The organism is Jannaschia formosa (genome assembly GCF_003340555.1).
Classification (GTDB): domain Bacteria; phylum Pseudomonadota; class Alphaproteobacteria; order Rhodobacterales; family Rhodobacteraceae; genus Jannaschia; species Jannaschia formosa.
On sequence record NZ_QPLJ01000024.1, the window covers coordinates 1 to 55,782 of the forward strand.

The 55,782-nt window shown below is 67.9% G+C and carries 54 protein-coding genes, 1 tRNA gene and 2 pseudogenes; 15 read left to right on the forward strand and 42 right to left on the reverse strand.

The window, feature by feature from the left end; translation table 11 throughout:
* Positions 1-279 precede the first annotated feature (279 nt).
* From DR046_RS18255 to DR046_RS18300, 10 genes are all read right to left on the reverse strand, one after another.
* A complete protein-coding gene (locus tag DR046_RS18255; protein ID WP_115383817.1) occupies positions 280-657 on the reverse strand; it encodes a DUF8776 family protein in 378 nt (125 codons plus the stop codon).
* Positions 654-1,040, reverse strand: coding sequence for a response regulator (locus DR046_RS18260; protein WP_115383818.1), 387 nt, complete (start codon positions 1,038-1,040; stop codon positions 654-656). Before DR046_RS18260 ends, DR046_RS18255 begins: the two co-directional genes overlap by 4 nt.
* Complete coding sequence (locus tag DR046_RS18265; protein ID WP_115383819.1) at positions 1,031-1,870, reverse strand: CheR family methyltransferase; 840 nt, start codon at positions 1,868-1,870, stop codon at positions 1,031-1,033. The genes DR046_RS18260 and DR046_RS18265 overlap by 10 nt, the downstream gene beginning before the upstream one ends.
* Positions 1,867-2,370: a chemotaxis protein CheW gene (locus DR046_RS18270; RefSeq protein WP_115383820.1), complete on the reverse strand. Its 504-nt coding sequence runs from the start codon at positions 2,368-2,370 to the stop codon at positions 1,867-1,869. Before DR046_RS18270 ends, DR046_RS18265 begins: the two co-directional genes overlap by 4 nt.
* A complete protein-coding gene (locus DR046_RS18275) occupies positions 2,370-4,601 on the reverse strand; it encodes a chemotaxis protein CheA (RefSeq protein ID WP_209313615.1) in 2,232 nt (743 codons plus the stop codon). The genes DR046_RS18270 and DR046_RS18275 overlap by 1 nt, the downstream gene beginning before the upstream one ends.
* Positions 4,602-4,609: 8 nt before the next feature.
* A complete protein-coding gene (locus DR046_RS18280; RefSeq protein WP_115383822.1) occupies positions 4,610-4,981 on the reverse strand; it encodes a response regulator in 372 nt (123 codons plus the stop codon).
* The gene (locus DR046_RS18285; RefSeq protein WP_115383823.1) at positions 4,981-5,268 is read right to left on the reverse strand and encodes an STAS domain-containing protein; all 288 of its coding nucleotides are present in this window, start codon (positions 5,266-5,268) and stop codon (positions 4,981-4,983) included. Before DR046_RS18285 ends, DR046_RS18280 begins: the two co-directional genes overlap by 1 nt.
* A 95-nt stretch (positions 5,269-5,363) precedes the next feature.
* The gene (locus DR046_RS18290) at positions 5,364-6,320 is read right to left on the reverse strand and encodes a glucokinase (protein WP_167767174.1); all 957 of its coding nucleotides are present in this window, start codon (positions 6,318-6,320) and stop codon (positions 5,364-5,366) included.
* Positions 6,321-6,355: 35 nt separating this feature from the next.
* Positions 6,356-7,693 carry a GH1 family beta-glucosidase gene (locus tag DR046_RS18295; protein WP_115383825.1) on the reverse strand — a complete coding sequence of 446 codons (1,338 nt, stop codon included), beginning with the start codon at positions 7,691-7,693 and terminating at the stop codon, positions 6,356-6,358.
* A complete protein-coding gene (locus DR046_RS18300) occupies positions 7,690-8,733 on the reverse strand; it encodes a LacI family DNA-binding transcriptional regulator (protein ID WP_115383826.1) in 1,044 nt (347 codons plus the stop codon). The genes DR046_RS18295 and DR046_RS18300 overlap by 4 nt, the downstream gene beginning before the upstream one ends.
* Before the next feature lie 217 nt (positions 8,734-8,950).
* Between DR046_RS18300 and DR046_RS18305 the strand changes: the two genes are divergently transcribed.
* The 6 genes from DR046_RS18305 to DR046_RS18330 all read left to right on the forward strand — a co-directional run bounded on the left by DR046_RS18305 (position 8,951) and on the right by DR046_RS18330 (position 17,060).
* Positions 8,951-10,306: an ABC transporter substrate-binding protein gene (locus DR046_RS18305; RefSeq protein ID WP_115383827.1), complete on the forward strand. Its 1,356-nt coding sequence runs from the start codon at positions 8,951-8,953 to the stop codon at positions 10,304-10,306.
* A gap of 109 nt (positions 10,307-10,415) precedes the next feature.
* Positions 10,416-11,393: a carbohydrate ABC transporter permease gene (locus tag DR046_RS18310; RefSeq protein WP_115383828.1), complete on the forward strand. Its 978-nt coding sequence runs from the start codon at positions 10,416-10,418 to the stop codon at positions 11,391-11,393.
* Between the two features lies 1 nt (position 11,394).
* Complete coding sequence (locus DR046_RS18315; protein ID WP_115383829.1) at positions 11,395-12,540, forward strand: carbohydrate ABC transporter permease; 1,146 nt, start codon at positions 11,395-11,397, stop codon at positions 12,538-12,540.
* 8 nt (positions 12,541-12,548) lie between these two features.
* Positions 12,549-14,201, forward strand: coding sequence for an alpha-glucosidase (locus DR046_RS18320; protein ID WP_115383830.1), 1,653 nt, complete (start codon positions 12,549-12,551; stop codon positions 14,199-14,201).
* A gap of 66 nt (positions 14,202-14,267) precedes the next feature.
* Entirely contained in the window at positions 14,268-15,386 is a 1,119-nt protein-coding gene (locus tag DR046_RS18325) for an ABC transporter ATP-binding protein (protein ID WP_115383831.1), read from the forward strand.
* 63 nt (positions 15,387-15,449) lie between these two features.
* Complete coding sequence (locus tag DR046_RS18330; RefSeq protein WP_115383832.1) at positions 15,450-17,060, forward strand: hypothetical protein; 1,611 nt, start codon at positions 15,450-15,452, stop codon at positions 17,058-17,060.
* Positions 17,061-17,062: 2 nt separating this feature from the next.
* Here the strand turns inward: DR046_RS18330 and hpt are convergent, their stop codons facing one another.
* Entirely contained in the window at positions 17,063-17,596 is a 534-nt protein-coding gene (gene hpt, locus DR046_RS18335) for a hypoxanthine phosphoribosyltransferase (RefSeq protein WP_115383833.1), read from the reverse strand.
* Positions 17,597-17,666: 70 nt separating this feature from the next.
* Between hpt and DR046_RS18340 the strand changes: the two genes are divergently transcribed.
* A complete protein-coding gene (locus tag DR046_RS18340) occupies positions 17,667-18,110 on the forward strand; it encodes a type II toxin-antitoxin system RatA family toxin (protein WP_115383834.1) in 444 nt (147 codons plus the stop codon).
* Here DR046_RS18340 and DR046_RS18345 read toward each other — a convergent pair.
* From DR046_RS18345 to DR046_RS18355, 3 genes are read right to left on the reverse strand one after another with little or no spacing between them, the layout of a single operon-like run.
* Entirely contained in the window at positions 18,101-18,562 is a 462-nt protein-coding gene (locus DR046_RS18345; RefSeq protein ID WP_115383835.1) for a CinA family protein, read from the reverse strand. The genes DR046_RS18340 and DR046_RS18345 overlap by 10 nt on opposite strands.
* Complete coding sequence (locus DR046_RS18350) at positions 18,559-19,038, reverse strand: phosphatidylglycerophosphatase A family protein (protein WP_115383836.1); 480 nt, start codon at positions 19,036-19,038, stop codon at positions 18,559-18,561. The genes DR046_RS18345 and DR046_RS18350 overlap by 4 nt, the downstream gene beginning before the upstream one ends.
* A complete protein-coding gene (locus DR046_RS18355) occupies positions 19,035-20,162 on the reverse strand; it encodes a bifunctional 2-C-methyl-D-erythritol 4-phosphate cytidylyltransferase/2-C-methyl-D-erythritol 2,4-cyclodiphosphate synthase (RefSeq protein WP_115383837.1) in 1,128 nt (375 codons plus the stop codon). The genes DR046_RS18350 and DR046_RS18355 overlap by 4 nt, the downstream gene beginning before the upstream one ends.
* Before the next feature lie 197 nt (positions 20,163-20,359).
* On the opposite strand from DR046_RS18355, the gene dusB reads away from it, so the two are divergent.
* The 5 genes from dusB (at position 20,360) to ntrX (ending at position 27,518) form a co-directional block, all read left to right on the forward strand.
* Positions 20,360-21,361 carry a tRNA dihydrouridine synthase DusB gene (gene dusB / locus DR046_RS18360; protein ID WP_280652855.1) on the forward strand — a complete coding sequence of 334 codons (1,002 nt, stop codon included), beginning with the start codon at positions 20,360-20,362 and terminating at the stop codon, positions 21,359-21,361.
* Positions 21,358-22,434 carry a two-component system sensor histidine kinase NtrB gene (locus DR046_RS18365; RefSeq protein ID WP_115383838.1) on the forward strand — a complete coding sequence of 359 codons (1,077 nt, stop codon included), beginning with the start codon at positions 21,358-21,360 and terminating at the stop codon, positions 22,432-22,434. The genes dusB and DR046_RS18365 overlap by 4 nt, the downstream gene beginning before the upstream one ends.
* A gap of 15 nt (positions 22,435-22,449) precedes the next feature.
* The gene (locus DR046_RS18370; RefSeq protein WP_115383839.1) at positions 22,450-23,817 is read left to right on the forward strand and encodes a response regulator; all 1,368 of its coding nucleotides are present in this window, start codon (positions 22,450-22,452) and stop codon (positions 23,815-23,817) included.
* A gap of 75 nt (positions 23,818-23,892) precedes the next feature.
* Complete coding sequence (locus DR046_RS18375; protein WP_115383840.1) at positions 23,893-26,118, forward strand: sensor histidine kinase NtrY-like; 2,226 nt, start codon at positions 23,893-23,895, stop codon at positions 26,116-26,118.
* Entirely contained in the window at positions 26,115-27,518 is a 1,404-nt protein-coding gene (gene ntrX, locus DR046_RS18380) for a nitrogen assimilation response regulator NtrX (RefSeq protein ID WP_115383841.1), read from the forward strand. Before DR046_RS18375 ends, ntrX begins: the two co-directional genes overlap by 4 nt.
* On the opposite strand, the gene choV is transcribed toward ntrX, so the two are convergent.
* The 3 genes from choV to DR046_RS18395 are packed head-to-tail and all read right to left on the reverse strand — an operon-like array spanning position 27,515 to position 30,330.
* Positions 27,515-28,540, reverse strand: coding sequence for a choline ABC transporter ATP-binding protein (gene choV / locus DR046_RS18385; protein WP_115383842.1), 1,026 nt, complete (start codon positions 28,538-28,540; stop codon positions 27,515-27,517). The two genes, ntrX and choV, sit on opposite strands and share 4 nt — an antisense overlap.
* The gene (gene choW / locus DR046_RS18390; protein ID WP_115383843.1) at positions 28,537-29,376 is read right to left on the reverse strand and encodes a choline ABC transporter permease subunit; all 840 of its coding nucleotides are present in this window, start codon (positions 29,374-29,376) and stop codon (positions 28,537-28,539) included. The genes choV and choW overlap by 4 nt, the downstream gene beginning before the upstream one ends.
* Before the next feature lie 33 nt (positions 29,377-29,409).
* Positions 29,410-30,330, reverse strand: coding sequence for a choline ABC transporter substrate-binding protein (locus DR046_RS18395; protein ID WP_115383844.1), 921 nt, complete (start codon positions 30,328-30,330; stop codon positions 29,410-29,412).
* 225 nt (positions 30,331-30,555) lie between these two features.
* Between DR046_RS18395 and DR046_RS18400 the strand changes: the two genes are divergently transcribed.
* Entirely contained in the window at positions 30,556-31,341 is a 786-nt protein-coding gene (locus DR046_RS18400) for a LuxR family transcriptional regulator (RefSeq protein ID WP_115383845.1), read from the forward strand.
* A gap of 323 nt (positions 31,342-31,664) precedes the next feature.
* On the opposite strand, the gene tsf is transcribed toward DR046_RS18400, so the two are convergent.
* The 23 genes from tsf to DR046_RS18515 form a co-directional block, all read right to left on the reverse strand.
* Complete coding sequence (tsf, locus tag DR046_RS18405; RefSeq protein ID WP_115383846.1) at positions 31,665-32,540, reverse strand: translation elongation factor Ts; 876 nt, start codon at positions 32,538-32,540, stop codon at positions 31,665-31,667.
* A 72-nt stretch (positions 32,541-32,612) separates the two neighbouring features.
* Positions 32,613-33,416: a 30S ribosomal protein S2 gene (rpsB, locus tag DR046_RS18410; RefSeq protein ID WP_115383847.1), complete on the reverse strand. Its 804-nt coding sequence runs from the start codon at positions 33,414-33,416 to the stop codon at positions 32,613-32,615.
* A gap of 242 nt (positions 33,417-33,658) precedes the next feature.
* Positions 33,659-34,216 carry a lipid-binding SYLF domain-containing protein gene (locus DR046_RS18415; RefSeq protein ID WP_115383848.1) on the reverse strand — a complete coding sequence of 186 codons (558 nt, stop codon included), beginning with the start codon at positions 34,214-34,216 and terminating at the stop codon, positions 33,659-33,661.
* Between the two features lie 136 nt (positions 34,217-34,352).
* On the reverse strand, positions 34,353-35,654 hold the full coding sequence (hflX, locus tag DR046_RS18420; RefSeq protein WP_115383849.1) for a GTPase HflX: 1,302 nt from the start codon (positions 35,652-35,654) through the stop codon (positions 34,353-34,355).
* Between the two features lie 55 nt (positions 35,655-35,709).
* Positions 35,710-35,958, reverse strand: a complete 249-nt coding sequence (hfq, locus tag DR046_RS18425) for an RNA chaperone Hfq (RefSeq protein WP_115383850.1) — start codon at positions 35,956-35,958, stop codon at positions 35,710-35,712.
* 140 nt (positions 35,959-36,098) lie between these two features.
* Positions 36,099-37,637 (reverse strand): potassium transporter TrkG, encoded by a 1,539-nt coding sequence (locus DR046_RS18430; protein WP_115383851.1) that lies wholly within the window; start codon positions 37,635-37,637, stop codon positions 36,099-36,101.
* Positions 37,637-39,019: a Trk system potassium transporter TrkA gene (trkA, locus tag DR046_RS18435; RefSeq protein ID WP_115383852.1), complete on the reverse strand. Its 1,383-nt coding sequence runs from the start codon at positions 39,017-39,019 to the stop codon at positions 37,637-37,639. The genes DR046_RS18430 and trkA overlap by 1 nt, the downstream gene beginning before the upstream one ends.
* Before the next feature lie 158 nt (positions 39,020-39,177).
* On the reverse strand, positions 39,178-39,867 hold the full coding sequence (gene phoB, locus DR046_RS18440) for a phosphate regulon transcriptional regulator PhoB (protein ID WP_115383853.1): 690 nt from the start codon (positions 39,865-39,867) through the stop codon (positions 39,178-39,180).
* A complete protein-coding gene (phoU, locus tag DR046_RS18445) occupies positions 39,864-40,586 on the reverse strand; it encodes a phosphate signaling complex protein PhoU (RefSeq protein ID WP_115383854.1) in 723 nt (240 codons plus the stop codon). Before phoU ends, phoB begins: the two co-directional genes overlap by 4 nt.
* A gap of 3 nt (positions 40,587-40,589) precedes the next feature.
* Positions 40,590-41,387: a phosphate ABC transporter ATP-binding protein PstB gene (pstB, locus tag DR046_RS18450; protein WP_115383855.1), complete on the reverse strand. Its 798-nt coding sequence runs from the start codon at positions 41,385-41,387 to the stop codon at positions 40,590-40,592.
* A 13-nt stretch (positions 41,388-41,400) separates the two neighbouring features.
* Positions 41,401-42,753, reverse strand: coding sequence for a phosphate ABC transporter permease PstA (pstA, locus tag DR046_RS18455; RefSeq protein WP_115383856.1), 1,353 nt, complete (start codon positions 42,751-42,753; stop codon positions 41,401-41,403).
* Complete coding sequence (gene pstC / locus DR046_RS18460) at positions 42,750-44,213, reverse strand: phosphate ABC transporter permease subunit PstC (RefSeq protein ID WP_115383857.1); 1,464 nt, start codon at positions 44,211-44,213, stop codon at positions 42,750-42,752. The genes pstA and pstC overlap by 4 nt, the downstream gene beginning before the upstream one ends.
* Positions 44,214-44,307: 94 nt before the next feature.
* Positions 44,308-45,348 (reverse strand): PstS family phosphate ABC transporter substrate-binding protein, encoded by a 1,041-nt coding sequence (locus tag DR046_RS18465; RefSeq protein ID WP_115383858.1) that lies wholly within the window; start codon positions 45,346-45,348, stop codon positions 44,308-44,310.
* A gap of 227 nt (positions 45,349-45,575) precedes the next feature.
* Positions 45,576-46,628: an ATP-binding protein gene (locus DR046_RS18470; RefSeq protein ID WP_115383859.1), complete on the reverse strand. Its 1,053-nt coding sequence runs from the start codon at positions 46,626-46,628 to the stop codon at positions 45,576-45,578.
* A 29-nt stretch (positions 46,629-46,657) separates the two neighbouring features.
* On the reverse strand, positions 46,658-47,842 hold the full coding sequence (locus tag DR046_RS18475; protein ID WP_115383860.1) for a trans-sulfuration enzyme family protein: 1,185 nt from the start codon (positions 47,840-47,842) through the stop codon (positions 46,658-46,660).
* Positions 47,843-47,866: 24 nt separating this feature from the next.
* The gene (locus tag DR046_RS18480) at positions 47,867-49,126 is read right to left on the reverse strand and encodes a glutamate-5-semialdehyde dehydrogenase (protein WP_115383861.1); all 1,260 of its coding nucleotides are present in this window, start codon (positions 49,124-49,126) and stop codon (positions 47,867-47,869) included.
* Positions 49,126-50,229 (reverse strand): glutamate 5-kinase, encoded by a 1,104-nt coding sequence (proB, locus tag DR046_RS18485; protein ID WP_115383862.1) that lies wholly within the window; start codon positions 50,227-50,229, stop codon positions 49,126-49,128. Before proB ends, DR046_RS18480 begins: the two co-directional genes overlap by 1 nt.
* The gene (obgE, locus tag DR046_RS18490) at positions 50,214-51,251 is read right to left on the reverse strand and encodes a GTPase ObgE (protein WP_115383863.1); all 1,038 of its coding nucleotides are present in this window, start codon (positions 51,249-51,251) and stop codon (positions 50,214-50,216) included. The genes proB and obgE overlap by 16 nt, the downstream gene beginning before the upstream one ends.
* Before the next feature lie 32 nt (positions 51,252-51,283).
* The gene (locus tag DR046_RS18495; protein ID WP_115383864.1) at positions 51,284-51,847 is read right to left on the reverse strand and encodes a GNAT family N-acetyltransferase; all 564 of its coding nucleotides are present in this window, start codon (positions 51,845-51,847) and stop codon (positions 51,284-51,286) included.
* Positions 51,844-52,446: a LysE family translocator gene (locus DR046_RS18500; RefSeq protein WP_115383865.1), complete on the reverse strand. Its 603-nt coding sequence runs from the start codon at positions 52,444-52,446 to the stop codon at positions 51,844-51,846. Before DR046_RS18500 ends, DR046_RS18495 begins: the two co-directional genes overlap by 4 nt.
* Before the next feature lie 102 nt (positions 52,447-52,548).
* Positions 52,549-52,818: a 50S ribosomal protein L27 gene (gene rpmA / locus DR046_RS18505; protein WP_115383866.1), complete on the reverse strand. Its 270-nt coding sequence runs from the start codon at positions 52,816-52,818 to the stop codon at positions 52,549-52,551.
* Between the two features lie 6 nt (positions 52,819-52,824).
* On the reverse strand, positions 52,825-53,514 hold the full coding sequence (locus tag DR046_RS18510) for a 50S ribosomal protein L21 (RefSeq protein ID WP_115383867.1): 690 nt from the start codon (positions 53,512-53,514) through the stop codon (positions 52,825-52,827).
* 192 nt (positions 53,515-53,706) lie between these two features.
* On the reverse strand, positions 53,707-54,570 hold the full coding sequence (locus tag DR046_RS18515) for a DUF2059 domain-containing protein (protein WP_115383868.1): 864 nt from the start codon (positions 54,568-54,570) through the stop codon (positions 53,707-53,709).
* 156 nt (positions 54,571-54,726) lie between these two features.
* On the opposite strand from DR046_RS18515, the gene DR046_RS18520 reads away from it, so the two are divergent.
* Positions 54,727-54,816, forward strand: a tRNA-Ser gene (locus tag DR046_RS18520).
* Between the two features lie 287 nt (positions 54,817-55,103).
* A pseudogene (locus DR046_RS18525) lies at positions 55,104-55,379 on the forward strand (transposase); the annotation flags it as partial.
* 63 nt (positions 55,380-55,442) lie between these two features.
* Here the strand turns inward: DR046_RS18525 and DR046_RS18530 are convergent.
* Both DR046_RS18530 and DR046_RS18535 read right to left on the reverse strand, forming a co-directional pair.
* Positions 55,443-55,565, reverse strand: a pseudogene (locus tag DR046_RS18530) (IS3 family transposase); the annotation flags it as partial.
* A gap of 14 nt (positions 55,566-55,579) precedes the next feature.
* On the reverse strand, positions 55,580-55,782 hold a 203-nt coding region (locus DR046_RS18535; RefSeq protein ID WP_209313616.1), incomplete at its 5' end, for a transposase.

Genomic DNA, 55,782 nt, shown 5'->3' on the forward strand with positions numbered 1-55,782 from the left:
TCTCGCGCACGAGGTCTCCGTCCGCCTGCGTCTCAACCAGCTCGATCAGCGCCAGTCTCTCTTCGGTCATCCTCATCTCCGTCTCAGCTTCCAGGTCTCGCAACCCGAACCTTCTCCGAAGCTCGGCGATGACCGCCAGCGTCACCCACGGCCGCGCGCCGCGCTACGCCGAAGGCTCCGCGCGCGGCCTCCTACACCACCACCCGGGACGCTGCCGCTGCAAGCCGAGACCTCGCGGAAACGGCCCGATCGCCCGTAGCGAGGCACGCTCTCGTACTGTCACCAGAGTTCGACATTCTCTTCTTGCGGCGTGGTCTTCCCCTCCTGGCCCATCGCATTTCGCTTCCCCCCCGTCCCGCCGACCATATCGGAAAGGCGCTCGCGAAGCGCCGACTGGCGGATTGCGGCAAGCGCGCAATCGGGCGGCCCGACCGCGCCCGTCGGCGTGGCCGCGAGCACGTCGAGCATCCGCGCCAGGTCCTCGAGCGTCTGTTGCGTTTGGTCGATCGCCTGCATCTCGGTGATCAGCCCATCCCGGGGCAGGTCGCCGCTGGCATAGGCGATCAGCCCGTCCTCGAGTTGCGCCATCGCGGCTGCGAGGCGACGGCATTCCGACCCGACGGCCCCCGCCATCTTCTGGAAGCCCGTCTCCGTCATAGCCGGCCGACCACCGCCTCGATCGTGGCCTTCATGTCGGCCACAGTGAAGGGTTTAGGCAGGAAATTGTTCATACCTAGTGACTTGCCCGTCCTGATGACCTTTTCGTCGCTCCGCCCCGTGATGAGGATGAAACCGATGCGCCTGGTCGTCGGGTCGTGGCGGAGATGCTGCAGCAGTTGGAGCCCGTTCATTTCGGGCATGTAGAGGTCCGACAGCACGAGGTGAGGCGGGTGGGTGCGCGCCTTCTGGATCGCGTCCTTGCCGTCCGTCGCGTAGCTGACGTTCCTGATGCCCAGACTGTCAAGCGCCTGCAGCAGCAGGCCGCGGCTCGTCGACATGTCGTCGACAACGAGTATCCGGAGGCTTTTCCTCACCGACATGGGTTCATCTCCGCAAAGGATGCCGTCTTCCCGGCATAGCTGGTCGGCGCGACGAGCCGCATCTGCGAGGCCTCGACATGCAGCCGTTCCGAATGGCCGAGGCAGAGCAGCCCGCTCGCCGCCAGGCGCTCGATGAGCCATGCCTGTACGGAGCGCTGGATCTCCGGCGTGAAGTAGATCGTCACGTTCCGGCAGAAGATGACGTCGAACGGCCGACTGACGGGCAAGGGCTCGGTCAGGCTGTGGCGCAGATACGTAATCCCCGCCTGCAGCTCGGCTATGGTGACGCGGGGAACCTCCAGCTGCGGACCGAGGGCCGCTTCGGCGCCGGCCTTGAGGGCCTTCGCGACATCCCGGTCCTCCGGCTGATGGGCCGCCAGGGACAGCATCGCATAGTCGATGTCGGTCGCGAGGATACGGACGTGCTCCGTCCACGCGGCGCCGAGAATCGTTCGGCAGATCATCGCCATCGACAATGTTTCCTCGCCGGAGGAACAGCCTGCAGACCAGATGCGGAGCGGATCGGACGGACCGCGGTCCAGTTCCGCGACCGCGCGGGCGAGAAGGGTGAAATGATGCCTCTCGCGGAAGATACTGGTGACGTTTGTCGTCAGAGCCGAGATCAGATGCTGGCGTTCCGCCTCGGCCGCGCGGTCCGTCCCCTCGACGAAGGCGGCATAGGCCTCGAAGCTGTCGGCCCCGATCGCGCGCAGCCGCTTCTGCAGGCGTGAGGCGACGAAGGGGCGCTTGCCCTCCTGCAGGTCGAGCCCCGCCTCGGAGAGCGCGAGCGAGCTCAGCCTCCGGAAGGCGCTGTCGGGAAGCGAGATCATTGCAGCGCGTCCTCCGCCAGGCCGGGCAGCGCCGGCAGCACCCGTTCCATCGACAGGATCTGCACCATCGCGTCCTCGACGACGAACAGCCGTTCGGCCATCGAAGTCTCCTCGTCGGACGTTACCTTGGGCACGTCCTGAAGCTGCTCGGGCACCGGGTGGACGATGTCTGACACCGCCTCGACGAGGAGGCCGTGAACCCGCATCCCCTGCTGGATCACGATGATCACGTTGCGGGGGCTGTCGGCCGTGGGGCGTTCGCCGAGGCGTGCGGCGAGATCCATCACCGGCAGGACCGAGCCGCGCAGGTTGACCATCCCCAGCATGAAGGGGGGGGCGTGGGGCAGGGGGGTCGGCGCGCTCCAGCTGCGGATCTCGCGGACGGCCATGATGTCGACCGCGAAGGCGCGGCCGCCGCATTGGAAGGTCAGCAGCTCCATTCCGTCGCCGCGGCGGGGCACCCCGGTGGGCGGCGGGGCTTCGAGGGTTTCCATGGTCATCAGGCCTGCACCTCTGCCGGGAGGGGAGAACGAATCGATTCTGCCGCGAGGGCGAGCCCGCCCGGATCGATGATGAGGGCGACCTGCCCGTCGCCGAGGATGGTGGCGGCGGACACGCAGGGCACGCGTCCGAAGCTCTCGCCGAGGCCCTTGATGACGACCTGCCGCTGGGCCTCGATCGCGTCGACGCGCAACGCATAGGCATCGAAATCGTCCGGCTGCACGAAGAGCAGGGCGCTGTCCTCGTCCGGGGGAGCGCCCTCGGCGCGAGCGGGCCGGGCGAATCCCATCCCTTCGGCGAGGTCGAGCAGCGGAACGAAGCGGTCCTGCAGCATCACGACGCTGCGCGTGGGCGAGATCGATTCGATCCGCGCCGAGTCGAGCGTCTGCGTCTCGATGATGGCGGCGAGCGGGATGACCATGCGCTGCTGCGCGGAACGGACGATCATGCCGTCGAGGATGGCGAGAGTCAGCGGCAGGCTGATGGAGAAGGTAGAGCCCTTCCCGGGTTCCGACTGCGTCGTGATGGTGCCGTTCAGGTCCCGGATCGCACGCTGCACCACATCCATGCCAACGCCGCGGCCGGAAAGGCTGGAGATGCCGTCGGCCGTCGAGAATCCGGGAAGGAACAGCAGGCGATCGATCTCGGCGGGGTCGAGCTGGCGGTCCGCGGGGACGAGGCCGCGCTCGATGGCACGGGCGAGGACGCGCTCGCGGTCGATGCCGCGGCCGTCATCGGTGATCTCGATCACGACGCGGTCGGATTGCTGGCGGGCGGACAGGCGGACTACGCCGACCCGATCCTTCCCCAGTTCGACACGCCTGTCCGGCGCCTCGATTCCGTGATCGATCGAGTTGCGGATCATGTGGGTCAGCGGGTCCGACAGCCGCTCGACCACGGTCTTGTCGATCTCGGTCGCCTCGCCTTCGGTTTCAAGCCTGATGTCCTTGCCGGTCATCTGCGCGGCCTCGCGCACGATCCGGGTCATGCGCTGGAACAGCGAGCGGACAGGCTGGGCCCGGATCGCCATGACACTGTCCTGGATGTCGCGCGTGAGCTGCTGCAGGTCGTCGAGTCCGGAGGCGGAGTCGGAATTCGTCCCAAGGCCGTCCTTGAGGACGCTCTGCGTCAGCATCGCCTGGCAGATCACCAGCTCCCCGACCAGGTTCACGAGCCGGTCGATCCTGTCGAGATCGACGCGGATCGTGGTTGACAGCCCTCCCTTGGCCTTGCCATCCGGGGCGGCCCCGTCGGGCTGCTTTCCGGCCGCCGCCGCCTCGGGCTTCGGCTCGGGCGCGAGGGCCGCCGGCGCCGAGGGCGCGTCGGGTGCCACGCTGGACAGCTGCGCCTCGGCCGGGTCCGGCTTGCCAGCCGCCACGTTGGCCGGCAGGGCCGTCCCCTGTGCGCCGGGCTCCGGGTCCTCAGGTTCGCAGTGAGCGATGGAGAAGACGCAGAGATCCTGAGCGAATTCGAAGACGCTCTCGATCTCGGTCTCGGTCAGGTCGGGGGCGGAGGGCACGAGATCGATGATCCAGCGGACCCGGGGCTGGCTCGGATCGAGCTCCTCCAGCGTCGGAAGATCCGTCTCGATTAGCCGCGGCGTGAGCCGCCCCATGACGTGCAATGCGCGGAACAGATAGAGCGGCTCGTTCCCGCTGGCGAAGAGGTCGGGGAGCGGCTCGAAGCAGATCTCCCAGTATCCACCCGGCTTCATCGGAGAGGGCGTGGGAGCGGCCCCGGATGGTGGAGCGTTCGGACCGCCGGGGTCCAAGTCGATGTCGATCCGCGTGACGGTGAACGCCTCCTCCATCGCGGGCAGGTCGAGCAGGCCGAAATCATCGTCCTCGTCGCTGCCGCCGCTCGCGGCCCGCGCGGCGAGGTCCGCCAGATCCTTGGGGATGGACGGATCGCCCACCTCGCCGTCCGCAGCCTTGGCGACGAGGTCGCCCAGCCGGTCGGAGGCGCGCAGGAGGGTGGCCACCACGGACGCCTCGAGCGCAACCGCGCCTGTTCGCAGCCCGTCCAGCGCGGTTTCGAACTCGTGCGAGAAGGAGATGAGGTCGGTCAGGTGGAAGGCGCCCGCCCCGCCCTTTATCGAGTGAACCGCACGAAAGACCGCATCGACGGTGTCCGCGTCCTGCTCCCCTGCCTCCAGCCGGAGAAGGCCGCCCTCGAGTTGCTCGAGAAGTTCCGTGCATTCCTCGAAGAAGGTGGCGCGGATCTCGTCCATGCTCGACATCAGCGCAGTCCCGTCACGGTCCGCAGGGCGACGACGAGGCGCGCGGGGTCGAAGGGCTTGACGATCCAGCCGGTCGCGCCGGCGTTGCGCGCGCGCTGCTTCAGCTCCTTCGCGCCCTCGGTCGTCAGGACCAGGATCGGGATGCCGGCGAAGACGTCGAGGGCGCGCACCGCCTCGATGAAGCCGAACCCGTCGAGCCGTGGCATGTTCACGTCCGTCAGGATCGCGTCAGGCTGCGGGTCCATCGCCTTCAGGATCTCCAGCCCCTCCATCCCATCGACCGCCATGGTCGAGCGAATGCCCTCCCGCTCCAGCGTGAGGCGGACCATGTCACGGATCGTGCGGCTGTCGTCGATGGCCAGGACGTGCATCACGCGCGCCCTTCGGGGCGCGGCCCCTCGGTCAGGCGCGAGAGGGTGCAGCCGAGATCGGCGAGGCAGCGCGTGAAGGCCGCCGAGGGGCAGGCCACCTCGAAGCGGTGGCCCTTGCGCCGGATCATGTCGCTGCCGGAGATCAGCACCTGCAGCGCGGGGGTGGTGACGATCTCGACCGCGGTGGCGTCGATGCGCGCATCGCCATCCTGGGCGAGGAACCAGTCACGCAGCCGGGGAGCGGCGCCGAGATCCTGACGCGGCGCCAGGGTCAGGCCAGCGTCCACTGTGGTCTGGGGAGCGGGGGAAGTAGACACCTTCGGGGACTCCGGTCTGGGGAACTCTGTCCAGACCGCTTAGCCCGATGGCTCCTAACAAACGGTTACCCTGCCGTCCGTCGTTCCCACAGAAACGCCGCGCAGCCGGTCAGCGCCGCGAAATCGTCGACGATCAGCGAGACCGGGAAATTCGCCATGAACCCGGAGAAGCGGCCCTTGTCCCGGAACGCCTCGGGAAAGCCCATCCGCTGCAGGTACGGCCCGACCGAGCGCGCGACCCCGCCGACGAGGTAGACCCCGCCCAGGGGCAGGTGGAACAGCGCGAGGTTGCCCGCGACCGTGCCCATCGTGCGGACGAACTGGCGCAGCGCGGCCTCGGCGCGCGGATCGCTCTCGACGCGGGCCATGATCTCGGCGGCGGAGAACTCGGCCGTCTCGCCCGCCTCGTGCGAGAGCCAGTGATAGACCCGCTCCAGCCCCCGGCCCGACAGAACGTCCTCGATGGCCGGGAAGCCGTGGGCAGTCGAGACGAAGGTCGACAGGCGCATCTCGGCCTCGGTGCGGATGGGCAGGTTGGCGTGCCCCGCCTCGCAGGCGGGGACGATCCGGCCCGCCGGCGTGTCATGGACCGGCGCCGCATTGAAGCCGGTGCCGATGCCGATCACGAGCCGCGCGCCGGATCTGGCCGGCGCCTCGATCACCGTTTGCGTCGCCTCCGCGGGCAGGTGGCCCAGCGCATAGCCCTGGGCCTGGAGGTCGTTGAGGATCGCGCAGGTGGTCGCCCCCGTGGCGGCGGCGAGCCGGGCCTCGTCGATGGACCAGTCGAGATTGGTCAGGCTGCCGACGCCATCGGCCACCGGTCCCGCGATACAGACGCAGGCGCCGTCGGGGGCGGGGCCGACAAGCTCCTCGCGGTAGTGCTGCAGCACCGGGGCGAGGTTCACGAAGTCCCGGTTGGCGAACTTGCGCACCGTCTCGGGCAGGACCCTGTGCCCGCGGCTGAGCGCGACGCGGGTGTTGGTGCCTCCGACATCGGCGAGGAGATAGAGGTCGTCGGGCATGGCACTCTCCGTCGTCGCGCGCGGGGCGCGCTGCATCATTCCGCCAGCGCGCGGGCGAGCCCGTGATAGCTGGCCTTGGGCGTCCTGGCCTGCGTGTCGAAATCGACATGCACGAGGCCGAAGCGCTTGTCGTATCCCAGAGCCCACTCGTAATTGTCCAGCAGCGACCAGATCGTGTAGCCCGCGAGCGGGACGCCGTCGGCGATGGCGTCGCGCGCGACCGCGAGATGGCGGTCGAGATAGTCGATCCGGCCATGATCGGGCCTCAGGTCATGATCGTCATGGGCAAGACCGTTCTCGGTGACGTAGATCGGCAGGTCGCCGGTATAGTCCTGGGCCGTGCGGCGAAGCAGGACGCCCAGCCCCTCCGGCGCTATTTCCCATCCCATCTCGGTCTTGGGCAGCGGGCCCGGCACGGTATCGAGCGCCGGCCACTCGCCTCCGGTCCGAACCACGCGGCTGCAGGTGTAGTAGTTGATCCCGAACCAGTCGAGCGGCTGCGCGATGGCCGCCATATCGTCCTGCCAGTTCGCTGGCATGTGGGGCGCCAGACCGTCGAGCACGATCTCGGGATAGACGCCCTTGTTGAAGGCGCTCGCGAACCAGCGCGAGTAGATCGCGTCGTAGAGATCGGCGGCGGCCGCGTCCTCGGGGCTGTCGCTGGCGGGCAGGGCCCATTCCATGTTGCAGACCGCGCCGACATTCCCGACGCCAGCGGCGCGCAGGGCCTGCGCCGACAGGCCGTGGGCCAGGCAGACATGGTGCATCGCCTTGGCTGCCGCGCCGAGATCGGTGAGCCCGGGCGCGTGCTGGCCGAGGTAGTGCGACAGCCAGGCGACGCACCAGGGCTCGTTCACCGGGGCGACGGACCAGAGCCGGTCGCCGATGCGGTCGGCGACGGTGCGGGTGAACTCCGCGAAGCGCTCGGGGATCTCGCGCGAGGTCCAGCCGCCGCGCCGGGCCAGCGTCTCGGGCAGCTCCCAGTGGTACATCGTGGCCATCGGCTTCAGCCCGCGCGCAAGCATCCCGTCAACGAGGCGGTCGTAGAAGTCGAGCCCCTCGGGGTTCACCGTCTCGCCGTCGGGCATGACCCGAGCCCAAGAGGTCGAGAAGCGGTAGCCGTCGAACCCCGCCTGCGCGATCAGGTCCAGATCCTCTTCCCAGCGGTGGTAATGGTCGCAGGCCACGGCTCCGTTCTCGCCGCGGGCGACCTTGCCGGGTTGCTCGCTGAAGCTGTCCCAATGGGTGCGGCCCGCGCCGCCGAAGGCGTGGCCCTCGATCTGGTAGGCCGAGGTTGCGGTCGCGAAGACGAAGCCTTCGGGGAAGTCGGACCGCCGGACGGTGAAGGCGGTGCGCGGTTCGGTCTCGGTCATGGGCTCGGTCCTCGATTGTCTGGGGCGGGGCCGGTCGAGGCCCCCTGGACGAGGTCGCATTCCCAGATTTCCTGCGCGGGGGCCAGCCCGGGCTGCGCGATCCGTGCCAGCAGGATCTCGGCGCAGCGCCGCCCCGCCGCCCGGACGGAGGATCGGGTCGCCGTGAAGATCGGCCGGTCCTCGCCGTTGCCGAGATAGCCCAACACGTCGTCATGGGTCACCACCGAGACGTCGGCGCCCATGCGCAGCCCGGCCTCGTGGATGGCGCGGCGCACCCCGATCGCCATGATGAGCGACGAGACGAGGAAGGCCGTCGGCGGCTCCCGGAGCGTCAGCATGTCGCGTGCGGCGCGGTGGCCGTTCGCCTCGGACATTTCCCCGAAGAAGAGAAGCGCGGGATCGACCGGAATGCCCCGCCCGGCCATGGCCGAGGCGAAGCCGTCGCGCCGGCGGCGGGCGAAGTCCATCATCAGATGGCCGTTGAGCAGGGCGATCCGCCGATGCCCGAGATCGAGCAGCAGGTCGGTCGCCTTGCGGAAGGCCCGGAGGTTGTCGATGTCGACGAAGCTGTAGCCGGTCTGATGGCCCGGCAAGCGGCCATGCACGACATAGGGCAGCCCGATGTCGCGCAGGATGTCGAAGCGCCGGTCGTCGCTGCGCGGGCCGTGGACGATCAGCCCGTCGACATTGCCTGCCTGTGCGAGCCCGCGGTAAGCCCGTGCCTCGTCGCCGTCGGCGACGACGGACAGGATCAGGTCGTAGTTCTGGCGGGAGTAGATCTCGCCCGCGCCGGCGACGAAATCGGCGAAGACCGGATTGACCATCTCGTGATTCAGAGTCGTCGGGATGACGTGGCCGATGGCCATCGCCCGGCCCGTTGCCAGTGACGCGGCCCGTCGATTCGGCCGGTAGCCATGGGAGATTGCCGCCTCCGTCACCTTGCGGCGCGTTTCCTCGCTGACTTCCGGATACCCGCCCAGCGCACGGCTGACCGTCGTCGGGGAAAGCCCGAGAATCCCGGCGAATTCCTTCAGGTTCACGCTCCCCCACCTCCCACGCGACCGCTCCATCCCGCCGGTGCGCTCCTCCCCGCCGACGGATCGCCGGCGCGGATCGACGCCTCGGCGATTGACTTTCCACAGCATCAAGTTGAAGTCTTGACTTGTCAAAGCGGTTTGGATGCGACCGGGCCGCAATGCGAAACGCCGGATCAACCGGCCTTACTTTGCGGCCACGAAAGGCCGCTTGGGAGGATACATGACGAAGCTTGCCAGCAGCACCGCCATTGCGGTGCTTCTTTCGGGTGCCGCCTATGCCGACGCACATACCGACGCCTTCACCCCGGGCGAAGGTCCGTTCGACTGGGACACCTACAACGCCTTCGCCGAAGAGACCGACCTGACCGGCCAGTCCCTCACTGTGACCGGTCCCTGGACCGGTGACGAGAAGGCCAAGTTCGACGTGATCATGGCGTTCTTCGCCGACGCGACCGGCGCCGAGGTGAATTATTCCGGCTCGGACAGCTTCGAGCAGGACATCGTCGTCTCGGCCCGCGCCGGATCGGCTCCGAACCTCGCGGTCTTCCCGCAGCCGGGCCTGGCCGCCGACATGGCGTCACAGGGCCTGCTGACGCCGCTGCCGGACGGGCTGGACGCCTGGATCGCCGAGAACTACGCCGCCGGCGACTCCTGGGTCGACCTTGCGACCTACGAGGGTCCGGAGGGCGAGGAGGCTCTCTACGGCATGTTCTACCGCGTCGACCTGAAGTCGCTCGTGTGGTATTCGCCCGCCGCCTTCGACGAGATGGGCTACGACATCCCGCAGTCGATGGAGGAACTGAAGGCGCTCACCGACCAGATCGTCGAGGACGGCGGCACCCCCTGGTGCATCGGCCTTGGCTCCGGCGCGGCGACGGGCTGGCCCGCGACCGACTGGGTCGAGGACCTGATGCTGCGCACCCAGCCGCCGGAGGTCTACGACCAGTGGGTCGCCAACGAGATCCCCTTCGACGCCCCCGAGGTGGTAAACGCCATCGAGGAATTCGGCTATTTCGCGAAGAACGACGAGTACGTGTCCGGCGGCGCGCAGGCGGTGGCCTCCACCGACTTCCGCGACAGCCCGACGGGCCTCTTCGCGATCCCGCCCGACTGCTACATGCACCGTCAGGCGTCGTTCATCCCGGCCTTCTTCCCTGACGGGACCGAGGTGGGCGAGGACGTCGACTTCTTCTACTTCCCGGCCTACGAGGGCGAGGATCTAGGCTCTCCGGTGCTGGGCGCGGGCACGCTCTTCGCCATCACCAACCCGTCCGAGAGCGCCGAGGCCTTCCTCGAGTTCCTCAAGCTGCCTCTCGCGCACGAGCTCTGGATGGCGCAGGGCGGATTCCTGACGGCCCATGCGGGCGTCAACCCCGAGGCCTATTCCGAGGACAGCCTGCGCGCGCAGGGCGAGATCCTGCGCGGGGCGACGACCTTCCGCTTCGATGCTTCGGACCTGATGCCTGGCGAGATCGGCGCAGGCGCCTTCTGGACCGGGATGGTTGACTACGTCACCGGGGCCGAGGCCTCGGATGTCGCGACCACCATCCAGGAACGCTGGCAGACCCTGAACTGAAGCCGCGAACGGCCCGCCCCCTACCGGGGGCGGGCCTTTTCACAGGACAGGCCGGGGAGGAGGGGCCCCGTCCGGTCCATCACCGACTTCGCACATGGGAGGACCGTCCATGTCACCGCTCTTGCAGGGCATCCTGACCGTCATAATCGGCGTCGGCGGGTGCATCGGCTACTTCTGGACGTCGAACTATGTGCTCGACCGCTACATCTTTCCGCCGAAGGGCAAGGACGCGGGGCGCAACATCAATCGTGCGAACGCGATACGGCCCTGGCTGTTCATGCTGCCGGCGATCCTCGCGCTCGGCCTCTATCTCGTCTACCCGGTCTTCGGCTCGTTCTACCGTTCTCTGTTCAACCGGGCTGGGACGGACTTCGTGGGTCTCGGGAACTACGCGCTGCTGATGGGCGACGGGGAATTCCGGCAGGCGCTGTTCAACAACTTCCTCTGGGTCCTGTTCGTGCCCGCCGCCGCGACCTTCCTCGGCCTCCTGGTCGCGCAGCTGACCGACCGGCTGAGCTGGGGCAACATCGCCAAGTCCCTGATCTTCATGCCGATGGCCATCTCCTTCGTGGGCGCATCGCTGATCTGGAAGTTCGTCTACGCGGTCGATCCCGAGATCGGCATCGTCAACGCGATCCGCGCCTCGATGGGCTTCGAGGCGCTCGACCCGCTTCAGGTGACGTTCTGGAACAACTTCCTGCTGATGTTCATCCTCGTCTGGATCCAGACCGGCTTCGCCATGGTCATCCTCTCGGCCGCGCTGCGCGGCATCCCGGAAGAGACGATCGAGGCCGCGATCATCGACGGGGCGAGCCCGACGCAGATCTTCTTCAAGATCAAGATCCCGCAGATCATGGGGACCATCGTCGTCGTCTGGACGACGATCACCATCCTCGTGCTGAAGGTCTTCGACATCGTCTACACGATGACCGGGGGCAATTTCGGCACCCAGATCCTGCCCAGCTACATGATGGAATACATGTTCCGCGACGACGGACGCGCGACGGCGGTCGCCTTCGTCATCATGATCATCGTGCTTCCGGTGATGATCTGGAACATCGTGCAAGCCCGCAAGGAGGTGCGCTGACATGGCCGCTGCAAACGATGACGGCATCGCCGGCGAGACGTCAGGACTGAAGATCGTCACCAACCTTTCGGTGGTCTTCCTGGTCGTGCTCTGGCTGATCCCGACGATCGGCCTGCTGGTGTCGTCCTTCCGCGACCGTGACGCCATCAGCTCCTCGGGCTGGTGGAACGCGCCCTTCGCGACCGAGCAGAACTTCGCCGCCGGCGCCGAGGGCGAGTTCGTGCAGACTCCCGAGGGCTGGGTGCTGGAGGGCAATGTCTTCGGCGCCGAAGGCTCCGGCACGGTCACGGCCTTCGGCGGCATGCGCGCCGACCCCACGGCCTTCGAGCCGGGCGAGACCGGAGAGCTGGTCCGCGGGCGCACGCTGACCGTCGAGGCGGACGGCAACTTCCGCTATGTCGATCCCGACGAGGAGCAGCCGAGCCGCAATCCGACCATCTACTTCGCCACCTCGGTCCCGCCCAGCTTCTCGACCGAGAACTACGAGACGATCCTGACCAGCGCGGGGATGGACGTGGCTTTCATCAACACGCTGACGGTGACGATCCCGGCGACGATCATCCCGATCCTGATCGCCGCCTTCGCCGCCTATGCGCTGGCCTGGATGGACTTTCCGTTCCGGGGGACGTTGATCGCCATCGTCGTCGGCCTGCTGGTCGTGCCGTTGCAGCTTGCGCTGGTGCCCATGCTGACCTTCCACAACGAGATCGGGATCGGGCAGTCCTTCTACGGGATATGGTTCGCCCATACCGGCTTCGGCCTGCCGCTCGCGGTCTATCTGTTGCGGAACTACATGGTCGGCCTGCCCCGCGACATCATCGAGAGCGCGAAGGTCGACGGGGCGACCGACTTCCAGGTCTTCACCAAGATCGTGCTGCCGCTCAGCTTCCCGGCGCTCGCCAGTTTCGCGATCTTCCAGTTCCTGTGGACCTGGAACGACCTGCTGGTGGCCAAGGTCTTCCTGCCCTCGAACTCCGAGAGTTGGGTGATGACGGTGAAGATCGCCGACGACCTGCTCGGGTCGCGGGGCGGCGACTGGGGCATCCTGGCGGCGGCGGCCTTCGTGTCGATCGCGGTGCCGCTGCTGGTGTTCTTCACGATGCAGCGCTACCTCGTGCGCGGCCTGCTCGCCGGCTCGGTGAAGTAAGGGCCTGCATGTCCGCGATCGCCAGCCAACTCTCCCCCGACGCCGATCTCGACTGGTGGCGGGGGGGCGTGATCTACCAGGTCTATCCCCGCTCCTTCCAGGACACGTCCGGCGACGGGATCGGCGACCTGAACGGGATCACCGAGCGTCTGCCCTATATCGCCTCGCTCGGCGTCGACGCGATCTGGATCAGCCCGTTCTTCACCTCGCCGATGCGCGATTTCGGCTACGATGTGTCGGACTATCGCGACGTCGATCCGATGTTCGGCACGCTTGCGGATTTCGACCGGCTGGTCGCCGCGGCGCATCGGCTGGGCCTTCGGATCATGATAGACCTCGTGCTGTCGCATTCCTCGGACCAGCATTGCTGGTTCCAGGAAAGCCGGTCGAGCCGGACCAACGCCAAGGCAGACTGGTATGTCTGGGCCGATGCCAAGCCGGACGGCACGCCGCCCAACAACTGGCTCAGCATCTTCGGCGGGACCGCCTGGCACTGGGACCCGCGGCGGATGCAGTACTTCCTGCACAATTTCCTGACGACCCAGCCGGACCTCAATTTCCACTCCGCCGAGGTGCAGGATGCGCTTCTGGACGTGGCGCGGTTCTGGCTGGACCGGGGCGTCGATGGCTTCCGCCTCGACGTCATCAACTTCTATTTTGCCGACAGACACCTGCGCGACAATCCTCCGCTGCCGCCCGAAAAGCGCAACGCCCAGATCGCGCCCGCGGTGAACCCCTACAACTATCAGGAACACCTCCATTCCAAGAACCAGCCCGAGAACCTCGTCTTCCTGAAGCGCTTCCGCGACCTGCTCGACGAATACCCCGGCACCGCCGCCGTGGGCGAGGTCGGAGACGCGCAATACGGGATGGAGCTTCTGGGTCAGTATACCCGCAAGGGGCAGGGGGTGCAGATGTGCTACGCCTTCGACTTCCTGTCGGGCAGCGGGCTGACCGCCCGTCGCGTCACCGAGGTCTTCAGGCACATGGAAGCCGCGGCCCCCGAGGGCTGGGCCTGCTGGGCGCTGTCGAACCACGACGTGACCCGTCATGTCAGCCGCTGGAACCTCGATGAGCAGGGCGCGCGCTGCTACGCGACGCTGCTGCAGTGCCTGCGGGGCTCGGTCTGCCTCTACCAGGGCGAGGAGCTGGGCCTGACCGAGGCGCGCGTCGCCTACGAGGACCTGCGCGATCCCTACGGAATCGAGTTCTGGCCCGAATATGTCGGCCGCGACGGCTGCCGCACGCCGATGGTCTGGGAGGCGTCGAACGTGAACGGCGGCTTCTCGACCGCCAGGCCATGGCTGCCCACGGCCGCCGAGCATCTCGGCCGCGCCGTCGGCCTGCAGGAGGCGCGGGACGACGCGCTGCTGCACCATTACCGCCGGATCATCGCGCTCCGGAACGGCTCGCCGGCCCTGCGCCAGGGCGCGCAGACCGACATGCAGGCCGAGGGCGACCTGCTGCACTTCGTGCGCGAACTGGACGGGGAACGCTGGTTCTGCGCCTTCAACCTGGGCAGCGAGACGGCCTCGCTGCACCCGCCGGATGGCATCTGGGCCTTCATGCCGGGCGTCGGCGGCACCGATCCGGGCCGCGTTCTCGGCGGAGGGGGCATGCGTCTCGGCCCTTGGCACTATACACTACTCAAGAGCATGTGAACGAAACGGCGCCGCCTCGGAGGAGAGACGCCGCGCGACAAAAGAGATCGAGGGAGGAACAACCCGATGGCGAACCTGAAACTGACCGACGTGAGCAAGGTCTATGGCGGCCAGGTCGAGGTCCTGAAGGACATCGACCTGGACATCCAGAAGGGCGAGCTGATCGTCTTCGTCGGGCCCTCGGGCTGCGGCAAGTCCACGCTGCTGCGGATGATCGCGGGGCTCGAGAAGATCTCGGGCGGCACGCTCGAGATCGACGGAGAGGTCGTCAACGACGTCCCCCCGTCCGAGCGCGGCATCGCGATGGTGTTCCAGTCCTACGCGCTCTATCCGCACATGACGGTGCGCGAGAACATGGCCTTCGCGCTGAAGATCGCCGGCAAGTCGAAGGAGGAGATCGAGCGCTCGGTCGATGCCGCCGCGAAGAAGCTGCAGCTGACGGAATATCTCGACCGACTGCCCAAGGCCCTGTCGGGCGGCCAGCGCCAGCGCGTCGCCATCGGCCGCGCCATCGTGCGCGACCCGAAGGTCTATCTCTTTGACGAGCCGCTCTCGAACCTCGACGCCGCGCTGCGCGTCGCGACCCGGATCGAGATCGCGCAGTTGAAGGAGCAGATGCCCGACTCGACCATGATCTACGTCACCCACGACCAGGTCGAGGCGATGACGCTCGCCACGCGGATCGTCGTGCTCGATGCGCTCAAGAACAACGGCCACAAGTACTCTATCGGCCAGGTCGGCACCCCGCTGGAACTCTACGAGACGCCCAACAGTGAGTTCGTCGCGAGGTTCATCGGTTCGCCCGCGATGAACCTGCTGTCTGGCGAGATCGTCGAGACCGGCGAGACGACCGTGATCCGCACCGACCGGGGCAACGGCACGATCCGCTCGGCCGTGCCGTCGAAACCCGAGGACAAGGGCGCCAAGGTCAATATCGGCATCCGCCCCGAGGACGCCATCGCCGCCGAGACCGACGACTACGCCTATGCCGGCGAGGTCGAGGTCGAGGAGCGGCTGGGCGAGGTCACGCTGCTCTACTTCAAGCGGGCAACCCCGGAGTCCGATCCGGTCATCGCCAAGCTGCCCGGCATCCAACCGAACCTGCGCAACCAGCGTTTCGCCCTGACTGCCGATCCGTCGAAGGTGCACGTCTTCAGAAACGGAGTGTCGCTGCTCTATCGCTGATCGGTCACGGTTTCGCCCGGAAAGTCCGGCATCCTCGCACGCAGTGCAGTTGCGGAGACGAGTATGGGGTTCTTCTATTCGGGCGCCGCGTGGCGCTTCTTCCTGAGGCTTCTCGGCGGGACGCAGGTCCTGGCCGGGGTGCTGGCCTTGCTTGCCACCGGGCTGGCCGGTGATCTGATCCCGTCCGGCCTCGCCTCCGGCCTCGCGATGATCGTCTGTGGCTGGATCCTGCTGTCCCGGCGCATGTCGCCCGGCTTCCTGCGCGAGCCGGAATCGCTGCTGAGCGGATTCGGCGCCCTGCTGGCCGCGGTCATCCTGTCGCTGATCGGGCCGGTCGCGGCACTCCTCATCCTCTCCCCCCTCCAGAGCAACGCGAGCGTCCTGCCGATCCTGCCCCTGGGAATCCTCGGCCTGCTCAACGCAATCTTCATCCTGCCGCTCGCGGCGATGGGGCCATCACTGAACAGGGACCGCAGGAAGCAGGCCGCTCAGGGCGCTGCGGTCCGCGCCGATCCCTCGCTGCTCACGCCCGCGGCCCGGGCCTTCGGCTGGAGCCACTGGGTCGCCATTCGCCTCGTTGGGATCGCGCTTCTCGTGCCGGTCCTCTGGCTCAGCCACGACTTCTTCACCGGGGGCTCCGTCTGGCAGGTCTTCATCTTCGACGGGCGCAAGACCGGCGCGCTGATGATCGCGATGCCGATCCTGGCCGCGATGATGGTCCTGCCGGTGCCGATGTCGCGCAGCCTCGCCTTCCACGTGCCGCTCGAATGGAAGAACATCCTCGCGCAGCTCTTCTTCGCCGTGCCGGCGATCATGGCCGCGCTTTACTGGTTCCTCCCGGTCTACCTGCTGATCATGGCCGATCCCCGCGCCGCGATCGGGGCACCGCTGATCCAGTCCGTGCTCGAGCACCGGGACGCCGTCGTCGTCGGGACAGGGATCGTGCTCGGCACCCTCTCGGTCCTCGCCTTCGTCGCGCGCCCCCGCGGCCTGCCGGAAGCGACCGAGGTGGCGGAGGACGGCGAGCCGCCGCTCCGCCCCCATGCGGCCCGTTCCGCCGCCTCCGACATGCCGGAGGTCCAAAAGAAGAAGAAGGACCTGCGCGCCGCACGCCTTCCCGAGCCGAAGCTGCCCGCGATGGGCGGAATGATGAAGCTCTACGTCGCGGCCGACTGGCTGGTGCTGCGCCTGCTGGGCCTCGGCCTGCTGGGCACCGCATATCTGCTCTGGCAGATGATGGAGGCCGGGCGCGATCTGCCGCAGCGCGCGCTGAGCTACGGCTTCGAGCCGCTGCACGCGCTGATCGCCTACGGCGTGGCGGGCGCCTTCCTGGCCGTCCCGTACCTGCTGCCCCGGAACGTCGTCGCGCCGCGCCACGTTCTGGGCGGCCTGGTGAAGGCGGGCCTGATCCTCGGCGCCGGGCTCGTGGTCCGGCCGGTCGTGCCGACCGCCATCTCGCTTCTGGTCGACGAGAAGTATCACCCCACGCTTCTCTACATCGCGCCCCATGCGATGAACGTTGTTATCGGCCTCGCCGTGACCGGGGCGTTGTTCACCAGCTTCTTCCGCCAGATGGGAAAGACGCCGAAGTTCGACTATCTCGGCAATCCGGTGGTCGAGATGACGCCCGACGACCTGCACCGCCTGCGTCAGGCGCGGATGGGCCTCCACTGACCTCAGGTGAACCGCACCTTCCCGATATAGGGCAGGTTGCGGTTCCGCTGGGCGTAGTCGATGCCGTAGCCCACGACGAACTCGTCCGGGATCTCGAACCCGGTCCAGGTCGCCTTGATGTCCACCTCGCGCCGCGCGGGCTTGTCGAGCAGGGCGATCGTCTCCAGCCGCCCCGGCTGGCGCGACGTCAGCAGGTGCAGGACGTGGCTCAGGGTGAAGCCGGTGTCGACGATATCCTCGACCACCAGCACGTCGCGCCCGCCGATCTCGCCGCGCAGGTCCTTGAGGATGCGCACCTCGCGGCTCGATTCCATCCCGTCCCCGTAGGAAGACGCCTCGAGAAAGTCGACCTCGACCGGAAGGTCCAGCTCCCGCACGAGGTCGGCGATGAAGACGAAGGAGCCGCGCAGCAGGCCCACGACGACCAGCTTGTCGGTGCCCGCGAAGCGCGCCTCGATCTCGCGGGCGAGCCCCTCGATCCGCGCCGCGATCGTCTTGGCAGAGATCATCGTGTCGATCACGTAGTCGTCGGCCATCTTGCTCCCCCGGGACCGCTGCGGCATGTCGGGCGTTAACACGCGAACGTTGACCGACCAAGAGCCGCCCATGCCCCGACATTCCGAAACCCGGGACCTGCCCTACACGCCGCAGCAGATGTACGACCTGGTGGCCGACGTCGCCTCCTATCCGAAGTTCCTGCCCTGGACGGCGGCGGCGCGCATCCGCTCCCGCGAGGGGGGACCGGAGGGAGAGGTGATGCTCGCGGACCTGGTGATCTCGTTCAAGGTCTTCCGCGAGAGCTTTGGCTCGAAGGTGACGCTCTGGCCCGGCGAGAAGCGGATCGAGACGGAATATCTCGACGGTCCGTTCCGGCATCTCCAGTCGGAATGGACCTTCAAGGAGCTGCCGGACGGCTGCCGCGTGCATTTCTGGGTCGATTTCGAGTTCCGCAACAAGATCATCGGCACCGTGGCCGGCGCCGTCTTCAACGAGGCGATGCAGCGCGTCGTCGCCGCCTTCGAGAAGCGGGCGCGCACACTCTACGGCTGAAGCGCACTCAGGATCAGCGCCAGCGCGTGGTCGCGGGCTGCCGCCCGGACGGCGCCGCGGCCGCGCGCCCCGAACTCGACGGTCTCGACCCCCGTCCTCTCCGGTGTCGCCAGGCCGAAGCAGACGCGGCCCTCGGGCTTCGTCTCCGACCCGCCGGGGCCCGCGATGCCGGTAACCGCGACCGCGATGTCGGCGCCGGAGCGCGCCCTTGCCCCCTCGGCCATCTCGCGCGCGACCTCCTCGGACACGGCGCCGACCGCGTCCAGCGTCGCGGCGCGCACGCCCAGCAGGTCGATCTTGGCCGCGTTGGAGTAGGTCACGACGCCCCACAGGAAGGCTGCCGACGACCCCGGCGGGTCGGTCAGCGCGGCGGCGACCATGCCTCCGGTGCAGCTTTCCGCCGTGGCGATCGTCCGGCCCTGCGCGGCCTCGAGGATGGCGCGCGCGGTCACAGATGCGCCAGTGCGGCGAGGATCATCACCCCGACCGCCGCCATCACGCCTGCGATGGCGTCGTCCAGCATCACGCCCCAGACGTCGTTGCGCCGGTCCGCCCACCCGACCGGTCCGACCTTCCAGATGTCGAACAGGCGGAACAGGACGAAGGCGGCGAGCCATCCGGGCCAGAGCCGCTCCACCGCCACCCCTGCATTCTGCGCCCCCCAGGCGATGGGGATCAGCGCGATCCAGAGGCCCAGCAGCTCGTCGATGACGATCTCGGACGGGTCGTGCTCCGGGTGGCCGTCCGTCATCTTCCGCGTGGCCCAGACGCCGAGCGGCAGCACGAAGGCCGTCGCGACCGTGAAGAAAAGCGCGCCGCCCTGCATGAAGATCCACGCCAGCGGCAGCGCGGCCAGCGTGCCCCAGGTGCCGGGCCCAGGTCGCAGATAACCCGCGCCGAAGACGGTGCCGACCAATCGCGCGATCATGCCCGCACCAGCGCGACCGTCGCCTGGCACGCGATCCCCTCGCCGCGCCCGGCGAAGCCCAGCCGTTCCGTCGTCGTCGCCTTCACCGAGACCCGGTCGGCCGCGACGCCGGTCAGCTCGGCCACCCGTGCGCGCATCGCCGCCGCATGCGGGCCGATCTTCGGGAACTCGCAGATCAGTGTGCAATCGATGTTTCCGATGGCGAATCCCCGCGCGCGGGCGAGGCCGGCCGCGTGGCTGAGGAACTGTCCGCTCTCGGCGCCCTTCCACTGCGGGTCGGAGGGCGGGAAGTGCCGCCCGATATCGCCCTCGGCCAAGGCGCCGTAGATCGCGTCGGCGATGGTGTGGAGCCCCACATCGGCATCGGAATGGCCTTGCAGACCACGCCCATGCGGCACCCGAACGCCGCAGAGCATGACGTGGTCGCCCGGCCCGAACCGGTGCACGTCGAAGCCGTTCCCAACCCGCAGATCCATCGCATCCCCTCGCATCAGCCGCTCGGCGCGGGCAAGATCCTCCGGGCCGGTGATCTTGAGGTTGTCCTCCGACCCTGCGACCACCTTTACCTCGATCCCCGCCGCGCGCGCCACGGCGACGTCGTCCGCCGCCTCGCCCTCGAAGGCGGCATGGGCGGCGCGCAGCGCCTCGGTCCGGAAGCCCTGCGGCGTCTGCGCACGCAATAGGTCTGTGCGGTCCTGCAGCCCGGTGACAACACGGCCGCCCTGCCAGAGCGCATCCGTCACCGGGAGCGCGGGCGCGGCGGCTTCGGCCTCGTCCAGGGCCGCAATCACCCGCGCGATCACCGCGTCCGGCACCAGCGGGCGGGCCGCATCATGGATCAGCACGCGCTCGGTCCGCACAGCAGCAAGCCCCGCCGCTACCGAGGCGGCGCGGGTGTCGCCCCCGGGCACCGCCCTCGTGCCGGGGCAGGCGCGCGCGGCGAGGTCGGCATCGTCGGGATGAATCACCAGCACCGCATCGTCGACATGGCCCTCGAACGCGCGAAGGCTGTGGGTCACGACAGCTTCGCCGCGCAAGCTTCTGTATTGCTTCGGAACGCCGCCCCCGGCGCGTAGTCCCCGACCGGCAGCGACGATCAGGACGGTAACGGTCGGACGAGGCATGGAGGGAAGCGCTTCTGGGGAAAGGTCTCCAAGCGTCCTATCCCTCCGCTTCACAGGTGACAACCTGACGGGCAGAGCGGCGCCAATGCGCCTAAAAAAGCGGCATACGGCGCAGGATGCGTCGTTCAGCACGGTATCGTCCTGCGTTCGCTCGGTGGTAACGCTATCCCGTAGTCAAACGCACAGGGTTTCAGCACGTGACCGTCCATCCCGCGATCGATCTCGACCCGCGCCTCGCCGCGCTTGGGGTGACGCTGCCTGTCGTCCTTGCCCCAATGGCGGGCATCACCGACCTGCCGATGCGCGAGCTCGTCCGCCGGTTCGGCGCCGGGCTCGTCGTCTCCGAGATGGTCGCCAGCCGTGAGATGGTCCAAGCCAAGCGCTCCGTCCGCGATCGTGCCGAGATCGGCGCCGGGGCCGAGGGCACCGCCGTGCAGATCGCGGGGCGCGAGGCGCATTGGATGGCCGAGGCTGCGCGCATGCTGGAAGGGCAGGGCGCCCGGATCATCGACATCAACATGGGCTGCCCGGCCAAGAAGGTCGTCGGTGGCGCCTCGGGCTCGGCTTTGCTGCGCGACCACGACCATGCGCTGCGCCTGATCGAGGCGGTGGTCGGCGCCGTGTCGGTGCCGGTGACGCTGAAGACCCGGCTCGGCTGGGACGACGACAGCCGGAACACGGCTGCGCTGGCCCGCCGCGCCGAGGACGCGGGCGTCGCCATGCTGACGATCCACGGCCGCACCCGCTGCCAGTTCTACAAGGGCTCCGCCGACTGGGCTGCCGTCCGGGAAATCGTCGAGGCCGTCCGGATCCCGGTCCTGGCCAATGGCGACATCGTCGATGCCGGGACGGCCCGGCAGGCCCTCCGCCAGTCGGGCGCGGCCGGCGTGATGATCGGGCGCGGCATCCAGGGACGGCCTTGGGCCTGCGCGGCAATCGCGGCGGCGCTGACCGGGCAGGGCGCCGCGCGGCCCTCCGCCGGACCCGATCTGGTCGCGCTGGTGCGCGATCATTACGAAGCGATGCTGGACTTCTACGGCCCTCACGGGGCCCGCGCCGCGCGCAAGCATCTGGGCTGGTACATGGACGATGCCGGCACGCGCCCTGCCTTGCGACGTGCAGTGCTGACCGCCGAGGCGGCGCAGGTGCCCGGCCTTCTGTCCGAGGCGCTGGACGCCCCCGAAAGGCAGGCGGCATGATCGATCCGGGCCCGGTCTGGCATGCGCTGGCCATTCCCGCGCTGATCGTCGATGGCGAGGATCGCGTGCTGGCGGTGAACGGCCCCGGCGAAGGCTTCTTCAACCGCTCGAGCAAGACCCTGGAAGGGGCCGAGATCGCCGGCCTGATGGAGGTCGAGGGCGGGTTGCTGCCAGCCACGGCCCGGGTTCGGCGCAACGACGCCCCGCTCACGCTGCACGACAGTGCGCTGCGGCTGGGTCCGGGGCCGAGCCTGCGCTGCGACGTGCATATCTCGCCGCTTGGCGCCGACGTGCTGATGCTGATCGCGCCGCAGGACATCGCGGGTCGGGTCGACCGCGGTCGATCCTCCAGTTCGGCCGCGCGCTCGGCCATCGGGATGGCCGAGATGCTTGCGCACGAGATCAAGAACCCGCTCGCCGGTATCACCGGCGCCGCGCAGCTGCTCAGCATGAACCTCGCGAAGGATGACCTTGAACTGACGGAACTTATCGTCGCCGAGACCCGGCGGATCGTGAAGCTTCTGGACCAGGTCGAGCAGTTCGGCAATCTCAGACCCCCGCAGCGCAGGGCGGTGAACCTTCACGACGTCCTCGACCGCGCCCGTCGCTCGGCCATGGTCGGCTTCGCGGCGCACATGACCATCGAAGAGGCCTACGACCCCTCGCTCCCCCTTACGATGGCCGATCCCGACCAGTTGCAGCAGGTCTTCCTGAACCTGCTGAAAAATGCCGCGCAGGTCGGCGCCCAGGGCGGCAAGATCACGATCCGCACCTTCTACGAGCTTTCGCTGCGCGTCCGCCGTCCCGATGGCAGCGGCGACGCGGTCCCGCTGCAGGTCGAGATCGTCGACGATGGACCGGGCGTGCCGCCGGAGATGATGGGCAACCTGTTCGAACCCTTCGTATCCGGCCGTGAGAACGGCACCGGCCTCGGCCTCGCCCTGGTCGCGAAGATCGTCCACGAGCACGGCGGCTGGATCTCGGTCGACAGCGTTCCGGGCCGCACCGCCTTCCGCCTGTCGCTGCCGATGGCAAGGCCCGATCGGACTGAAGAAGACCTCGTATCGCATTGAAATAAGGAGCACGCAATGGACGGCACCATCCTCGTTGCCGACGACGATCGGACGATCAGAACCGTCCTGACCCAGGCGCTGACCCGTGCCGGGTGCAAGGTGCACGCGACCTCCAGCCTGATGACGCTGATGCGGTGGGTGGAGGAGGGGAAGGGCGATCTCGTGATCTCGGACGTGATGATGCCGGACGGGAACGGGCTCGACATGCTGCCGAAGATCGGGCGCTCGCGGCCCGGGCTGCCCGTGATCGTGATCTCCGCGCAGAACACGATCATGACGGCGATCCAGGCCACCGAGGCCGATGCCTACGACTACCTTCCCAAGCCTTTCGACCTGCCGGACCTGATGAAACGCGCCTCGCGCGCGCTGGACCGCAAGACGCCCCCGCCGGCCAGCGCCGAGGCGGCCGAGATTGCCGTCGGCGGAGACGACCTGCCAATGGTCGGCCGGACGCAGGCCATGCAGTCGCTCTACCGCCTGGTCGCGCGCGTGATGAACACCGATCTGCCCGTGCTCATCACCGGCGAGAGCGGGACCGGCAAGTCCCTGATCTCGCGTGCGATCCACGACTTCTCGGACCGTCGGACGCTGCCCTTCGTCACGGCGACGGCGGCGGAGCTGTCGGGCTTCGACGGCCCGGCCGATCTGATCGCGCGGGCCAAGGGCGGCTCGATCCTGTTCGACGAGGTCGGCGATCTCGACCCGGACTCGCAGGGCCGCGTCGTCCGCATGCTGGACGCGCTCGGCGGTTCGGGACCGCGCGTGATGGCGACGTCGCAGGTCGACCTCGAGCAGCGGCTCGACAGCGGCTTCCGATCCGACCTTTACTACCGGCTGTCGGGCGCGCAGATCGACGTCCCCGCCCTGCGCGAGAGGGTCGACGACATCCCTCTTCTCGCCATGCATTTCCTGGGCCGGGCGGAACGCGACGGCGGAACGTTGCGCCGCTTCAGCACCGAGGCGATGGGACTCATCCGCTCCCACCCCTGGCCCGGGAACGTCCGCCAGCTAGAGAATGTCGTCCGCCGCCTCGTCGCGACCAGCCCCGCCGAAGAGATCACAAGGGCCGAGGTGGAGGCCGTCACAGGCAACGCCCCTGCCGCCGCCGGGCCGAGCGCGAACATCTCCGGCAAGAACCTCTCGGAAGCCGTCGAGAAACATCTCCGACGCTATTTCGACCTGCACGGCGGAGAGTTGCCGGCACCGGGGCTCTACCAGCGCGTGTTGCGCGACGTGGAGGCGCCACTGATCGAGATCGCGCTGGATGCCACGGGCGGCAACCAGGCGAAATGTGCCGATCTGCTGGGCATCAATCGGAACACGCTTCGCAAAAAGATCACGGATCTCGATATTCTCGTGACAAGGCGCCGCAAGTTGATGTAGAAACATCACAGGCGTGGCAGATCGGAGACAAATCCGACACAAGATCGCGCAGTAGGACATTGAATCGAGGCGATCTTGCGGTCTTCGGCATTCTCCGAGGCGCAACTCCGGACGTTCCTGTGGAGCGGCCGGCAGCAGTTGCAGGGCTTGGCCACACCCATCCTGGTGGTCCTTGGGCCCGTCCTCGTGGTCGTGACCTTCGTGGCCCTAGGCCTGCGCGACGAGGGATCGAGCACGACCGTGCTTCGTGCCGTCCTGCTCGCCGACCTGGTCTACATCCTGGTCATCGCCGCGCTCGTCGTCCGGCAAGTCACGGCGATGGTCGCCGCGCGCCGCGCCCGCTCCGCAGGATCGCAGCTGCATCTGAGGCTGACCGGCGTCTTCACCGGCATGGCGCTGATCCCGACCGTGCTGGTCGCGGTCTTCGCGACGATCACGATCAACATGGGGCTCGAAGGCTGGTTCTCCGATCGGGTGCGCGACGCGCTCGGCAATTCCGTTGCCGCGGCAGAGGCCTACGCCCAGGAACATCGCGACGACCTGATCGAGGACGCGCGCGGTCTGGCCGGGTTCCTCAACGCTGCAAAGCGGCAGACCTTCTTCCTCGACGACGGCGACCTGCGCCAGTTGCTCGGCCAGGGGCAGGATCTCGTGCAGCGCGGCCTGCAGGAGGCTTTTGTCATCGATGGCAGCGGCGAGATCCGGGCGCGCGGCGACCGGTCCTACCTGTTCGACTTCGAGCAGGTCTCCGAGGAGGCGCTGCTGCAGGCCGAGGCCGGCCAGGTCGTCCTGATGGAAGACAAGGGCATCAACGAGTTCCGCGCCCTTCTTCGCCTTGCCGCCTATCCCGACCGCTATCTCTATGTGACCCGCGCCGTCGATGGCGAGATCCTCGCGCTGCTCGACGAGACGCAGGCGACCGCGCAACTCTACCAGCAGCTCGAGCAGGATCGCGGGCGTCTGCTGTTCGAGTTCGGGCTGCTCTATCTGGGCTTCGCGCTGATCCTCATCCTCGCCGCCACCTGGGCCGGCCTGTGGATCGCCGAGCGGCTGTCGCGCCCCGTCGGGCAGCTCGCCGGTGCCGCGCAGCGGGTCGGGCAGGGCGATCTGGATGTGCGCGTGCCGGAGGAGCGGGGCGAGGACGAGATCGCCATGCTCGGCCGCATCTTCAACCAGATGACCCGGCAGTTGAAAGGCCAGCGAGATGCCCTGGTCGAGACGAACCAGCAGACCGAGCGCCGCCGCCGGCTGTTCGACAGCGTGCTCTCCTCGGTCACCGCCGGGGTGATCGGGCTCGACGCGGGGGGGCGGGTCGACTTCACCAACCGCTCTGCCCAGCGGATGCTGATGTTCGACGGCGGCGCGCAATACGGGCGCGATTTGAAAGAGGTCGTCCCGGAATTCGAGCAGCTTTTCAACAAGCTGGTGAAGGGGCGCGGCGACGCCGTTCAGGAAGAGCTCCGCTTGATCCGCGACGGCAAGCAGGAAAGCCTGCTGGTCCGCATCGCGACCCGTGTCGGGACGGACGGCACACCCGAAGGCTACGTCGTCGCCTTCGACGACGTGACCGACCTCGTCAGCGCACAGCGGATGGCGGCTTGGGGCGACGTCGCGCGGCGGATCGCGCATGAGATCAAGAATCCGCTGACCCCGATCCAGCTTTCGGCGGAGCGCCTCAAGCGCCGCTTCGGGCGCGAGCTGGAGCCGGAAAGCGCCGTCAAGCTGGGCGAGCTGACCGACGTGATCGTGCGCCAGACCAACGACTTGCGGCGCATCGTCGATGAGTTCAGCAAGTTCGCCCGCATGCCGGAGCCGAACCGGCGCAGGGCCGACGTCGCGCAGCTGACGCGGGACACGGTGACCCTGCAGCGGGCCGCGCTCGACCCGATCGAGATCGAGGCGGACATCCCCGAGACACCGGTCCTCGCCGATGTCGATGAGACGCTGCTTGGACAAGCCTTCACGAATCTCGTGAAGAACGCCGGCGAAGCAATTGAATCGAGAGGAGCGGGAGAGTTTGAGCGTCGGATCCGCGTGATCCTCAGCGTGAAGGACGGCATGGCCGTGCTGCGCATCGCCGATACCGGCATCGGCTTGCCGGCGGACCGGGCACGGCTGTTCGAACCCTATGTAACAACAAGAGAAAAGGGGACGGGTCTCGGCCTGCCCATCGTCAAGAAGATCGTGGAAGAGCACGGCGGAACCCTGGAACTGCGCGACGCCCCCGCCGGGGCGGACGGGCACAAAGGTGCGGAGGCGGTGCTCCGCCTACCGCTCATCGAGGAGGTGCAAGGCAAATGAGCGACATTCTGATCACGGACGACGAGTCCGACATCCGCAGCCTGATTTCGGATATCCTTGAAGATGAAGGGTATAGCTGTCGGACTGCAGGCACGTCCGAGCAATGCATGCAGGCCATCGAGGACGAGCCGCCGGCGCTGATGATCCTCGACATCTGGCTCAAGGACAGCGACATGGACGGGATCGACATCCTGAAATCCGTCCGCCGCTCGCATCCGGATGTGCCGATCATCATCATCTCGGGCCATGGCAATATCGAGATCGCCGTCGCCGCGATCAAGCAGGGCGCCTACGACTACATCGAGAAGCCCTTCAACATCGACCAGCTCATGGTGGTGGTCGGACGCGCGATGGAAGCCTCGCGGCTGCGCCACGAAAACAGCCAGTTGCGCCGAAAGGACGCCGTCGCCGCCGAGATGATCGGCCAGTCCGCTGCCTACAAGACGCTGACGGGGCAGTTGAAGAAGGTCACCAACTCGAACGGGCGCGTCATGCTGACGGGGCCCGCCGGATCGGGGAAGGAGGTCGCCGCGCGCTACGTCCACGCCCATTCCAACCGCGCCAGCGGCCCCTTCGTCACCGTCTCCTCCGCCAGCATCGAGCCGGAGCGGATGGAAGCCGTTCTCTTCGGTCGTGAAAGTGCCGAGCGCGGCATCGAGCCCGGCCTGCTGGAGCAGGCGCATGAAGGCGTGATCTATTTTGACGAGGTCGCGGACATGCCGCTCGGCACGCAGTCCAAGATCCTGCGCGTGCTGGTCGAGCAGGCCTTCACCCGCGTCGGCGGGTCCGACAAGATCAAGGTCGACCTGCGCGTGATCTCCTCGACGAACCGCGACCTGCAGACCGAGATCCGGGCCGGTCGTTTCCGCGAGGAACTGTTCCACCGGTTGAACGTCGTCCCGATCGCCGTGCCCTCGCTGGAGGATCGCCGCGACGACATTCCGGTGCTGGCCGATCACTTCATCTCGGCGCTCAACAAGACCCAGGGCCTGCCGCTCCGCGAGCTGTCAGAGGAGACGAAGGCCCTGCTTCAGACGATGCGCTGGCCGGGAAATGTCAGACAATTGCGGAACGTCATCGAGCGCGTGCTCATCCTGGGCGACGGGACCGGCCCCATCGAGCCGACGGAGCTGCCCACGGCCAGCGACGGCGGGGGCGACAGCAACGAGATGACGCTGTCCGGCAGCCTCGCCTCGCTCCCCCTGCGCGACGCGCGGGAACTGTTCGAGCGGCAGTATCTGATGACCCAGATCAACCGTTTCGGCGGAAACATCTCGCGCACCGCGGCCTTCGTCGGGATGGAGCGGTCGGCGCTGCATCGGAAGCTGAAGTCGCTGGGCGTCGTGACCTCCGCGCGGGGCGGATCGCGCATCGCGCGGGTCGACGAGAACGCAGCCTAAGCCTTGCCGCGCGGCTCGAGCAGGCCGCGCAGCACGTCGTCCCGCCGGATCGCGCCGACCGGCGCGCCGTCGCGGGTGACGGCGACCGGTCCGGGCGTGTCGATGAGGCGCCGCATCACGTCCTCCAGCGGTGCGTCATGGGGAAGGGCGGTCCCGGCCGGGACCGCCTCGCCCATCACGTCCTCGGCGCGCAGCACCGCGAGCGGGTTCATGTTCGACACGAAATCAGCGACATAGGCATTGGCCGGCACGGCGATGATCTGCTGCGGGGTCCCGCATTGCACGATCCGGCCGCCCTCCATGATCGCGATGCGGTTGCCGATCTTGAAGGCCTCGTCGAGATCGTGGCTGACGAAGATGATGGTGCGCTTCAGCTGCCGCTGCAGATCCAGCAGCTCGTCCTGAAGGCGGCTTCGGATCAGGGGATCGAGCGCGCTGAACGGTTCGTCCATCAGCAGGATCGGCGCCTGCGTGACGAAGGCGCGGGCGAGGCCGACGCGCTGTTGCATCCCTCCGGAAAGCTCTCCGACCAGAGCATCGGCGCGGTCCGAAAGGCCAACGAGGTCGAGCTGCGCGTCGATCTGGCGCCGTGCCTCGTCGCCCTTGGCGCCGGCCAACTCCAGCGGCAGGCCGACATTGTCCCGCACGCTGCGCCAGGGCAGCAGGCCGAACTGCTGAAAGACCATCGCGACACGGGTCTGGCGCAGCCGCCGCAGCTCCCGCGGAGAGGCATGGGTGACCGAGACCATGCGGTCGCCGTCGCTGATCAGCGCCTCGCCGCGCACGACGGGGTTCAAGCCGTTGACGGCGCGCAACAAGGTCGACTTTCCGGAACCTGACAGCCCCATCAGCACCAGGATCTCTCCCTCGTCCACCTCGAGGGAACAATCATGCACGCCGAGCACCTGCCCGGTCTCGCCCTGGATCTCCGCCCGGTCCATCCCGGCATCCATAAGCGGCAAGGCTCGCTCCGGCGCGTTGCCGAAGACGATCGAGACGGCGTCGAACCGAACGGCTGTCATTTGCGATCCCCACGTCCGAGCATCCGGTCGAGCATGATCGCGAGTACGACGATGACGAAGCCGCTTTCGAAGCCCAACGCTGTGTTAACCTGATTGAGCGCCCGCACCACCGGCACGCCCAGCCCGTCCGCGCCGACCAGCGCGGCGATCACCACCATCGACAGCGACAGCATGATCGTCTGCGTCAGCCCGACCATGATCTGCGGCAGCGCGTAGGGAAGCTCGACCTTCCACAGCACCTGGTTCGGGCGCGCCCCGAAGGCGCGCGCGGCCTCGAGCAGGGGCGTCGGCGTCGAGACCACGCCGATATAGGTCAGGCGGATCGGCGCGGGCAGCACGAAGATCACCGTCGCGATCAGGCCGGGCACCATGCCGATGCCGAAGAAGACGATGGCCGGGATCAGGTAGACGAAGGTGGGCAGGGTCTGCATCAGGTCCAGGATCGGCCGGATCGTCGCATAGAGCCGCGGGCGATGCGCCGCCGCGATGCCGATCGGCACGCCGAGAGCCATGCAGACGACGCAGGCAGACAGGACCAATGTCAGACTCTCGGTCGTCTCCTCCCAATAGCCCTGGTTGAGGATGAACAGAAACCCGAGCGCGATGAAGAGGCAGGTCTTCCAGTCGCGCCGGAGCAGCCAGGTCAGCGCGACGAAGGCGGCGACGACGATCAGCGGGTGCGGCGACTGCAGGACCCAGAGGATCGCGTCGATCATCGTCTCCATCGCGATCGAGAGGCTGTCGAAGGCCCAGAAGAAGTTGTCCTGGAGCCAGTCGAACACGCTCGCGCTGACGCGGCCGACGGGAATCTTATGGTCGGTGAGCCATTCGAGCATGGGGCAGGGGGCGCGGACGCCCCCTCCTCGTGGTTACTGGAGCGCTTCGGTAACGGCGGCCATGGCGTCGCCACCCTCCAGCGTCGTCACCCCGTCGAGCCAGCCTTCGAGAACTCCGGTATTGGCCTTGAGCCACTCGGTCGCGGCGGCCTCGGGATCGGCGCCGTCATCGAGGATGGCGCTCATGATCTCGTTCTCCATCGACAGCGAGAAGCTCATGTTCTGGAGCAATTGTCCGACATTCGGACATTCCTCGACATAGCCCGCCCGCGTGTTGGTGTAGACGGTCGCGCCTCCGAGATTCGGCCCGAAGAAGTCGTCGCCGCCCTGAAGATAGGTCAGGCTGAAATTCGCGTTCATCGGGTGCGGCTCCCATCCGAGGAAGACGATCGGTTCGTCCCGCCGGGTCAGACGATCCACCTGCGCGAGCATTCCTTGCTCGGAGCTCTCGACGATCTCGAAATCCGACAGGCCGAAGGCGCCCTGGTCGATCATCGACTGGATCAGGCGATTGCCGTCATTGCCCGGCTCAATCCCGTAGATCTTGCCGTCGAGCGCCTGGGCATGGGCCTGGATGTCCCCGAAGGATGCAATTCCAAGGGCTTTCGCGGCGTCGTTCACGGCAAGCGTATACTTCGCGCCTTCGAGGTTGGCGCGAACCGTGTCGACCGTCCCGGCCTCACGATACGGCGCGATATCCGCCTCCATCGTCGGCATCCAGTTGCCCAGGAACACGTCGATGTCTCCCTCGGCCATCGAGGTATAGGTCACCGGGACCGACAGGACCTTGACATCGGCCTCGTAGCCGAGCGCTTCCAGCACGACGGAGGCCGCGGCGGTCGTCGCGGTGATGTCCGTCCAGCCGACATCAGCGAAGGTCACCGTCTCGCAGGCCGCCTGTGCGGACACGGCGGCGAGAGACAGAGCGGACGCGGACAAGGTCAATCTGAGCATGCGGGTGGTCTCCGGTATGGTTTTCCCGATTTAGAAAGCATGCGGTCCTGCGGTGCAAGCTGAAGGAAGGCCGTCTTATTTACATAACTATGATTATAACGATCCGATAGAGGAGTGAATGGCTGACCCTATCCGTCCGTCTTGTAGAGCCTGTCTCAGAGCTGTCATCATGGACAGAGGTTTTTCCGTGCCCTAGCGTTGCCTCGACGGCCCGGAAGGACGGCGATGAACGGAACACTCGATGATCTGGAGGGCTACCTCCTCTCGGTGACGAGGACCACGGATCTGGAGACGCTCTGGGCGCGGCATGTCCAGGTCATGAACGGCTGGGGCTTCGATCTTCTGCTCTATGCCGCGACCGAATTCGGGACGACCTGCGGGCCCGGCGACGTGAGAGACGCCCTGATACTCACGACTTACCCCCAGTCCTTCATCCGGCCGTACCTCGACGACGGGCTCTGCCAGAACGCGCCGCTGATCCGCTGGGCCATGCAGAATGTCGGGGTCAGATCCTTCCGCGAGATCGAGGAGGATTATCGCGCGGGTCGGCTGAGCCCCGAGGAGATGCGGGTCTGGGAGTTCACGGGCCGGCATGGCGTCTCGGCCGGCTACGGGCTGAGCTTTCCGCGGACCATGACGCGCTCGGGTCACGGGATCGGTCTGGCCTCTTCGACGATGACGCAGGACGAGGTCGACGCGCTCTGGGAGCGGGAGGGGCAAAGGATCGAGCTGATCAACCAGGTGACCCATTTCGTGATCCGCACCCTGCCCTACGACGCGCATGGCCGGAAGCTGACGGGTCGCCAGCGCGAGGTCCTTGCCCTGATCGCGGACGGGAAAAGCGTTCAGGATGTGGCACTTATGCTCGGGCGAAACGTCGCGACGATCGAGAAGCACCTGCGGCTCGCGCGCGAGGCGCTGGACGTGGACACGACGGCGCAGGCGGTTTTGAAAGCGTCGGTGCTCAACCAGTTCCACTCGACGCGGATGGCGTTTCCGGTCCAAACCTGACCGGATGGGCAAAGTTTTACTGACAGGTAAGGAAAACCGGACTTACTGCCCCGGCGTCAGCTTGCGATAACGGAGGCGTCTTGTGAGTGATGGCAATTCCGCCATGGACTAGATGGCAGGTCGTCAAGTCGGGGGCGTTTCCCCGGGGTCGATCTGCACGGTCGATGAGGTTCGACAGTGCGAGGTCTCTGGGGAATTAGCCCGAGAGACCGAGCGAATTATCGAGGGTCGGGTCTCATCCCCGAAGCCCCATCCTCGAGACAACCGGGCGGCGTCGAGTGTTCCCCTCGACGCCGCCTTTTCAGTTGGTTGGAAGGCGTTCTTCAGCCTTGGGCGGCCTTGGCGACCTCGGCGGCGAAGTCTTCCTTCACGACCTCGATGCCCTCGCCCACCTCGAGCCGGACGAAGCCGGTGATCTCGACGCCGGCTTCCTCGGCGGCCTTGCCGACGCTCAGGTCGGGGTTCACGACGAAGGCCTGGTTCAGAAGCGTGACCTCGGACATGTACTTCTTCATCCGGCCCTCGATCATCTTCTCGATCACGGCCTCGGGCTTGCCCGATTCCCGCGCGATCTCGATCTGGACCTGACGCTCCTTCTCGACGACGGCGGGGTCGAGATCGGCTTCGCTGAGCGAGGCGGGATTGACCGCGGCGATGTGCATCGCGACCTGCTTGCCGAAGTCGTCGTTGGAGCCCGAGAGGCCGACCAGCACGCCGATCTTGCCCATGCCGGGGGCCGCGGCGTTGTGGACGTAGGTCACGACGGATTCGGCCGAAAGCTTCGCCATCCGGCGGACCGACATGTTCTCGCCGATCTTCGCGATCTTGTCGGTGATGATCGTCGCGACCGTCTTGCCGCCGATCTCGGCCTCGGTCAGCGCGGCGAGGTCGGGGACGTTCAGCGCGGCCTGCGCGATGTCGCCGACCATGGCCTGGAATTCGGCGTTCTTGCCGACGAAGTCCGTCTCGGAGTTCACCTCGACCGCGACGCCGGTCCCGCCGTCGACGGCGACCGCGACGAGACCCTCGGCGGCGGTGCGACCCGACTTCTTGGCAGCCTTGGCCAGACCCTTGGTCCGCAGCCAGTCGACGGCCGCCTCCATGTCGCCATCGGTCTCGGTCAGGGCCTTCTTCGCGTCCATCATGCCTGCGCCGGTCGACTCGCGCAGCTGCTTCACCTGTGCGGCAGTGATCGCCATGTCTCTACTCCTTGAATGGGGGAGGCGCGGTCACATGAACCGCGCCTCGTAACCGTTTGATGACGCTAGGCGTCAGGCGTCGGCGGGCGCTTCGGTCTCGGAGGCGGGGACCTCTTCCGCCTCGCCGGGATCGATGTCCTCGACCGGCGTCTCTTCCATCTCGCCGATATCCATGCCGGCGGCGCCGAGCTGCGCGCTCATGCCTTCCAGCGCGGCGCGCGAGATCAGGTCGCAGTAGAGAGCGATGGCGCGCGCGGCGTCATCGTTGCCGGGGATGACGTAGTCGACGCCCTCGGGCGAGCAGTTGGTGTCGACGACCGCGACGACCGGGATGCCCAGCTTCTTCGCCTCGGCGATGGCGAGGTCTTCCTTGTTGACGTCGATAATGAAGAGCAGATCCGGCAGTCCACCCATTTCGCGGATGCCGCCGAGCGAGGCCTGGAGCTTGGCCTGATCCCGCTCCATCCCGAGGCGCTCCTTCTTGGTGAGCCCCTCGAAGCCGCCTTCCATCGCTTCGTCGATGGCCTTCAAGCGGTTGATCGAATTGGAAACCGTCTTCCAGTTCGTCAGCGTGCCGCCCAGCCAGCGGTGGTTCATGTAATACTGCGCGCAGCGCTCGGCAGCCTCGGCGATGGGCTTCTGGGCCTGGCGCTTGGTGCCGACGAAGAGGACGCGGCCGCCGCGGGCGACGACGTCGTTGACGGCCTTCAGGGCCTGGTCGAGCAGCGGGACCGTCTGCGTCAGGTCCATGATGTGGATGCCGTTCTTGGCACCGTAGATATACGGCGCCATGCGCGGGTTCCAGCGCTGCGTCTGGTGGCCGAAGTGAACGCCAGCTTCCAGGAGCTGACGGAGGGAAAAGTCAGGCAGAGCCATGCTTTGGATCCTTTCCGGTTTCATGCCTCGGCAGGGGTCTCGACGCGGATGCGCCAACCGGTGGACCGTCCGGGGATGTCTCCCCCGGGGGCCCGCCCCCGCCTGTGAAGTGCGCGTGCGTTACGGCATGCGGCGTGCCGGCGCAAGGGGATGCGACGGGTGATCCACGGGCGATCCGCGGGTGATCCTGGTCATACCTCGTTTTCGCACCTTGCCACCCGCGAGGCGCGGGATCGGTGCGGTCACGGGATGATGCGGTTGTACTTCTGTCCCTCGATGGATGCACCGGCGAGAAGCCCCGCCTGGCCGAAGACGACGGCGACGACCGGGGTCAGCAGCGAGGTCGTGTCGGTCGTCACCGCGCCGGCATTCGCCGAGGCCACGTACTCGAGATCCGCGCCGGCGACCCAGCCCTGGCTCGCCCGGAAGCTGGCGAGAGCGGCGGGCGTCATGAAGAACAGCGCGTGGGCGTATTGCTGGGCGCCAATCTGGAGGCCGACGGAGGCGCTGGTCGTCGAGTAGTAGTCGACCGTCGAGTCGGCCACGCGTAGCGCGCCGCGCCCGTAGGACCCGCCGAGACCGAGGCCGGCCTTGGTCATCAGGGGCATCATCAGCATGCCCGAGGCCCGATCGCGCAGTCTGCGCGTCTCGGGCAGGGTCTGGTCCATGAAGGAGATGGCGGCGTCGACGCGGGCGTCGATCCGCTCTCCGCCGTCGGAGCCGACCCCGTTGCCGCAGGCCGCAAGGGCCAGGGGCGCGGAGACGGCCGCGAGGAAGCGGCGGCGCGATAATGCGGTCATGTCTGTTGTCCTGTCCGTTTCTGCTCTGCCGGGGTCTTGCGCCCCGGTCGGGCGGAAGCCTAGCAGGCCCGGCGAATCCTGTCATGACTCCCGGGCGACGCGGACGGCGACTGTGCAGCCTGGGCCACAGCGGGCCTCAGGGCTCCCAGGGGGTGCTCGGCGGCGGGTCCTGCGGCGCGGGGCGCTTGGCGAGGAGGTCGGGGAAGGACGCGGCGAACCGGTCGGCCTGGCGGCGGGTCCAGCGCAGCGCGAGGCGGGTGCCCGCCTCGACCGATTCCTCGGAGAGGACGACGCCTTCCTCGTGGAGCCAGGCGCGGGCCCGGCCTTCGGCGAAGGGGAGCGTCAGCACGGTCTCTTCGGTCGTGTCCGCAAGCGCGACGGCGATCCGGTCGAGCAGCGCATCGAGCCCCTGCCCCGTCACGGCAGATCCCAGATAGACGTCGTCGCGGCGCGCGGCGCGGTTGGCGGCGGCCTCGGCGGCCTGGGAGTCCAGCTGGTCGGCCTTGTTCCAGAGCTCGATCCGCGGGATCTTCTCGTCGGTGCCGAGCGCCTCGAGGATCGTCTCGACGTCCTGGGCCTGCGCCTCGCTTTCGGGGTGGGAGATGTCGCGGACATGGACGATGAGGTCGGCGTCCAGGACCTCTTCCAGGGTCGCGCGGAAGGCGGCGACGAGCTGGGTCGGCAGGTCCGAGATGAAGCCCACCGTGTCCGACAGGATCACGTCGAGCGTCCCTGCCCCGGTCCTAAGCTCCACCGCGCGCATCGTCGGGTCGAGCGTCGCGAAGAGCATGTCCTTCGCCAGCACCTCGGCCCCGGTCAGGCGGTTGAAGAGCGTGGACTTTCCGGCGTTGGTATAGCCCACTAGCGCGACCACCGGATAGGGCACCTTGGCGCGGGCGGCGCGGTGCAGTTCCCGCGTCTTGGCGACCTTCTCCAGCTGGCGGCGCAGTTGCACCATCTGCTCGTCGATGGCGCGGCGGTCCGCCTCGATCTGGGTCTCGCCGGGACCGCCGACGAAGCCGAGGCCGCCGCGCTGGCGTTCAAGGTGGGTCCAGGCGCGCACGAGGCGGGTGCGCTGGTAGCTGAGCGCGGCGAGGTCGACCTGAAGCACGCCTTCGCGGGTGGCGGCGCGGTCGGCGAAGATCTCGAGGATCAGGGAGGTCCGGTCGAGCAGCTTGACCTTCCACTCCTTCTCGAGATTGCGCTGCTGCACCGGAGAGACGTTGCCGTCGATGAGGATCAGCTCGATCTCTTCGGCCTCGATCAGCTGCTTGAGCTCCTCGACCTTGCCGGAGCCGAACAGCATGCCCGGATGGGGCTTCGGCAGGCGCACGACGGCGGAGCCCACGACCTCAAGCCCCGGCAGCGCATGGGCGAGCGAGACGGCCTCTTCGAGGGCAAGGCGCGGATCGCGGCCGGAGCGGTCGCCGCCACGCATGTCGGGATGCAGGACGTAGGCGCGCGTCGGGCGCGCCTCGGTCGAATGTCCGGTCTCAGGAGCCGTCAGAGTCGTTCTCGCCAGAATAGAGCTGGATCGGCTGCGCGGGCATCACGGTGGAGATCGCGTGCTTGTAGACGAGCTGGGATTGCCCGTCGCGGCGCAGCAGGACGCAGAAATTGTCGAACCAGGTGATAACACCCTGAAGCTTCACGCCGTTGATCAGGAAGATCGTCACCGGCACCTTGGTCTTGCGGACGTGGTTGAGGAACGCGTCCTGAAGGTTCTGTTTGTCCGAGGCCATGTGCCGTCCCGTCGTGTCCGCAGCCCTTGTCCGGGCCGTCCTGGTTGCGTTACCGATGTTTATGGGCACGCAATCGCGAAACATCCAGTCCCGACAAGACCGGATTGTGCCAGGCGCGGCGCTTTCGCCTCAGCCGACCCCTATTTTCGCCAGAAGTCGGGGTTGAACAGCGCGATCAGGGCCAGCGCCTCAAGCCGTCCGACGACCATCGCCCCCGCCCAGATCAGCTTGGTCGCGTCCGAGAGGGTGCCGATTCCCGTCGCGGGGCCGGTTCCCATCGCCATGTCGGCCAGCGGGCCGGTGGTGGTCAGCGCGGCGACGGCCAGGATCATCGCGCCGGTCAGGTCGAGCCCGGTCGCCGCCAGAAGCAGGCTGACCGCCGCCAGCGTGATCGCGAAGATCATGAAGAAGACCCAGGCCGCCTCGACGCCCCGCATGGGGATCGAGCTGCGCACGCTGCCGCCGACGATGCCGTGGGGGTGGACCAGCAGGTTCATCTCGCGCCGGCCATGTTCGTAGAGCGCGTAGATCCGCAGCAGCTTCACCCCGCCCGCCGTGGTCGCGATGCCGCCGCCGAACATCGTCAGCCCCATCAGCAGCACGATCGGCGTGTCGAGGCCGGACCAGTCGCGCGCCGTGTCCCAGTCGGCCGATTCCCAGCCGGTCGTCGTCAGGAAGGACAGCACGGTGAAGATCGTGCCCCAGATCGCGCGCAGCGCGGTGACGGGATCGGTCTGGGTCGCGAGCCCGATCGCGCTTACGAAGTGGCGCGCGACGAGCAGCAGCACGGCCAGCCCGATGATCATCAGCGCAATGCGGATCTCGCGATCCCTGGTGATGCGGACGGCTTGGTCGCGCGGCATGCGTCCGGCATAGACCTGGCGCGAGACGGCGAAGGTGAGGAAAAGGAAGACGATGATCTCTCCGCCGAGGCCGCTGGCCGCCTCGGCCGGGCCGCCGCCCGCCGTGATGCCCGAGGTCGACATCGTCGACATGGCGTGGATCGCGGCGCGGGTCGACGGATCGCCCGACCCGTAGAGCAGCAGCCACAGCAGCACCGTGAGCCCGGCATAGATCGGCGCGATGGCGCGGAAGTAGCGGGTCAGCCGGTGCTCGGGGTCGGCGGACTGATCCTCGGTCGAGAGCCGCGCGCTCTGCCCGAAGCGGGCGGTATAGGTGACCTCGAACCCGCCGAGCCGCAGCGGCGCGAGGATCGCGACGGCGGCCACCAGGATCAGGAGCCCGCCCTGCCAGGCGACGAGCGCGCGCCACAGATGCACCGTCTCGGAGAGGCGGTCCGGTGCGAAGAGCGTGCCGCCGGTGGTGGTCGCGGCGGCGACCATCTCGACATAGGCGTTGAGGTAGCGCGTATCGACCACCGCCTCGTTCACCGGCAGCGCGGCGAGCGCCGGCAGGAGGGCCAGCGCCCCCAGAAGCGCCGTCAGGTGGCTGCGGGTGACGTTGCGGGGGCGGCGGTTGCCGGTGGCGAGCCCGATCGCCGTGGCGAGCGCCAGCAGGATCGCGGCCCAGAGCCCGAAGGCCTGGGCGTCGGCGTAGCGCCCGAAATAGAGGCCGTGCCCGGCGGGCACCAGCATCGACAGCGCCAAGAACCCGGCCAGCTTGACGAGGAGCGGGAGGGGGTGACGCTGCTGGACCGGAACGGCAGCCGTCCGGGGCATCAGAAGAAGTCCACCTGCACCTGCAGCAGCCGCTCCACCTCCGGCACGTCGGCGGCGAGCGCGAAGATCGCGATGACGTCGCCCTCCTCGATCAGGGTGGCGCCTTCGGGGCGCAGGATGCGCCCGTCCTCCTTGGCGATGGCGCCGACCAGCGCGCCTTCCGGGAAGGTGATGTCGCGGATGCGGCGTCCGGCCAGCGGCGAGGTCGACAGGACCTGCGCCTCGATCACCTCGGCCTCGGCATCGCCGACGGAGTAGACGTTGCGGACCCGGCCGTGGCGGACATGGCGCAGGATCGAGCTGACCGTGGTCTGCCGCGGGTTCACATAGGCGTCGATCTGGAGCGGACCCATCAGCGGCACCAGCGTCGGGTCGTTGATCAGCGCGATGGTCTTGGAACAGCCCGCCGCCTTGGCGCGGACGGCAGCCAGAAGGTTGGTCTTGTCGTCGTCGGTGACGGTCAGCACGGCGTCGGCCCGCTCGATATTGGCCTCGCGCAGCAGCTCGATGTCGAGCCCGTCGCCCGAGAGCACGATCGTCCGTTCCAGCGCCTCGGCGGCGCGTTCGGCGGAGGCGCGGTCGCGCTCGATCATCTTGGCGCGGACGCGGTCGGGGCTGGCCTCCAGCGCCTTGGCGACGGTGAGGCCGACATTGCCGCCGCCGATCAGCACGACGCGCTCGGCGCGCTTCGAGGGCTTGCCGAAGATCTCCTGCGTGCGGGCGAGGTCGGCGGTGTGTGTCAGGACGTAGATCTGGTCCCCGGCCTGAAGCTGGTCGCGCGGGTCGGGCGCGAAGAGCCGGCCGCCGGGGCGGCGCACGCCGACGACGACGGCGCGCAGCGTCGAGAACAGCTCGGACAGCTGGCGCAGCGGCGTGTCGAGCACGGGGCAGTCGGCGTCGAGCTGCAGGCCGATGAACTGCGCGCGCCCGTCCATGAACTCCTCGACGTCGAAGGCCTCGGGCGCGCGCAGGCGGCGCAGCGCGGCCTCGGCCACCTCCTTCTCGGGCGAGATGACGACGTCGATCGGCATGTGGTCGCGGCGGTAGAGATCGGAGCGCATCGCGCTGAGGTAGGACTGCGCCCGAAGCCGCGCGATCTTGCGCGGGACGGTGAAAACGGAATGGGCGACCTGACAGGTCACCATGTTGACCTCGTCGGAATGGGTCGCCGCGATCAGCATGTCCGCGTCCTCGGCCCCTGCCCTCTCGAGCACGTTCGGGTAGGAGGCGAAGCCGGTGATGCCCTGCACGTCGAGCGTGTCGGTCGCGCGGTTCACGAGGCTCGGGTTGTTGTCGACGACGGTGACGTCGTTGCGTTCGCCCGCCAGATGCCTGGCGATCTGCCAGCCGACCTGCCCCGCGCCGCAGATGATGACCTTCAAGGCTGGGCTCCGTCATGGCGTCCGGTTTCCCGACGGATAGGGCCGCGGGATGGGGCGGTCAACGGGGCGCCGGAACGGCTGCCGTTCGGTGATCCAAAGGGCAGCCGTTCTGGAGTCCGAAGGGCAGCCGTTCGATCCGCCGCCTTCCCCGCCCGTCCTCAGCCCAGCGCGTAGCCCGCGCCGCGCACCGTGCGGATCGGGTCGTCTGTGCCGGTCGCGCCGCGCAGCACCTTGCGGAGGCGGCCGACATGGACGTCGACCGTGCGGCTGTCGACATAGATGTCCCTGCCCCAGACCCGGTCGAGAAGCTGGTCGCGCGACCAGACCCGGCCGGGGCGTTCCATGAAGGTCGTGAGCAGGCGGAACTCGGTCGGGCCGAGATGGAGCTCGGCGCCGGCGCGGAAGACGCGGTGTTCCTCGGAATTGACCTGGATGTCCCCGAATTCGAGGATCTCCCCGACCGAGGCCGGGCGGACGCGGCGCAGCTGAGTGCGGATCCGGGCCATCAGCTCGACCACGGAATAGGGTTTCACCACGTAGTCGTCGGCCCCGGTTTCGAGCCCGCGGACGCGGTCCACCTCTTCCGAGCGGGCGGAGATCATGATGACCGGGATCGACCGCGTCTCGGGCGCCGATTTCAGCCGGCGGCAGACCTCGATGCCCGAGACCTCGGGCAGCATCCAGTCGAGCAGGATCAGGTCGGGCGCATCCTCTCGCGCGAGGTCGAGTGCTGCGTCGCCCGAGGTGGCCTGCTGGACGTGATAGCCCTCGGCCTCGAGGTTGTAGACCAGCACCTCGCGCTGCGGGGCCTCGTCCTCGACCACCAGGACGGAGAGCTGCGCGCTCATGACGGCAGCGCACCGCCTTTCGCGGTGCTGGTGCGGTCGGCCTTCACCCGCTCGTCCCCGGGGATCTCGCCGGTGACGAGGTAGATCACCTGCTCGGCGATGCCGGTGACGAGGTCGCCCATGCGCTCGATGTTCTTGGCCATGAAATGCAGGTGCATGCAGGGCGTGATGTTGCGCGGATCCTCCATCATGTGGGTCAGGTAGACCCGGAAGAGCGCGTTATACATCTGGTCGACTTCCTCGTCGCGGGCGCGGACGTCGGCGGCAAGTTCGGCGTCGCGCTGGATGTAGGCGTCGAGCACGTCCTTCAGCATCGCCTCGACCGCCTTCGACATGCGCCGGAGCGAGGCGGCGCTGCCCTCGACGGGCTGCAGGTCGATGATGATCTCGGTCCGCTTGGCCATGTTCTTGGCATAGTCGCCGATCCGCTCCAGCGCGGCGGAGATGCGGAAGACGGTCAGGACGGTGCGCAGGTCGCTGGCAATGGGCTGGCGAAGGGCGATGACGCGGGCGGCCTCTTCGTTGACCTTCAGTTCCATCTCGTCGATCCGCTTGTCGTCGCGGCGCACCTTGTTGGCCAGTTCGGGGTCGTTCTCCGAAAGGGCCTGCGAGGCCTTGGCGACGGCGTCCTCGACCTGGCCGCCCATCTTCATGATGAGCGCCTGGATCGCCTCGAGGTCGCGGTCGAAGGCCGCCGAAATGTGAGGGTTCGATTTCATGATCTATCCGATCCGGCCGGTGATGTAATTCTCGGTCCGCTGGTCGCGCGGATTGGTGAAGATGTCGCCGGTCTCGCCGTATTCGACCATCTCGCCCAGGTGGAAATAGGCGGTGCGCTGGCTGACGCGGCTGGCCTGCGACATGGAATGGGTGACGATCACCACGCTGTAGCGTTCGCGCAGCTCGTGAATCAGGTTCTCGACCTGGTCGGTGGCGATCGGGTCGAGCGCGGAGCACGGCTCGTCCATCAGCAGCACCTCGGGCGAGGTGGCGACGGCGCGGGCGATGCAGAGGCGCTGCTGCTGTCCGCCAGAGAGGCCGGTGCCGGGCGCCTGGAGCCGGTCCTTGACCTCGTCCCAGAGCGCGGCGCGGCGGAGCGAGGTCTCGACGATCTCGTCGAGCTCGGCCTTGTTGCGGGCGAGCCCGTGGATCTTCGGGCCGTAGGCGACATTGTCGTAGATCGACTTCGGGAAGGGGTTGGGCTTCTGGAAGACCATCCCGACCTTGGCGCGCAGCTGCACCGGATCGACCCGCCGGTCGTAGATGTCCTCGCCGTCGATCATGATGTCGCCCTCGATCCGCGCGATCGGGATCGTGTCGTTCATCCGGTTGATGCAGCGCAGGAAGGTCGACTTGCCGCAGCCCGAGGGGCCGATGAAGGCGGTGACCATCTTGTCGGCGATGTCGATATTCACGTCCTTGATGGCGTGGGTGTCGCCATAATAGACATGGACGCCCCTGGCCGCGATCTTCACTTCCTCGTTGCCCACGGTTCTCTCCACAAATCGCATGTCGTTCATCTCGGGGCCCCTTTTACCAGCGGCGCTCGAACTTGCGACGCAGGAAGATGGCCGCGAGGTTCATGATCAGAAGGAATATCAGCAGAACGATGATCGCGCCGGACGCCCGCTCGACGAAGGCCGGATCGGACCGCTGGGTGAAGTTGTAGACCTGCACCGGCAGGGCGGTGGCCGGGTCGAAGAGGCCGCCGTCCCAGGGCGCATCCGGGTATTCGCGCACGAAGGCGACCATCCCGATCAGCAGCAGCGGCGCCGTCTCGCCCAGAGCCTGCGCGAGGCCGATGATCGTGCCGGTCAGGATGCCGGGCATCGCCAGCGGCAGGACGTGGTGGAAGACGGCCTGCATCTTCGAGGCGCCGATGCCGAGGGCGGCGTCACGGATCGAGGGCGGCACCGCCTTGAGCGCGGCGCGCGTCGCGATGATGATCGTCGGCAGCGTCATCAGCGTCAGCACGAGGCCGCCGACGATGGGCGCCGATTGCGGCAAGCCCGCGAAGTTGATGAAGATCGCGAGGCCGAGGATGCCGAAGACGATGGATGGCACGGCGGCGAGGTTCGAGATGTTCACCTCGATCAGGTCGGTGAAGCGGTTCTGCGGCGCGAATTCTTCCAGGTAGATCGAGGCGGCGACGCCGATGGGCAGCGACAGCACAAGCACGACCAGCATCATGTAGAAGCTGCCGAGGATGGCGACGCCGAGGCCCGCCGCCTCGGGACGGGTGCTGGAGGCGTCGGGCGCGGTGATGAAGCGCCAGTTGAAGCCGGTCCGAAGCAGGCCCGCCTCCTCCAGCGCCTCGGCCAGGCGAAGCTGCTCGGGCGAGATGTTACTGTCGAGCTCGGCCGTCTCGTAGGTCACGCGGCCCTTGAAGAAGCCGTCGATGCGGCCGCTGGCCAGCACCTCGACCGGGACCGTCTGGCCCACCAGCTCGGGGTTGGCGAGCACGGTGGCGCGCAGTTGAGCCACGCTCTCGTCCGAGATCAGGTCGGCGATGTCGCCCTCGGGCAGATCGGTCTCGATCCCCGCCGCCTCGATGGTCTGCATGAGCCCGTCGCGCAGCAGCGGCGCATAGCCGAAGGTCGTGACCGAGGCCATCTCGACCGGATTGCGGTTGCCCTCGGGGTCCAGACGCTCCGCGTCGAGCGGCACGGAGATCTCGATCGTGGTCTGGCGGAAGGCCGAGAGACCGGCGGTGAGGATCGAGATCATCAGCAGGACCAGCATCAGGATGCCGGTGCAGACGGCGATGAGGCCATAGAGCCGGAACCGCTTCTCGCGCGCGTTGCGCTTCGCGGTCTTCGCGTCGGCCTGCATGAGCGAGCCGGCGTTAGGCGTGCTCCGCGGGGTGTCGGCGGTGGCAATGGTCATTCGTATTGCTCCCGGTAACGGCGCACGATGTAGAGGGCGAGGACGTTCAGCCCCAGCGTGATGACGAAGAGGGTGAGGCCCAGCGCGAAGGCGACCAGCGTCTCGGGCGACGAGAAGTCGGTGTCGCCGGTCAGCTGGCTGACGATCTTGACGGTCACCGTCGTCATCGCCTCGAAGGGGTTCACGTCGATCCGGGCCGCGGCCCCTGCCCCCAGCACGACGATCATCGTCTCGCCGATGGCGCGCGAGGCGGCCAGCAGGATGGCGCCGACGATGCCCGGCAGGGCCGCGGGGACGATCACCTGGCGGATCGTCTCGGACTGCGTCGCGCCCAGCCCGTAGGAGCCGTCGCGCATCGCCTGCGGCACCGCGTTGATGATGTCGTCGGAGAGCGAGGAGACGAAGGGGATCAGCATGATGCCCATCACGAGGCCCGCGGTCATCACCGACGATGCGCTGTTGCCGAGGCCCAGCGGCGAGGCGATGGCGTCGCGCAGCAGCGGGCCGACCGTGATCAGCGCGAAAAGGCCGTAGACGATGGTCGGGATGCCGGCCAGCACCTCCAGCAGGGGCTTTGCGAAGCCGCGGAAGCGCTTGTCGGCGTATTCCGACAGGTAGATCGCCGCAAAGAGGCCGATCGGGACCGAGACCAGCAGCGCGATCAGCGAGATGTAGAGCGTGCCCCAGAGCAGCGGCAGGATGCCGAGTTCGGACGCGCCGCCCCGGCCGGAAAAGCTCGGGTCCCAGGTGGTCGAGAAGAAGAACTCCGAGGCCGGGTATTGCCGGAAGAAGTTCATCGTCTCGAACAGCATAGACATCACGATGCCGAAGGTCGTCAGGATCGCGATGGTCGAGGCGCCGATCAGCAGGACCAGCACCGCCAGTTCGACCGAGTTGCGGGCGCGGTAGGTTCGGTCGATCCGCGAGACGGTGAAGATGAAGCCCGCCAGCGCGAGGATCAGGATGACCACCGTGCGCGCGAGATCCGCGCGGCTGTCGAGGACGCGATAGCGCTGCGCCGCCTCGAGGATGACGGTATCGACCTCGCTGCCGACGGCGACCCCGATCTCGGCCAGCCGGGCGCGCAGGTCGGTGGCTTCGGCGTCGTGCGCCTCCTGCGCGGTGAGCGCACCCTGCGCCACGGCAAGGTCCAGCCCGCCCGCGACCCGGCGCACGTCCGCCATCAGAAGGTTCAGTGCGCCGGCATCCTGATAGGCGGCGTCGGGCACGATCGAAGCGACACGGCCCTCGATCAGCATGGGCTGAAGTATCATCCAGGCCGCCAGCACCAGCAGCGCGGGCGCGGTCACCAACAGGGCGACATTGGCGCCGTAATAGTTCGGAAGGGAATGCAGCTCTCGCGCGTCGCCCCCGGCGGAGGCCATGGCCTTGCGGCGACCGATGACCGCGCCGATCAAGGCAAGGACGGCGATGGAGACGAGGAGCCAGAGCGGCGACATTGGGAAACTCCATCGGGAAGAACGCGCCCCGCGCGGAGGCGCAATGCGCCGCGGCGGAGAGCCCCCGCCGCGGCGCGTGTCGGAAAGGACGGGATTACTCGGTCATGTCGACTTCGTTCTCGACCGTCGCCTGGACCGCATCCAGCTCCGGATCGGGCACGAGGCCGTAGTCGGAGAGCGGGCCGCCGGGGCCGGCGATGTCGTCGGAGACGAAGAAGGAGGCGTATTCCTTCAGGCCAGGGATGACGCCGATATGCGCGCCCTTGATGTAGAAGTAGAGCGGGCGCGAGACCGGGTATTCGCCGGAAGCGATGGTCTCGGTCGAGGGCGCCACGCCGTTCATGGTCGCGACCTTCAGAACATCCGTGTTGTTCTCGTAGAAGGACAGGCCGAAGACGCCGATCCCGTCGGGGTTCGACTCGATCCGCGCCAGCGTCTCGGTGTAGTCGCCGGTGATGTCGACCGCGACGCCGTCGGAACGGACCGCGAGGCAGGCATCCTCGGCTTCGTCCTCGGTCATGCCGGAGGCGACGAGGGCGTCGTAGGTGCCGGTGGCTTCGCAGCCGGCCGCGATCACCTGCTCTTCGAAGACTTCGCGGGTGCCGTGGTTGGTGCCCGGGATGAAGGCGGCGATGTTGACGGCCGGGAGGTCGGCGTTGAAGTCGGCCCACTGGTCATGCGGGTTGTCGACCAGCTCGCCATCGACCAGGACGCGGGCGCCCAGGGCGTTGAAGATGTCGGAGGGCGTGAAGGCGTTGAAGGCCGGGCCGTTCTGGCGGCTGGCGAAGACGATGCCGTCATAGCCGATCCGGACCTCGATGATGTCGTCCACGCCATTGGCGGCGCAGGCTTCGACCTCGCCCTCGCGGATCGCGCGGGAGGCGTTCGCGATGTCGATGGTGTTCTCGCCGACGCCCTCGCAGAAGCGGCGCAGGCCAGCCGAGGAGCCGCCCGATTCCACGACCGGGGTCGGGAAGTCGAAATTCTCGCCGAAAGCTTCGGCCACGATCGAGGCGTAGGGCAGCACGGTCGAGGATCCGGCGACCTGGACATTGTCGCGGGACTGCGCGGCGGCGCCGGTGGCGCAGACGGCGGCGACGGCGAAGGTCGAGAGGGCGGTCTTGGTGAGGGACATGACAACTCCTGAGTTTTACATCCATTCACGGGCCACCAGCGGGCCCGATCGCCTGCGCACCTAGGTGCCGCGCATCTGGCTTTTGTGACAGGAGAGTAACGGTTTTATGACAGTGTGGTGGGAAGGCACGGGTCCGCGGACCGCTTCGGCGCAATTATTCAGGTCGCCCGCCAAGAACCTGAAAACATTAATCAGGACGGCTGCGCCCGGGCGCCGGGGCGGCGCAGTCACGCCTCGGGAAGGATCACCGTGACGGTCATGCCCTCGCCCTGCTCGCTGTCGATCCGCATGCGTCCCCTGTGGCGGTTCACGATATGCTTGACGATCGACAGACCCAGCCCCGTTCCGCCTTGCGCGCGGGACCGGCCGGTATCGACGCGGTAGAAACGCTCGGTCAGGCGGGGGACGTGCTCGGGCGCGACGCCCGGTCCATCGTCGGTGACCTCCAGCGCCCAGGCGGGGGCCCGCAGCACCGGCTCGCGCGCGATGTGGCGCAGGCGCGTGCGGACGGTGCCGGGATGGGCGCCGTATTTGACGCCGTTCTCGATCAGGTTGCTGACGACCTGCATCAGCTGGTCGCGGTCGCCCTTGACCAGCGCGGTCGCGGGCCCCTCGACGCAGATCTCGACATCCTCGACTTCGGCGCCGGGGCTCAGCATCTCGACCGCCTCGCCCAGCACAAGCACCAGATCGACGGTCTCGGTCGGGCGTTGTCGGGCCAGCCCCTCAAGACGGCTCAGCACCAGAAGGTCGCTGACGAGCCGGCTCATCCGGCCGACCTCCTGCGCCATCAGGCCCAAGAACCGCTCCTGCGCTGCGGGATCGGCGCGGGCGGGGCCGAGCAGCGTCTCGATGAAGCCGCGCATCGCGGTGAGCGGCGTCTTGAGCTCGTGCGAGACGTTGGCGACGAAGTCGCGCCGCATCGAGGCCGCGTCATGCCGCCCAGAGACGTCGCGGAAGACCAGCAGGACCCGTCCGCGCGCGCCCTTGTCGCGGAGCGGCGTGACGGTGACGTCGAATTGCGTCTCAACAGCGCCGGAGCTGTGCGAAAACCGCGCATGCCCGGGCGTGCCGCGGAAGAACGCATCCTCGACCGGGGTCAGGAGGCCTGGCTGCCGCAGCACGCTGACATAGGACTGCCCGTCGATCCAGGTCCCGAACCATTCATGCGCCGCCGCGTTGGCGCGCTGGACCCGCCCTTTCGGATCGAGCAGCAGGACCGGCTCCGCCAGCGCGTCGACGATCTGGATCGCCAGGTCGGGCAGGTCGGACGCTTGCATGGCGGAGGCTCCGGAGGTCTGGCGGCGTGCTACCCCAGCGCCGCCACCGCATCCAGCGCGGCGGTGAAATCGGCGCGCAGCAGGTCGATCGGCTCGCAGCCGACGGAGACACGGAAGAAGCCTTCGGTGATACCAAGCCGCGCGCGGCCCGCCTCGGTCAAGCCCCGGTGCGAGGAGGAGGCGGGATGCGACAGCGTCGTGCCGACGTCGCCCAGAGTCGGTGCGAAGGCCAGTTGCGGCGCCGCCCGGGTCAGCGCGACCGCAGCCGCGCGGCCCCCGTGCAGGCGGAACGACACCATGTTGCCGAACTGCCCGTCGAGGACGGCGGCAGCGCGGTTGTGGTCTGGGTGATCGGCGCGGCCCGGATAGAGAACAGACTCGACCGCCGGATGGGCCGAGATCGTCTCGGCCAGGGCGGCGGCATTTTCCTGCGCGCGGGCGTGGCGCATGTCGAAGCTGTAGAGCCCGCGCTCTGCCATCCAGCAATCCCAAGGGCTTGGCGTGAGGCCCAGCGTGACGACGCTGTCGTAGATCGCCTTGCGGCGGCCCGGGTCGCGGGCCAGCACATAGCCCAGCGTCACGTCGCTATGCCCGGCGAGCAGCTTGGTGACCGAATGGATCACGATATCGGCGCCCTTCTCGTAGGCCGCATAGCCGTAGGGCGTGGTGAAGGTGTTGTCGACGACGAGGATCAGGCCGCGGTCCTTCGCGAGCCGGGTGATCCCCTCCATGTCGGCGATGCGCAGCGTGGGGTTTGAGACGACCTCGACGAGGATCATCTTCGTCGCCGGGGTTATCGCCGCCTCCATCGCCCTCGGATCGGTCGGATCGGCCAGCGTCGAGGTGATGCCCCAGCGCGGCAGGTCCTGAGTCATCATCCGCAGGCTGCGGCCATAGAGCTGGTCGGCGCCGACGATGTGATCGCCCTGGGACAGCAGACCCAGGATCGTCGCGGTCACGGCCGACATGCCGGACCCGGTGACGATGCCGCCCTCGCCCCCCTCCATTCGGTCGATCATCTGCGCCAGCACGTCCGCGTTCGGATGCCCCTCGCGCCCGTAGGTATAGCCCTTTGCGCGGCCCTCGTACTGGTCGTCCAGCGCGTCCGGGTCGGGCGAGGCATAGACGACCGAAGGTTGTAGCGGCGTCACGACCGCGCGGCTGACGGAGTCGGGAAAGGGCGTGCGGCGCACGAGGTTGGGGCGCTGGGACATGAAGACCGTCTTGTAAGGCTATGATTAGCTGCGGATCGCGCCGTCAGCGGTGACGAGATACTTGAAGCTGGTGAGCTGCTCGGCCCCGACGGGACCGCGCGCGTGCATCTTGCCGGTGGCGATGCCGATCTCGGCGCCCATCCCGAACTCTCCGCCATCGGCGAACTGGGTCGAGGCGTTGTGCATCAGGATGGCGCTGTCGAGCCGCTCGAAGAAGCGGGCGACTGGAGCGGGATCGGCGGCGATGATGCAATCGGTGTGGTCGGAGCCGTAGCGGCGGATGTGGGCGATGGCATCGTCAACGTCGTCAACCACTTTCGCGGCGATCTTCATGTCGAGATATTCGGCGCCCCAGTCTTCGTCCGTCGCTTCAAGGTCCCCTCGCAACCCCTTGCCCGCGCGCACTTCCACCCCTTCGGCACGCAGCATGTCGATCACGTCCTGGCCCAGGCCCTCGGCAATGTCGCGATGGATCAGCAGGCATTCGGCGGCGCCGCAGATGCCGGTGCGGCGGGTCTTGGCGTTCAGGACGACGCGGCGGGCCATCTCCGGCTCGGCGGAGGCGTCGATATAGATGTGAACGATTCCCTCCAGATGCGCAAAGACGGGTACCCGCGCCTCCCGCTGGACGAGGCCGACGAGGCCCTTGCCGCCGCGTGGGACGATGACGTCGATATGGTCGGTCGCGGTCAGCATGGCCGTGACGGCGGCGCGGTCGCGTGTCGGGACGAGCTGGATCGCCGTCTCGGGCAGATTCGCGGTGCGGAGGCCGACGACCATCGCGGCGTGGATCGCGCGGGAGGAGTGGAACGACTCGCTGCCACCGCGCAGGATGACCGCGTTGCCGGCCTTGAGGCACAGCGCGCCGGTATCGGCGGTGACGTTGGGCCGGCTTTCGTAGATGACGCCGACCACGCCCAGGGGCGTGCGCACGCGGCGGATGTGGAGACCGTTGGGCCGGTCCCATTCCGCGATCACTTCCCCAACCGGATCAGCCTGTTCCGCGATGGCCCTGAGAGAGTCGCAGATGCTGCGGATGCGGTCCTCGTCCAGCTTCAGCCGGTCCATCATCGCATCCGACAGGCCCTTGTCGCGGCCGAAATCGAGGTCCTTCCCGTTGGCCACCAGCACGTCGCCGCGCCGGGCCCAGAGCGCGTCGGCGGCGCCGATCAGAGCCGCGTGCTTGCGCTCGGCCGTGGCGGAGGCGAGTTCGGCCGCGGCCTCGCGCGCGGCGCGGCCCATGCCGGCCATCAGACCCGGAATGTCGGAGTCGAAATCCTTCATCAGATCACCATGTCGTCCCTGTGGATCAGCGCCGCCCGCCCCGGATAGCCGAGCGCCGCCGCGATGTCACCCGAGCGAAGCCCCTTGATGAGCCGCGCCTCCTCGGCCGTGTAGCGGATCAGCCCCTGCCCCATCGCGCGCCCATCGGGGCCCTCGATCGTCACCGGCTCGCCGCGCCCGAACCGGCCGCCGACGAAGGTGACGCCGGCGGGCAGCAGCGACTTGCCCTGCGCCAGAGCACGGGCCGCGCCTTCGTCCACCGCGACGGTGCCGCGGGGCTTCATCGAGCCGATCCATCGCTTTCGCGCCGTCTGCGGGTCGTCCTTCGGCAGGAACCAGGTCGCGCGGGCACCGGCTGCAAGCGCCGAGAGCGGCCGGTCGCCGCCCAGTGTGATCGCCAGCGCGCAGCCCGCCTCGGTCGCGGTCCGTGCGGCCATCAGCTTGGTGATCATGCCGCCCTTCGACAGCCCCGACACGCCCTCGCCCGCCATGGCGGCGATCTCGGGGGTGATGTCGGACACTTCGGGCAAATGTCTGGCATTCGGATCGAGGTTCGGATTGGCGGTGTAGAGCCCGTCGACATCCGACAGCAGCACGCAGGCCTCGGCCCCCGCCATCGCCGCGACCTGCGCCGCGAGGCGGTCGTTGTCGCCGAACCGGATCTCATCGGTGGCGACCGTGTCGTTCTCATTGACGACAGGAATCGCACCGAGGGCCAGCAGCGTTTCGAAGGTGGCGCGCATGTTGAGGTAGCGGCGCCGGTCCTCGCTGTCATCGAGCGTTAGCAGGACCTGCGCGGTCGTCAGGCCTAGGGGCCCGAGCGCGGCGCCATAGGCCTCGGCCAGCCGGATCTGGCCCACGGCGGCGGCGGCCTGGCTCTGCTCCAGCGACAAGGGCGGGGCGAGGCCCAGCACGGACCGGCCGAGCGCAATGGAGCCGGAGGAGACGACGATCACGTCGGCGCCCCGCGCGCGCAGGTCGGCGAGATCGGCGGCGAGCCCGCGCAGCCAGTCGCCGCGCACCTCTCCGGTGGCGCTGTCGACCAGAAGCGCCGAGCCGATCTTGACGACGATGCGGCGTGCGCCGGCTAGACTGGCGACCAAGGCGTGTCGGTCGGGGCCGGATCGGCCGCCGCCGCCTCCCGCTTGATGAGGATGCGCAGGGCACGGAGCACCTCGGTCACGCCCGCGCCCGAGACGCCGGACATAGTCATGACCTCGGTCCCGGCCGCCTCGGCCAGCGCGTCCCGGCGCGCAGCGATCTCGTCCTCGTCCAGCGCATCGACCTTGTTGAGCACCAGCAGGCGCGGCTTGTCGGCCAGCCCGCCGCCATAGCGCGTAAGTTCCGTGACGATGGTGCGCCAGTCCTCGACCACGTCGGCGGAGGTGCCATCGACGAGGTGCAGCAACGCCCCGGACCGTTCGACATGACCGAGGAAGCGGTCGCCGATGCCTCGTCCCTCATGCGCACCCTCGATGAGGCCGGGAATGTCGGCCACCACGAACTCCACCCCGTCGACGCCGACGACGCCGAGATTCGGGACGATCGTGGTGAAGGGGTAGTCCGCGATCTTGGGCCGGGCGTTCGAGGTCGCGGCGAGGAAGGTCGACTTGCCGGCGTTGGGCAGGCCCAGCAGGCCGACATCGGCGATCAGCTTCAGGCGCAGCCAGATCGTCCGGTCCACTCCCGGCTGGCCGGGATTGGCGCGGCGCGGGGCCTGGTTGGTCGAGGACTTGAAGTGCAGGTTGCCGAAGCCGCCATTGCCGCCCTTGGCCAGCACGATGCGCTGGCCCAGCTCGGTCATGTCGGCCAGCACCGTCTCCTGGTCCTCGTCGAGGATCTCGGTCCCGACGGGGACGCGCAGGATGATGTCGTCGCCATCCTTGCCGGTGCGCTGGCGGCCCTGCCCGCCCTGCCCGCTCTTGGCGAAGAAGTGCTGCTGGTAGCGGAAGTCGATCAGCGTGTTCAGCCCCTCGACCGCGAGCGCGATGACATCGCCGCCGCGCCCGCCATCGCCGCCGTCGGGGCCGCCGAATTCGACGAACTTCTCGCGGCGGAACGACACGGCGCCGTTCCCCCCGGCGCCGGAGCGGATGTAGACCTTTGCGAGATCGAGAAACTTCATGACTCAGCCCTTACGCCCGGCGGCAGTCGGCCTCAAGCCATGTGACGAATGTAAGTCCATTGCGGCACGACGGCCCCGCGGGCCACGCAATAGGCTTCGGCCTCGCCGATATAGTCGAAGCCCGCATTGGTCAGCACCCGCGCCGAAGCCGGGTTGTCCTGGAAGACGGTCCCGAAGATATGGCTGTTCTTCAGGGGGTTGGCCGCCATCAGGGCGCGCAGCGCCTCGGTCGCAAGGCCCGTGTTCCAGACGACCGGCGCCACCCAGTAGCCGATCTCGGCCTGGTTGCGGTCCATCCCGGTGAGCGAGATCAGGCCGACCAGCTCGCCCAGGCCCGCGCCTGAGGCGTCCATCGCCCAGGCGGTCTCGCCCGAACTGCCCGACAGGCAGCGGGTCACGAAGGCGTCGGTCGTCCCGGGCGGCAGCGGGTGCGGGATCGTGGTCGTCATCTCGGCGACCTCGCGGCGGCCGGCATAGAGCTCGATCAGCCCCATGTCGGAGCGGCGCACGGGCCGCAGCGACAGCCGCTCGGTGCGGACGGTGGGTTGCGCGCCGGGGCTGGGGTCCAGCCGGATGGGGGCAGTCTGGGGGGTCATGTCGGTCCTCCTCCGAACAACACGAACAGGACGCTTGCGACGGTCAGCGCCGCGAGGGTCCACATCAGGTAACGCTCGCCCGGCTTGCCGCGGAGCGTGCGCGCAACAAGCGCGCCGCCCATCGTCCAGACCGGGTGCAACAGAATCTGGCAGCCGAGCAGCACCAGCGCGATCGCCAGCGTGGCCTCGAATGTGGGCGTTCCCGGGGCGACGAACCCGGTAAACCCGGCGGTTATCATCGCCCAAGCCTTGGGGTTGAGCGGGTGCACGATCAGCCCCGCCGCGAAGCCGGGCGCGGTCGCGTCTCCGCCCTCGCCCAGGCGCAGGTTCGCGACTTTCCAGGCGAGCCAGACGATATAGGCGGCGGAGGCCCATTTGAGGGCCGCGAAGGCCAGCGGCGCGCGGGCCGCGACCTCCATCAGGCCGTAGCCGATGGGCCAGATGATCAACTGCTTGCCCAGAACCACCCCGGCCACGAAGGGCAGCGCGCGACGAAGGCCGAAGCGCGCGCCCGTGGCCATCAGCGCCATGTTCGCAGGCCCCGGCGTGCCGACCTGGCTTGCCGCGAAGAGCGTGAAGGGCAGGACCGCGACGGTCACGCGGCGGTCCGGGAAAGCGAAGGCATCATCGTTGGCCCTGGAAAAAGCAAAGGGGGACCGGCTGTCGCCGATCCCCCTATTCGCTAAACATGAAGGTTCGGCTTACTCGGCGGCCTCCGCCACCGGGAGGACCGAGATGAAGGTTCGGTTCTTGAAGCCCTTTCGGAACGTCACGGCGCCCTCGGCGGTGGCGAAGATCGTGTGATCCTTGCCGATGCCGACGCCCTCGCCCGGCCACCACTTGGTGCCGCGCTGACGCACGATGATGTTGCCCGGGACGGCCTGCTGGCCCCCGAAGAGCTTCACGCCAAGGCGGCGACCGGCGGAGTCGCGGCCGTTGCGGGAGGAACCACCGGCTTTCTTGTGTGCCATCTGTCCTTACTCCTGTTCTGCGGCGAAGGTCTTCGCCTGGTCGATCCAGCCGTCACGCTCGATCCGGCCCTTGAACGACAGCTTGTCATCCATGTAGGCGATTTCCTCGGAATCCCAAGCGGCGATCTGGTCGAAGTGGAAGACGCCGTTCTCGTGGAGCAGGCCTTCGAGCTTCGGGCCGACGCCGGAGATCTTCTTGAGATCGTCCGCCTTCCCGCCGCGCGCCTCGTCGAGCAGGTTGGCGGGGCGCTTGCCGGACAGTTCCGCGGACGGCGCATCGGTCGACTTCGGCGCGGACTTCGCGGCCGGCGCGGCGGCGCCCATGGCGGCGGCCGAGACCGAGCCCGCGCCCATCGCGGCCTTGACGCCCGTGTCGCCCGCGCCCGAGGTCAGGATGTCACCCACGCGCAGCAGCGTGAGCTGCTGGCGGTGGCCCTTGGTCCGCTGGGACCCGTGCTTGCGGCGGCGCTTGACGAAGTGGATGAGCTTCTCGCCCTTGATCTGGTCGATCACCTCGGCCTGCACGGCGGCGCCCTCGATCGTCGGCGCGCCGACGGTGACGCTGTCGCCCCCGATCATCAGCACGTCGTTGAACTGGACTTTCTCACCGGCCTCGGCGGCCAGCTTCTCGACCCGCAGCACGTCGCCCGTGGCGACCCGGTACTGCTTGCCTCCGGTCTTCAGAACGGCAAACATGCGCGTTCTCCTGTCATCTGTCGCGCCCTGTGGTCCCCCTGTCGGGGCGTTCGCGCGGGAAACCCGCACCTCGGACAGCGTGCCCTCGGGGGCAAGGTGGCGTCGCTTGCGCGACTGGAAATAGCAACGGGCCGCAGTGGTCTGCGGCCCGTGAGCCCCATCGCAGGGGGCGGCGCGGATGTCAAGCGCCGCTCAGATGTCGGTCGACACCATGTAGCGCGCCGCCGCCCGCCCGAGATCGTAGGACGTGCTTTCGAACACGCGCCCGAAGCCCTCGAACATGGCGGCGTTGTAGCGCTTGCCGGCATCGGTCTGGGCGAAATCGACATAGGTCGCGAGCTCACCGTCCGTGAACGGCCTGTAGGCCATCATCAGGTACGCGCGCAGCCAGGTCTCGGTGGCCTTGCGGATCTCCGGCTCCTGCTCGCGGACCATGGCGAGCATCTCGCCCTCGGCCAGGCGCCGCGCCATGGCCCCGCCATCGGCGAGCCCCCGGTAGAAGGCGAAGTTCGCGTTCATGCCCCCCGACACGTTCGTCGAAATTAGGTCCAGCGTCTCGATCAGCTGGTCGATCATAACCGCCCGCGGCGACTCGGCGGCGATCAGCGTGGCCGAGGCCTGCTTCGCCTTCGCCTCGACATCGCCGTCGAGCATCTGGCGCCGTGCATAGACCTCGCGCCCGATGATCCGCTGGCCGAGATCGGACGAGTAGAAGTCGTGCGCGTCTTCCAGGTCGGCCGGGCGCAGCATCTCGCCGATGCTCGCGCGGATCAGGGGCGTCAGCCGCTCGGGCGTCTGGATGCGGGCCACCTCGCGCCGCCAGCCCTCGCCGCCGCGTCCGGGAAACAGCGACCGCTCCAGCGACAGACCGTGGCGCGCCCCCTCGGTCGCGACGATCTGCATCAGCGAACCGATCTGCGTCACCGCCAGAAGGTCCGCCTGTTCGATGGTCCGGGACTCGACCGCCCCTGCCGCCCCCGTCTCTGCCCTGGCCGCGCCACCCGCGAGGGCGATGCCGAGGAGAAATGTGGCGGCGATCCTTGTCTTCTTGTTCATGTCTGCTCTCTCTCGATCACCGAATACCACTGAAACAACCGATTCCGAAAAAAGAAAGGCCTCACACGCAATTTTCGTGAAGGCGAGGTTTTCGCGTCGTCCCGGACTTGCGCCCCCGAAGCAGCTTGCCTAAAGACGCGCCACCACCCGAAGCGCGGAGAGGTGCCGGAGTGGTCGAACGGGCCGGTTTCGAAAACCGGTGTGGGTGCAAGCCTACCCAGGGTTCGAATCCCTGTCTCTCCGCCACTATTGGACAAAGTCCAAAACATATCCGGTGCTTGCGATCGAGCCCAACTCCTCAGTCCCATGTTCGTCCCCATACGTGCATCTGTGTGCTCGCGATCATGCGGCGTCTTGTGATAGCGTCCAAGACACACGCAGGCAGATTGTAGCCGCGAACAACCCTCTCGGCCCCCGGTAGGCAGGCACACATAGATCGCAGTAGGTCGCTAGCAGGCTGCTGAAAACGGCCAGCCTCGACGCGGGTTTTGGAACATGATTCCCTTCTGGCACGACTGCGACGGGGGGTGGTGATGCGGGGGACGGACGAGGCGAGCGGTGCGCTGTTCAGCTATGTCGATCTCAAGGAGCGCGTTTTGGCGCGGCATCCGCTGCGTTCGATCCGTCGGATCGTCGACGACGCCTTGGCGAGCCTCGATGCCGAGTTAGGCGTGCGTCATGCTGATTTCGGCCGCCCCTCGATCGCGCCTGAGCGTCTGATCCGCGCCGGTCTGCTACAGATCCTGTTCTCGATCCGCTCCGAACGACAACCGATGGAGCAGCTGGACTACAACCTGTTGTTCCGGTGGTTAGAGGTGGCCCCGGTTGTCTGAGCAGCTTGAGTTCTGTCGCTAAGTGGATCTCCGCGCTGGTTATGCCGCGGCCGGGATTGGCCTTGGCGGGTTGAAGTATGCCTGGTCGGGCGTCCGCCCGCCATGTGCCGAATGCGGGCGCGTTTGGTTGTAGAAGGCCAGGTACCGCCCGATCGACGCCCTAAAGCGTTTTGCTTTTAGCATGACGCGTATCCTGCTGCTTTGAAGAAGCTCCAGCACTCCTCGGGATCGAAGATGCCACAGATATCGCCGAGCGCGCGGATGAGCGTATCGTAGGTCCGCGCGCCGATGCGGCGGAGGTGGGCTTTCAGCTTGGAGAAGGCCATCTCGATCGGGTTCAGGTCGGGCGAGTAGGCCGGCAGGAACAGCATCCAGCAGC

Bases quoted from the DNA above. Each gene is read 5' to 3' on its own strand.
- DR046_RS18465 (WP_115383858.1), bottom strand. From the start codon at position 45,348: ATGTCCCTCACCAAGACCGCCCTCTCGACCTTCGCCGTCGCCGCCGTC.
- hfq (WP_115383850.1), bottom strand. From the start codon at position 35,958: ATGGCCTCGGACAAACAGAACCTTCAGGACGCGTTCCTCAACCACGTC.
- DR046_RS18295 (WP_115383825.1), bottom strand. From the start codon at position 7,693: ATGACCGAGACCGAACCGCGCACCGCCTTCACCGTCCGGCGGTCCGAC.
- ntrX (WP_115383841.1), top strand. From the start codon at position 26,115: ATGAGCGACATTCTGATCACGGACGACGAGTCCGACATCCGCAGCCTG.
- DR046_RS18310 (WP_115383828.1), top strand. From the start codon at position 10,416: ATGTCACCGCTCTTGCAGGGCATCCTGACCGTCATAATCGGCGTCGGC.
- rpsB (WP_115383847.1), bottom strand. From the start codon at position 33,416: ATGGCTCTGCCTGACTTTTCCCTCCGTCAGCTCCTGGAAGCTGGCGTT.
- DR046_RS18355 (WP_115383837.1), bottom strand. From the start codon at position 20,162: ATGCCTCGTCCGACCGTTACCGTCCTGATCGTCGCTGCCGGTCGGGGA.
- DR046_RS18395 (WP_115383844.1), bottom strand. From the start codon at position 30,330: ATGCTCAGATTGACCTTGTCCGCGTCCGCTCTGTCTCTCGCCGCCGTG.
- pstB (WP_115383855.1), bottom strand. From the start codon at position 41,387: ATGAACGACATGCGATTTGTGGAGAGAACCGTGGGCAACGAGGAAGTG.
- DR046_RS18320 (WP_115383830.1), top strand. From the start codon at position 12,549: ATGTCCGCGATCGCCAGCCAACTCTCCCCCGACGCCGATCTCGACTGG.
- DR046_RS18515 (WP_115383868.1), bottom strand. From the start codon at position 54,570: ATGAACAAGAAGACAAGGATCGCCGCCACATTTCTCCTCGGCATCGCC.
- DR046_RS18370 (WP_115383839.1), top strand. From the start codon at position 22,450: ATGGACGGCACCATCCTCGTTGCCGACGACGATCGGACGATCAGAACC.
- DR046_RS18330 (WP_115383832.1), top strand. From the start codon at position 15,450: ATGGGGTTCTTCTATTCGGGCGCCGCGTGGCGCTTCTTCCTGAGGCTT.
- hflX (WP_115383849.1), bottom strand. From the start codon at position 35,654: ATGCGTGGCGGCGACCGCTCCGGCCGCGATCCGCGCCTTGCCCTCGAA.
- DR046_RS18400 (WP_115383845.1), top strand. From the start codon at position 30,556: ATGAACGGAACACTCGATGATCTGGAGGGCTACCTCCTCTCGGTGACG.
- choW (WP_115383843.1), bottom strand. From the start codon at position 29,376: ATGCTCGAATGGCTCACCGACCATAAGATTCCCGTCGGCCGCGTCAGC.
- DR046_RS18265 (WP_115383819.1), bottom strand. From the start codon at position 1,870: ATGATCTCGCTTCCCGACAGCGCCTTCCGGAGGCTGAGCTCGCTCGCG.
- DR046_RS18255 (WP_115383817.1), bottom strand. From the start codon at position 657: ATGACGGAGACGGGCTTCCAGAAGATGGCGGGGGCCGTCGGGTCGGAA.
- DR046_RS18270 (WP_115383820.1), bottom strand. From the start codon at position 2,370: ATGACCATGGAAACCCTCGAAGCCCCGCCGCCCACCGGGGTGCCCCGC.
- DR046_RS18480 (WP_115383861.1), bottom strand. From the start codon at position 49,126: ATGAAGGATTTCGACTCCGACATTCCGGGTCTGATGGCCGGCATGGGC.
- DR046_RS18365 (WP_115383838.1), top strand. From the start codon at position 21,358: ATGATCGATCCGGGCCCGGTCTGGCATGCGCTGGCCATTCCCGCGCTG.
- choV (WP_115383842.1), bottom strand. From the start codon at position 28,540: ATGACAGCCGTTCGGTTCGACGCCGTCTCGATCGTCTTCGGCAACGCG.
- phoB (WP_115383853.1), bottom strand. From the start codon at position 39,867: ATGAGCGCGCAGCTCTCCGTCCTGGTGGTCGAGGACGAGGCCCCGCAG.
- DR046_RS18305 (WP_115383827.1), top strand. From the start codon at position 8,951: ATGACGAAGCTTGCCAGCAGCACCGCCATTGCGGTGCTTCTTTCGGGT.
- pstC (WP_115383857.1), bottom strand. From the start codon at position 44,213: ATGTCGCCGCTCTGGCTCCTCGTCTCCATCGCCGTCCTTGCCTTGATC.
- DR046_RS18350 (WP_115383836.1), bottom strand. From the start codon at position 19,038: ATGATCGCGCGATTGGTCGGCACCGTCTTCGGCGCGGGTTATCTGCGA.
- pstA (WP_115383856.1), bottom strand. From the start codon at position 42,753: ATGACCATTGCCACCGCCGACACCCCGCGGAGCACGCCTAACGCCGGC.
- DR046_RS18340 (WP_115383834.1), top strand. From the start codon at position 17,667: ATGCCCCGACATTCCGAAACCCGGGACCTGCCCTACACGCCGCAGCAG.
- phoU (WP_115383854.1), bottom strand. From the start codon at position 40,586: ATGAAATCGAACCCTCACATTTCGGCGGCCTTCGACCGCGACCTCGAG.
- DR046_RS18415 (WP_115383848.1), bottom strand. From the start codon at position 34,216: ATGACCGCATTATCGCGCCGCCGCTTCCTCGCGGCCGTCTCCGCGCCC.
- DR046_RS18475 (WP_115383860.1), bottom strand. From the start codon at position 47,842: ATGTCCCAGCGCCCCAACCTCGTGCGCCGCACGCCCTTTCCCGACTCC.
- obgE (WP_115383863.1), bottom strand. From the start codon at position 51,251: ATGAAGTTTCTCGATCTCGCAAAGGTCTACATCCGCTCCGGCGCCGGG.
- DR046_RS18430 (WP_115383851.1), bottom strand. From the start codon at position 37,637: ATGCCCCGGACGGCTGCCGTTCCGGTCCAGCAGCGTCACCCCCTCCCG.
- DR046_RS18325 (WP_115383831.1), top strand. From the start codon at position 14,268: ATGGCGAACCTGAAACTGACCGACGTGAGCAAGGTCTATGGCGGCCAG.
- DR046_RS18470 (WP_115383859.1), bottom strand. From the start codon at position 46,628: ATGCAAGCGTCCGACCTGCCCGACCTGGCGATCCAGATCGTCGACGCG.
- DR046_RS18260 (WP_115383818.1), bottom strand. From the start codon at position 1,040: ATGTCGGTGAGGAAAAGCCTCCGGATACTCGTTGTCGACGACATGTCG.
- DR046_RS18495 (WP_115383864.1), bottom strand. From the start codon at position 51,847: ATGACCCCCCAGACTGCCCCCATCCGGCTGGACCCCAGCCCCGGCGCG.
- DR046_RS18290 (WP_167767174.1), bottom strand. From the start codon at position 6,320: ATGCCCGACGACCTCTATCTCCTCGCCGATGTCGGAGGCACCAACACC.
- DR046_RS18510 (WP_115383867.1), bottom strand. From the start codon at position 53,514: ATGTTTGCCGTTCTGAAGACCGGAGGCAAGCAGTACCGGGTCGCCACG.
- DR046_RS18280 (WP_115383822.1), bottom strand. From the start codon at position 4,981: ATGCACGTCCTGGCCATCGACGACAGCCGCACGATCCGTGACATGGTC.
- hpt (WP_115383833.1), bottom strand. From the start codon at position 17,596: ATGGCCGACGACTACGTGATCGACACGATGATCTCTGCCAAGACGATC.
- rpmA (WP_115383866.1), bottom strand. From the start codon at position 52,818: ATGGCACACAAGAAAGCCGGTGGTTCCTCCCGCAACGGCCGCGACTCC.
- DR046_RS18315 (WP_115383829.1), top strand. From the start codon at position 11,395: ATGGCCGCTGCAAACGATGACGGCATCGCCGGCGAGACGTCAGGACTG.
- DR046_RS18275 (WP_209313615.1), bottom strand. From the start codon at position 4,601: ATGGACGAGATCCGCGCCACCTTCTTCGAGGAATGCACGGAACTTCTC.
- tsf (WP_115383846.1), bottom strand. From the start codon at position 32,540: ATGGCGATCACTGCCGCACAGGTGAAGCAGCTGCGCGAGTCGACCGGC.